Source organism: Stenotrophomonas rhizophila, assembly GCF_003751305.1.
Lineage (GTDB): Bacteria > Pseudomonadota > Gammaproteobacteria > Xanthomonadales > Xanthomonadaceae > Stenotrophomonas > Stenotrophomonas rhizophila_B.
The window spans coordinates 626,575-684,245 of record NZ_RJKV01000002.1; the positions used below are offsets into that span (position 1 = coordinate 626,575).

At 66.6% G+C, this 57,671-nt stretch carries 45 protein-coding genes and 2 pseudogenes (2 of these 47 only partly in view); 21 read left to right on the forward strand and 26 right to left on the reverse strand.

The features are described 5' to 3' along the window. Positions 1 to 752, forward strand: the 3' portion of a protein-coding gene (locus tag EDF74_RS11335) for a polysaccharide deacetylase family protein (RefSeq protein WP_123730219.1). The gene continues 25 nt to the left of window position 1, outside the view; 752 of the gene's 777 nt are visible here — the last part of the coding sequence; the start codon falls outside the window, past its left edge; its stop codon occupies positions 750 to 752. Between the two features lie 32 nt (positions 753 to 784). Here the strand turns inward: EDF74_RS11335 and EDF74_RS11340 are convergent, their stop codons facing one another. From EDF74_RS11340 to EDF74_RS11360, 5 genes are all read right to left on the reverse strand, one after another. After that, positions 785 to 1,087, reverse strand: coding sequence for a hypothetical protein (locus EDF74_RS11340; RefSeq protein WP_260232248.1), 303 nt, complete (start codon positions 1,085 to 1,087; stop codon positions 785 to 787). A gap of 63 nt (positions 1,088 to 1,150) precedes the next feature. Further along, entirely contained in the window at positions 1,151 to 1,516 is a 366-nt protein-coding gene (locus tag EDF74_RS11345; RefSeq protein ID WP_123730221.1) for a hypothetical protein, read from the reverse strand. Positions 1,517 to 1,583: 67 nt separating this feature from the next. Then, the gene (locus EDF74_RS11350) at positions 1,584 to 2,267 is read right to left on the reverse strand and encodes a class I SAM-dependent methyltransferase (RefSeq protein ID WP_184997290.1); all 684 of its coding nucleotides are present in this window, start codon (positions 2,265 to 2,267) and stop codon (positions 1,584 to 1,586) included. Between the two features lie 17 nt (positions 2,268 to 2,284). Further along, positions 2,285 to 2,905 carry an SGNH/GDSL hydrolase family protein gene (locus EDF74_RS11355; protein WP_123730223.1) on the reverse strand — a complete coding sequence of 207 codons (621 nt, stop codon included), beginning with the start codon at positions 2,903 to 2,905 and terminating at the stop codon, positions 2,285 to 2,287. Next, complete coding sequence (locus EDF74_RS11360; protein WP_123730224.1) at positions 2,905 to 4,179, reverse strand: pyridoxal phosphate-dependent aminotransferase; 1,275 nt, start codon at positions 4,177 to 4,179, stop codon at positions 2,905 to 2,907. Before EDF74_RS11360 ends, EDF74_RS11355 begins: the two co-directional genes overlap by 1 nt. 183 nt (positions 4,180 to 4,362) lie before the next feature. Between EDF74_RS11360 and rsgA the strand changes: the two genes are divergently transcribed. The 3 genes from rsgA to EDF74_RS11375 all read left to right on the forward strand — a co-directional run bounded on the left by rsgA (position 4,363) and on the right by EDF74_RS11375 (position 9,201). After that, a complete protein-coding gene (gene rsgA, locus EDF74_RS11365) occupies positions 4,363 to 5,460 on the forward strand; it encodes a ribosome small subunit-dependent GTPase A (RefSeq protein WP_428999154.1) in 1,098 nt (365 codons plus the stop codon). Positions 5,461 to 5,491: 31 nt separating this feature from the next. After that, positions 5,492 to 6,733 (forward strand): flavohemoglobin expression-modulating QEGLA motif protein, encoded by a 1,242-nt coding sequence (locus EDF74_RS11370; protein WP_123730226.1) that lies wholly within the window; start codon positions 5,492 to 5,494, stop codon positions 6,731 to 6,733. Between the two features lie 176 nt (positions 6,734 to 6,909). Continuing rightward, positions 6,910 to 9,201, forward strand: coding sequence for a TonB-dependent receptor (locus EDF74_RS11375; RefSeq protein WP_123730227.1), 2,292 nt, complete (start codon positions 6,910 to 6,912; stop codon positions 9,199 to 9,201). Positions 9,202 to 9,940: 739 nt separating this feature from the next. Here the strand turns inward: EDF74_RS11375 and phbB are convergent. The 3 genes from phbB to EDF74_RS11395 are packed head-to-tail and all read right to left on the reverse strand — an operon-like array spanning position 9,941 to position 13,257. Continuing rightward, complete coding sequence (phbB, locus tag EDF74_RS11385) at positions 9,941 to 10,681, reverse strand: acetoacetyl-CoA reductase (RefSeq protein ID WP_123730229.1); 741 nt, start codon at positions 10,679 to 10,681, stop codon at positions 9,941 to 9,943. A gap of 25 nt (positions 10,682 to 10,706) precedes the next feature. Then, positions 10,707 to 12,035, reverse strand: a complete 1,329-nt coding sequence (locus EDF74_RS11390; RefSeq protein ID WP_070473693.1) for a CitMHS family transporter — start codon at positions 12,033 to 12,035, stop codon at positions 10,707 to 10,709. A 40-nt stretch (positions 12,036 to 12,075) separates the two neighbouring features. Beyond that, a complete protein-coding gene (locus EDF74_RS11395; protein WP_123730230.1) occupies positions 12,076 to 13,257 on the reverse strand; it encodes an OprO/OprP family phosphate-selective porin in 1,182 nt (393 codons plus the stop codon). Between the two features lie 155 nt (positions 13,258 to 13,412). On the opposite strand from EDF74_RS11395, the gene EDF74_RS11400 reads away from it, so the two are divergent. The 4 genes from EDF74_RS11400 to EDF74_RS11415 all read left to right on the forward strand — a co-directional run bounded on the left by EDF74_RS11400 (position 13,413) and on the right by EDF74_RS11415 (position 17,380). Then, entirely contained in the window at positions 13,413 to 14,111 is a 699-nt protein-coding gene (locus EDF74_RS11400; RefSeq protein ID WP_123730231.1) for a response regulator transcription factor, read from the forward strand. Further along, on the forward strand, positions 14,101 to 15,483 hold the full coding sequence (locus EDF74_RS11405) for a sensor histidine kinase (RefSeq protein WP_123730232.1): 1,383 nt from the start codon (positions 14,101 to 14,103) through the stop codon (positions 15,481 to 15,483). The genes EDF74_RS11400 and EDF74_RS11405 overlap by 11 nt, the downstream gene beginning before the upstream one ends. Positions 15,484 to 15,503: 20 nt before the next feature. Continuing rightward, a complete protein-coding gene (locus tag EDF74_RS11410) occupies positions 15,504 to 16,538 on the forward strand; it encodes an ABC transporter substrate-binding protein (protein ID WP_260232280.1) in 1,035 nt (344 codons plus the stop codon). A 191-nt stretch (positions 16,539 to 16,729) separates the two neighbouring features. Continuing rightward, positions 16,730 to 17,380: a LuxR C-terminal-related transcriptional regulator gene (locus tag EDF74_RS11415; protein WP_123730234.1), complete on the forward strand. Its 651-nt coding sequence runs from the start codon at positions 16,730 to 16,732 to the stop codon at positions 17,378 to 17,380. A 10-nt stretch (positions 17,381 to 17,390) separates the two neighbouring features. Here the strand turns inward: EDF74_RS11415 and EDF74_RS11420 are convergent, their stop codons facing one another. Both EDF74_RS11420 and EDF74_RS11425 read right to left on the reverse strand, forming a co-directional pair. After that, complete coding sequence (locus EDF74_RS11420) at positions 17,391 to 20,042, reverse strand: hybrid sensor histidine kinase/response regulator (RefSeq protein WP_123730235.1); 2,652 nt, start codon at positions 20,040 to 20,042, stop codon at positions 17,391 to 17,393. Positions 20,043 to 20,098: 56 nt separating this feature from the next. After that, entirely contained in the window at positions 20,099 to 21,265 is a 1,167-nt protein-coding gene (locus tag EDF74_RS11425) for an OprO/OprP family phosphate-selective porin (protein ID WP_123730236.1), read from the reverse strand. A gap of 261 nt (positions 21,266 to 21,526) precedes the next feature. Between EDF74_RS11425 and EDF74_RS11430 the strand changes: the two genes are divergently transcribed. Beyond that, positions 21,527 to 22,876 (forward strand): dicarboxylate/amino acid:cation symporter, encoded by a 1,350-nt coding sequence (locus EDF74_RS11430; protein WP_123730237.1) that lies wholly within the window; start codon positions 21,527 to 21,529, stop codon positions 22,874 to 22,876. Between the two features lie 199 nt (positions 22,877 to 23,075). Further along, on the forward strand, positions 23,076 to 25,367 hold the full coding sequence (locus tag EDF74_RS11435; RefSeq protein ID WP_123730238.1) for an NADP-dependent malic enzyme: 2,292 nt from the start codon (positions 23,076 to 23,078) through the stop codon (positions 25,365 to 25,367). A 497-nt stretch (positions 25,368 to 25,864) separates the two neighbouring features. On the opposite strand, the gene EDF74_RS11445 is transcribed toward EDF74_RS11435, so the two are convergent. After that, positions 25,865 to 26,563: a basic secretory family protein gene (locus EDF74_RS11445; protein WP_260232249.1), complete on the reverse strand. Its 699-nt coding sequence runs from the start codon at positions 26,561 to 26,563 to the stop codon at positions 25,865 to 25,867. Further along, positions 26,560 to 29,910, reverse strand: a complete 3,351-nt coding sequence (locus tag EDF74_RS11450) for a GH92 family glycosyl hydrolase (RefSeq protein WP_123730240.1) — start codon at positions 29,908 to 29,910, stop codon at positions 26,560 to 26,562. Before EDF74_RS11450 ends, EDF74_RS11445 begins: the two co-directional genes overlap by 4 nt. Positions 29,911 to 30,298: 388 nt before the next feature. On the opposite strand from EDF74_RS11450, the gene EDF74_RS11455 reads away from it, so the two are divergent. The 4 genes and pseudogenes from EDF74_RS11455 to EDF74_RS18420 all read left to right on the forward strand — a co-directional run bounded on the left by EDF74_RS11455 (position 30,299) and on the right by EDF74_RS18420 (position 33,490). Continuing rightward, positions 30,299 to 30,496 (forward strand): zinc-finger domain-containing protein, encoded by a 198-nt coding sequence (locus EDF74_RS11455; protein ID WP_019183790.1) that lies wholly within the window; start codon positions 30,299 to 30,301, stop codon positions 30,494 to 30,496. Between the two features lie 15 nt (positions 30,497 to 30,511). Then, positions 30,512 to 31,624, forward strand: a complete 1,113-nt coding sequence (locus EDF74_RS11460) for a glycosyltransferase (protein WP_123730241.1) — start codon at positions 30,512 to 30,514, stop codon at positions 31,622 to 31,624. After that, entirely contained in the window at positions 31,605 to 32,927 is a 1,323-nt protein-coding gene (locus tag EDF74_RS11465) for an O-antigen ligase family protein (RefSeq protein WP_428999172.1), read from the forward strand. Before EDF74_RS11460 ends, EDF74_RS11465 begins: the two co-directional genes overlap by 20 nt. 107 nt (positions 32,928 to 33,034) lie before the next feature. Next, positions 33,035 to 33,490: pseudogene (locus EDF74_RS18420) on the forward strand (REP-associated tyrosine transposase). 98 nt (positions 33,491 to 33,588) lie between these two features. Here the strand turns inward: EDF74_RS18420 and EDF74_RS11475 are convergent. Beyond that, on the reverse strand, positions 33,589 to 34,509 hold the full coding sequence (locus EDF74_RS11475) for an LpxL/LpxP family Kdo(2)-lipid IV(A) lauroyl/palmitoleoyl acyltransferase (protein WP_123730242.1): 921 nt from the start codon (positions 34,507 to 34,509) through the stop codon (positions 33,589 to 33,591). A 95-nt stretch (positions 34,510 to 34,604) separates the two neighbouring features. Here EDF74_RS11475 and waaA point away from each other — a divergent pair, with 95 nt between their 5' ends. Continuing rightward, entirely contained in the window at positions 34,605 to 35,903 is a 1,299-nt protein-coding gene (gene waaA / locus EDF74_RS11480) for a lipid IV(A) 3-deoxy-D-manno-octulosonic acid transferase (protein WP_123730243.1), read from the forward strand. A 48-nt stretch (positions 35,904 to 35,951) separates the two neighbouring features. On the opposite strand, the gene mgtE is transcribed toward waaA, so the two are convergent. Beyond that, positions 35,952 to 37,334, reverse strand: coding sequence for a magnesium transporter (mgtE, locus tag EDF74_RS11485; RefSeq protein ID WP_123730244.1), 1,383 nt, complete (start codon positions 37,332 to 37,334; stop codon positions 35,952 to 35,954). A 156-nt stretch (positions 37,335 to 37,490) separates the two neighbouring features. After that, on the reverse strand, positions 37,491 to 38,159 hold the full coding sequence (locus tag EDF74_RS11490; protein ID WP_123730245.1) for a hypothetical protein: 669 nt from the start codon (positions 38,157 to 38,159) through the stop codon (positions 37,491 to 37,493). A gap of 807 nt (positions 38,160 to 38,966) precedes the next feature. Here EDF74_RS11490 and EDF74_RS11495 point away from each other — a divergent pair. The 3 genes and pseudogenes from EDF74_RS11495 to EDF74_RS11505 form a co-directional block, all read left to right on the forward strand. Further along, a complete protein-coding gene (locus EDF74_RS11495) occupies positions 38,967 to 39,422 on the forward strand; it encodes a hypothetical protein (protein WP_123730246.1) in 456 nt (151 codons plus the stop codon). Positions 39,423 to 39,767: 345 nt separating this feature from the next. Next, positions 39,768 to 40,292, forward strand: a complete 525-nt coding sequence (locus EDF74_RS18130) for a hypothetical protein (protein ID WP_148045948.1) — start codon at positions 39,768 to 39,770, stop codon at positions 40,290 to 40,292. Between the two features lie 365 nt (positions 40,293 to 40,657). Continuing rightward, a pseudogene (locus EDF74_RS11505) lies at positions 40,658 to 40,955 on the forward strand (transposase); the annotation flags it as partial. A gap of 50 nt (positions 40,956 to 41,005) precedes the next feature. Here EDF74_RS11505 and EDF74_RS11510 read toward each other — a convergent pair. The 3 genes from EDF74_RS11510 to EDF74_RS11520 form a co-directional block, all read right to left on the reverse strand. Further along, positions 41,006 to 42,367 (reverse strand): TolC family outer membrane protein, encoded by a 1,362-nt coding sequence (locus EDF74_RS11510; RefSeq protein WP_123730248.1) that lies wholly within the window; start codon positions 42,365 to 42,367, stop codon positions 41,006 to 41,008. Positions 42,368 to 42,383: 16 nt separating this feature from the next. Then, on the reverse strand, positions 42,384 to 43,031 hold the full coding sequence (locus EDF74_RS11515) for a protein-L-isoaspartate O-methyltransferase family protein (protein ID WP_123730249.1): 648 nt from the start codon (positions 43,029 to 43,031) through the stop codon (positions 42,384 to 42,386). Between the two features lie 131 nt (positions 43,032 to 43,162). Beyond that, a complete protein-coding gene (locus EDF74_RS11520; RefSeq protein ID WP_123730250.1) occupies positions 43,163 to 43,828 on the reverse strand; it encodes a TetR/AcrR family transcriptional regulator in 666 nt (221 codons plus the stop codon). A gap of 122 nt (positions 43,829 to 43,950) precedes the next feature. Between EDF74_RS11520 and EDF74_RS11525 the strand changes: the two genes are divergently transcribed. The 3 genes from EDF74_RS11525 (at position 43,951) to EDF74_RS11535 (ending at position 49,425) form a co-directional block, all read left to right on the forward strand. Next, positions 43,951 to 45,093, forward strand: a complete 1,143-nt coding sequence (locus tag EDF74_RS11525; protein ID WP_123730251.1) for an efflux RND transporter periplasmic adaptor subunit — start codon at positions 43,951 to 43,953, stop codon at positions 45,091 to 45,093. A 4-nt stretch (positions 45,094 to 45,097) separates the two neighbouring features. Then, positions 45,098 to 48,268: an efflux RND transporter permease subunit gene (locus EDF74_RS11530; RefSeq protein ID WP_123730252.1), complete on the forward strand. Its 3,171-nt coding sequence runs from the start codon at positions 45,098 to 45,100 to the stop codon at positions 48,266 to 48,268. 86 nt (positions 48,269 to 48,354) lie between these two features. Next, positions 48,355 to 49,425, forward strand: a complete 1,071-nt coding sequence (locus EDF74_RS11535; protein ID WP_148045949.1) for a hypothetical protein — start codon at positions 48,355 to 48,357, stop codon at positions 49,423 to 49,425. A 68-nt stretch (positions 49,426 to 49,493) separates the two neighbouring features. On the opposite strand, the gene gdhA is transcribed toward EDF74_RS11535, so the two are convergent. The 8 genes from gdhA to ilvG all read right to left on the reverse strand — a co-directional run. Continuing rightward, positions 49,494 to 50,837, reverse strand: coding sequence for an NADP-specific glutamate dehydrogenase (gene gdhA, locus EDF74_RS11540; protein ID WP_123730254.1), 1,344 nt, complete (start codon positions 50,835 to 50,837; stop codon positions 49,494 to 49,496). 109 nt (positions 50,838 to 50,946) lie between these two features. After that, positions 50,947 to 52,008 (reverse strand): 3-isopropylmalate dehydrogenase, encoded by a 1,062-nt coding sequence (leuB, locus tag EDF74_RS11545; RefSeq protein ID WP_123730255.1) that lies wholly within the window; start codon positions 52,006 to 52,008, stop codon positions 50,947 to 50,949. Beyond that, complete coding sequence (gene leuD / locus EDF74_RS11550) at positions 51,998 to 52,576, reverse strand: 3-isopropylmalate dehydratase small subunit (RefSeq protein ID WP_123730256.1); 579 nt, start codon at positions 52,574 to 52,576, stop codon at positions 51,998 to 52,000. The genes leuB and leuD overlap by 11 nt, the downstream gene beginning before the upstream one ends. After that, the gene (gene leuC / locus EDF74_RS11555; protein ID WP_123730257.1) at positions 52,576 to 53,997 is read right to left on the reverse strand and encodes a 3-isopropylmalate dehydratase large subunit; all 1,422 of its coding nucleotides are present in this window, start codon (positions 53,995 to 53,997) and stop codon (positions 52,576 to 52,578) included. The genes leuD and leuC overlap by 1 nt, the downstream gene beginning before the upstream one ends. A gap of 40 nt (positions 53,998 to 54,037) precedes the next feature. Beyond that, complete coding sequence (locus EDF74_RS11560; protein ID WP_123730258.1) at positions 54,038 to 55,585, reverse strand: 2-isopropylmalate synthase; 1,548 nt, start codon at positions 55,583 to 55,585, stop codon at positions 54,038 to 54,040. Positions 55,586 to 55,587: 2 nt separating this feature from the next. Beyond that, the gene (locus tag EDF74_RS11565) at positions 55,588 to 56,685 is read right to left on the reverse strand and encodes a threonine dehydratase (protein ID WP_123730864.1); all 1,098 of its coding nucleotides are present in this window, start codon (positions 56,683 to 56,685) and stop codon (positions 55,588 to 55,590) included. A 114-nt stretch (positions 56,686 to 56,799) separates the two neighbouring features. Further along, positions 56,800 to 57,060, reverse strand: coding sequence for an ACT domain-containing protein (locus EDF74_RS11570; RefSeq protein ID WP_070473596.1), 261 nt, complete (start codon positions 57,058 to 57,060; stop codon positions 56,800 to 56,802). After that, positions 57,044 to 57,671: the 3' end of an acetolactate synthase 2 catalytic subunit gene (gene ilvG / locus EDF74_RS11575; RefSeq protein WP_121039602.1), read on the reverse strand. 1,106 nt of this gene lie beyond the right edge of the window; the window shows 628 of its 1,734 coding nt (coding positions 1,107–1,734); its start codon lies off the right edge, out of view; the stop codon is at positions 57,044 to 57,046. Before ilvG ends, EDF74_RS11570 begins: the two co-directional genes overlap by 17 nt.

Consider the following 57,671-nt stretch of genomic DNA (forward strand, 5'->3'; position numbering starts at 1 on the left):
GCATTCCCCGGCGCCCTTGGCGCTGGGTGCCGTGGCTCGTGCTGTCACAGGCGCTGGTGGTAGGGGTCTGGGTGGCTTGGGGCTGGCGCTACGGCCTGCCAGTGATGGTGGCCACGCATGCCCTGTTCATGGTGCCGGTATTCCTCCCCAACAGCCGCTTCTATGCCCCGGTGCTCAGCCGCCTGCCCGGCGACGCCCGCCAGGTCTGGCTGACCATCGATGATGGCCCGTCGGCGGAAACCCCGGCGGTGCTCGATCTGCTGGACCGCTATGAGGCCAAGGCGACCTTCTTCCTGGTCGGCGAGCGCGCGCAGGCGCAGCCGGACCTGGTCCGCGCGATGCTGGCCCGGGGGCACAGCCTGGGCAACCACAGCCACCGCCACCCGCAGGCGCGTTTCTGGCGGCTGGGGCGGCAGGCCATGGCGGCGGAGATCACGCAGTGCCAGCAGGCCCTCACCGCGATCGCCGGCACGCCACCGCGCTGGTACCGCTCGGTGGTCGGGATGACCAATCCGTTCGTGGCCCCTGCGTTGAAGCAGTGGCAGCTGACCCGGGTCGGCTGGAGCGCGCGGGGTTTCGACGGGGTGGATTGCACGCCCGATCAGGTGGTCGAGCGGATCACGCGTGATCTGGCGCCGGGCAGCATCGTGCTGCTGCATGAGGGCGCTGCACATGGCCACAACCTGGTGATCATCGAGGCCGTCCTGCAGGCGGTGCAGGCCCGTGGCCTGCACGCCGGGCTGCCGGACTGAGGCCGAGGCCTACGCCGGCGGGAGTGCGGGGATCAGCTCAGGGAGCCGATGATCATCAGCAGCACCACCCCGAGCATGCTGCCGATCGAGATCACCAGGCCGAGGATCGCGAACACGCGGCGGCGGTCTGCCTGAAATGCACCGGCGACGCCCAGGCCGAAGGCCACCAGCTGCATCAGTGCGGTGCACATCAGACCGAGGCCGACCAGGATCGCCGACATCGAGGTCTCCTCCATGCCGCCGGGCGTGGTGGTCTCGATGACGCCGGCCAGGACGATCAGCCCCAGCATCAGCAGTGCGCCGCCCACGGCAGTGATGAACGAGGCAATACCCATGCCGGAATGGGGAGAATGCGGGGTGTGCATCCGGGTTCCTTGTCGATGCGGTGAAAGAGTGACTCAGTGTGCCGCAGGCAGTGCGCCTGCAGCATCGCTCGGCGGATGCGATGTCCGCCATTGGTCGCGGATCCAGCCGCCCAGCGACAGCTGGGCGATCACCAGCCCCAGTGTCGCCAGCAGCGCGATGATCCCGAACAGCCTGCGGCGGCGCGGCTGCAGAACGCTGCCCAGACCGAGCAGCGCCGCCAGAATGGCCAGTCCGATACTGCTGCCGAGCAGCGCCGCCAGCGACCACGGCAGTTCGCGCATGGCCGCGTGTTCGGGCGCATGCGCGTAATGCATGCTGAGGAGCAGCAACAGCAGGCCGCAGGCACTGACGACCAGCGCGGCGATGCCCAGCGCGGAATGTCGAGTCTGTCTTTGCATGGGCGGCTCCGTGCCGGAAAGGGGGGCGAGTATGCGCGCGTGCGGTCGGCGGCGCGAGCCACGGCGATTACGCAGCGAGCGGACGATCGCCGACGATCAACCAGTTGTTGAACGGCGTATTGCCATACAGGGGTGTCATCCGCAGGTGCAGCCCGGCGGTTTCCAACGGGGCGCGCACGCTCTCGGCGTCGGGATAATGGCGTGGGCGCGTGCCCATCCAGCCCACCAGATGCGCGAGCATGTCGGTGATCCGCGTGGTGCGGTCGCGGCCACTATGGTCAGCCAACGTGGTGCGGATCACCAGCCGCGCCCCGGGGGCCACGCGCGCGGCGGCGTCGAGCAGCAGTTGCGTCTGCCCGGGCGCGGGCAGGTACTGCAGCACGTCGAGCAACGTGACGTTGCCGTGGTGGGCGGGCAGGGCGGCACTGGCATCCACGCAGGTGAAGGTGGCCTGTGGCAGCGCGGCACGCGAGCTGGCCTGCTCGGCGCGGGCGACCTTGCCAGCGTCGATGTCCACACCGTGATACGCAAGTGTGCTGCCCTGCTGGCGCAGCACGTGGGCCAGCAGCCCCAGGCCGCAGCCGATATCCAGCAACGGCGCCGCGGGCGCATCGTTCAACGCGGCGAGCACGCCGGGATACAGCGGATCACTGCCGAGCTTGCCGCGGCTGTAGTAATAATCGCGGCGATTGCCGAAGCGCTGCGTCGGCAGGAACGCCGATGCGATCCGGCGGGCCTGCTCCCTGGCCAGCGGCAGCGTGGCCTCGCTCAGCGGGTCGGCTCCGCCCACAGCACGCGCGTCACTTCAAACGCGCGCTGATGCCACAGCGTGTACATCGTGGCGGACGGATGCAGACCATCCTCGGCCAGCATGACGCTCTCGCCGCCCAGTTGGCGGCTCAGGTCCGTGATGTCGACGAAGGCCACGCCATGTTCGGCGCAGATCGCCGCAGCAGCAGCGTTGTAGGCATCCAGTTCCTGCCCGATCCGCACACGGTCGCGGCCGGATGCCACGGCATAGGGAGTCACGCCCCAGTCCGGGATCGAAAGAACCAGCACGCGCGGTGCACGGTCGCCCGCGAAGGCAAGCGCCCGCTGCAGCAGGGCGGTGAAGCGCGGGCGGTACTCGTCCACGCTGCGCCCACGGTATTGATCGTTGACCCCGATCAGCAGGCTGACACACTCGAACGGCCCCTGAGGTGCGTCGGCGTCGATGCCGGCCTCAAGCTCGCCGGTGGTCCAGCCGGTGGTGGCGATGATCGTCGGGTCGTCCACCGCAACGCCGATGTCGCGCAGCGCCGCGGCCAACTGCATCGGCCAGCGCCCGGCCGGCTCGACGCCTTCGCCGATCGTGTAGGAATCGCCCAGCGCCAGGTACGGCAGGCCCATCAGGCCACCGCGCTGCGCGGCTTGAGCGGCACCACCTTGGTGTTGGCCTCGGCACGGCGTGCCAGGGCGCGGTCGATGCGCGCGAACACATCGCGCATCACCTCCGGCTCGGGCAGCAGGGTCACGCGGAAGTGGTGGCGGTAAGGCACGTTGAAGCTCGAGCCCGGGACCACCAGCACGCCTTCTTCGTTCATCAGTTCCAGCGCGAAATCATGGTCGTCGAAGCTGCGTGCCGCCGCACCGACCACCGCCGGGAATGCGTACAGCGCGCCGGCCGGGGCCACCAGCGACAGATGCTCGCTGGCGTTGCAGGCCTCGATCACCGCGCGGCGGGTTTCATACAGACGGCCACCGGGTGCGCACAGCGGCGAGATGGTGTCCGGCCCGTTGACCGCCGCATCGATGGCGTACTGGCCCGGCACGTTGGCGCACAGGCGCAGCGCGCTGAGCAGGTCCATCGCCGCACGGAACTCACCCAGCCGCTCGCCCGCGCCGGACAGCATCGCCCAGCCCACGCGCCAGCCGCAGGCGCGATGCACCTTGCTCAAGCCGCTGAAGGTGATGCACGGATGCTCGCCGGCCAGTGGCGCGACCGCATGGAACTGCGCGTCGTCGTAGAGGATCTGGTCGTAGATCTCATCGACCATCAGCAGCAGGTTGTGCTTGGCCGCGATGGCGACGATGCGCTCCAGCAGCTCGCGCGAGTAGCTGGCGCCGCTGGGGTTGTTCGGGTTGATCAGCACGATCGCGCGGGTGCGCGAGGACACCAGCGCCTCGATCTCGACCGGGTCTGGCTGGAAGCCGTTCTCCGGTGCGCAGCGGTAATACACCGGGCGGCCATCGTTGAGGATGGTCGCGGCCGACCACAGCGGGTAATCCGGCGAGGGCACCAGCACTTCGTCGCCCGGATTGAGCAGGGCGCGCAGCGACAGGTCGATCAGCTCGCTGACGCCATTGCCGATGAACACCCGGTCCGGGTGCGCATCGGGTGCGCCGCGACGGGCGTAGGCGGCGGCGATGGCTTCGCGCGCCTCCGGCAGGCCCTGCTGGTGGGTGTACGGATCAGTGCGGCCCATGTCATCGGCGATCGCACGCTGCAGGTGCTCCGGCGCGCGGAACCCGAAGTTGCCCGGGTTGCCGATGTTGAGCTTGATCAGCTTGCGGCCCTGGGCCTCCAGCTCCCGCGCTCGTCGCGCCAGTTCGCCCCGGATCTCGTAGCGGACTTCGGACAGGCGCTCGCGGGTGGCGAGCGGCTTCAGCGGGGACGTGGACATGAACGGGCCGTCATTCAGGCATGGAAACCGCATGGTAGCGGAATTGTTGCGTTGCAGGGCAAGCGTTTCCGGCCCAACGCCCGGCCCTGCAAGGCAGTTGCAGATGAAAGGATTTCCGTCCGTCCACGCCTGCGCGGTCCCCCGCGCCGACGCCTGGTCGCCACACCCATTAGAATGGGCACGATGAGCGAACCCACTGATTACCTTGCCCTGCAGACCATTGGCTGGCCCTGGCCGGGCGGCCCGGAGCTGCCGGACTGGCAGGCCCTGTTCGAGCAGTTCCCGCAGGCGCGCCCGGGCCGGGTGATCGAGCAGCATCGCACCGGGTACATCGTCTCCGATGCGCCGGAAGCGGCAATCAAGACCGAATCCCCGCCGGAATGGCAGCGCCCACGCTTCCCCAGCCACGAGCGCGCGGCGGTCGGCGACTGGGTGCTGCTGGAGGGCATCAAGATCGTTGCCCTGCTGCCCCGGCGCACCGCGATCAAGCGCGGCGCGGCCGGCGAGCATTACCACCAGCAGGTGATCGCGGCCAACATCGATACAGTGTTCATCGTCTGCGGGCTGGATGCGGACTTCAATCCGCGCCGGATCGAGCGCTACCTGCTGCTGGTCGGCGGGGGCGGTGCACAGCCGGTGGTGGTGCTGACCAAGGCCGACCAGACTGAATACAGCCAGGATGCCCTGGACGTGCTGGAAGAACTGGCGGCGCAGAACATTCCGCTGCTGGCGATCAATGGCAAGGACCCGGCCAGCGCCTCGGCCCTGTTGCCGTGGCTCGCCGCTGGCCGGACCGTGGTACTGGTCGGCTCCTCCGGTGCGGGCAAGTCGACTCTGACCAATACGCTGCTCGGGCACGAGCGCATGAAGACCGCCGATGTGCGCGTCAACGACTCGCGCGGCCGCCACACCACCACCCACCGCGCGCTTATTCCTTTGCCGGCCGGGGCCTGCCTGATCGATACGCCGGGTATGCGCGAGCTCAAGCCGACCGGTGAAGAGGCACTGAGCGAAGGCGGTTTCTCCGATGTAGAGGCGCTGTCGGCGCAATGCCGTTTCCGCGACTGCGCCCACCAGCGTGAGCCGGGCTGTGCGATCCGCGCGGCCATCGATGACGGCACGCTGGATGAAGAGCGCCTGCTCAACTACTTCAAGCTGAAAGAAGAAGTGGCTGCCGCCGCGGCCAAGCTCGCCGTGCGCCAAGCGCAGCAGGCCATCGAGCGCAAGCACGTCGGCAAGGGCGCGCAGTGGCGCCCGGGCGGAAAGGGCGGCCGGCGATAGCTTTTGCTACTGTCCGTCCATGGACACGCCAATGACCGTGGATCGTGACGTCGCCCACCACACCGCGCTCGATGCCCAACTGGTCGAGGCGGTAGGCGGGATCAAACTGCTGGGGCTGACCAGCTGGCCGGCCGCGCTGCAGGCACCGTTCCTGGCCAGCGTCGCCCGCGGTCAGCCAGTGCTGCCGCAGGTCGACTATCCCAGACTTGATTTCGCCGATACCCGCCACCGGCTGGCTGCGATCAGCGCGCAATGCGATCCCGACCATCCCATCGGCCTGTACGTGCAGCGCTCGGCGCACAGCTGGGATCAGGCCGCCGGCCTGCTCGAGTCGCTGGGCACCGCCGAGGTGGACCGTTACTCGGTGGAACTGTTCGGCGCGCCCGAGCAGCCGCTGCCCGGCAATGGCCCCAGCACCCGCGATGCCGCCCGCCACTTCATCCAGATCGCGCAGGAGCTGGACCATGAGCTGCTCGCGCCGGAAGAACAGGTGCCGGTCTCGGCCACTGCGCTGCAACTGCAGCTGCAGAGTGATCTGGATGCGTTCTTCGAATCGCGGATCATCAGCGTCCAGCTCGATCCCGACCTGATCTCCAAGGCCGCCGCCGGCCCGAACCGGATCCGTCTGCGCACCAGTGCGCGTTTCAGCGCCTACGACCGTGCGCAGCTGTTTCACCACGAGGCGCTGGTGCATTCGCTGACCGCGCTCAACGGCCGCGAGCAGCCGCACCTGCCCAGCCTGGCGCTGTCCTCGCCGCGTGTCACCGCCACCCAGGAAGGGCTGGCGACCTTTGCCGAGCAGATCACCGGCAGCATCGACATCGAGCGCCTCAAGCGCATCAGCCTGCGCACCGAAGCCATCGCCATGGCGCGCGAAGGGGCCGATTTCATCCAGGTGTTCCGCTACTTCTGCGCGGCCGGCCAGAACAACGAAGAGAGCTTCGCCTCCGCCCAGCGCGTGTTCCGCGGTGTGCCCCCGAGCGGTGGCGCGGCCTTCACCAAGGACACGGTGTATCTGCGCGGGCTGGTCTCGGTGCACACCTTCTTCCGCCACATGCTCGCCGAAGACCGCCTGCAGGTCTGCCGCTGGTTGTTCGCCGGCAAGATGTCGCTGACCGACGCGATCGCCTTCGCCCCCTTGTTTGAAGAAGGCATCCTGCGACCACCGCGTTGGCTGCCGCATTGGGTCAGCCGCGCGAACGGATTGGCCGGCATGCTCGCGTTCTCGCTGTTCGCCAACCGCATCCGCATGGATCAGCTCGCCCCCGAGTAGTGCCGGCCGCTGGCCGGCTGCCTCGCGCTCCCTCCGCGCGCTCCCATGCGTCAATGAGCACTGCATCGCAATTCATCTGTGATGCGCTGAATCGTAAACATCCTTTCATGTTCCGCTCGCATGCTGGTCATGCACCTGCATTGCGCAGGTCATCTTCCCCCATGTAACGGACGACCATGCTTACCCGACCCCTGACGATCGCGGTGGCGCTCGCGCTGTGCGCCGCCACTGCCAACGCTGCCGATGTAGACGCCACCGCCGCTGCCAACGTCGCGCTCAGCGCGCAGACCCTGGATACCGTTTCGGTGATCGGCCAGGGTGAGACCCGCCAGGTGCAGCGCATCACGGCCGTGGACAAGGAAGTGCTGCCGCCGGGCACCAGCGGCCAGAAGATCCTTGATCGCCTGCCGGGTGTATCCGTGCAGTCCAACGATGCCTTCGGCGCCAACGAAGAATCGCAGACGATCAGCCTGCGCGGCTTCGACAAGAGCCGCCTGGGCTACACGCTGGATGGCATTCCGCTGGGCGACAACAGCTACGGCAACTACAACGGCCTGAGCATCGCCCGTGCGCTGATCGCCGAGAATCTCGCCGGCGCAGAACTGTCCCAGGGCATTGGCTCGCTGGGTGTTGCCTCGACCAGCAACCTCGGCGGCACCATCCAGTACTTCTCGCAGGACCCGTCCACCGAGTTCGGCGGCAAGGCCAGCGTCACCGTCGGCGATGACAACCAGCGCCGCGGCTACCTGCGCGTGGACACCGGCGACATCAACGGCTTCTCGGCCTATGTCTCCGGCGTGCATCAGGATTCGGACATGTGGGCCGAACCGAACCAGAACCAGACCACCCGCCAGTTCAATGCCAAGGCGATCTGGAACGTGGGCGACAACCGCTTCGGCGCCTTCGCTGCCACCTCGCGCGTGAGCCAGGCCAACTACGCTTACCTGTCCAAGAGCATGCTCGCGCGTGGCCTCGGCTGGGACTGGAACATCTACGCACCGGACTGGGATCGTGCCGTTGCCGCCGCCTACTGCGCACCCGGCACCTACAACGCACAGAAGTGTGCGTTCACCGGTGGCGTCAACAGCATCGATGACGCGTACTACCAGAGCCGCGCGCTGCGCGACGACAACCTGTACTCGCTGGATGCCGACCTTGCGCTGGGCGACAGCGCCCGCCTGAAGCTGCTTGGCTACCACCACGAGAACCGTGGCCAGGGCCACTGGTGGGCACCGGGCCAGCCGTCCAACCCCGGCACCCCGGAGATGCTGCCGATCTCCATCCGCAGCACGAACTACACCATCAACCGCCAGGGCATCACCGCCGCGTTGAGCTGGCAGTGGGGCATCCACGAATTGGAAGCGGGGCTGTGGTACGAACGCAACGACCACAACGTCGAGCGCAATTTCTACTACATCACCGGCCCGTTCCTGGATGACGGCTACCTCAACTACCCGGACCGACGCCTGTTCGATCAGGACTTCGACATCCGCACGCGCCAGTTCTACGTGCAGGACCGCATGCGCTTCCTGGACGACCGCCTGACCGTGGATGTGGGCATCAAGAGCCCGAACACCCGCATGACCGCCAACGCGAAGCCGGGCACCGAAGCCAGCTACGCCTCCGGCACCCTGACCGCCAAGGAATCGGTACTGCCGCAGGCCGGCATCGGCTTCAAGCTGAGCCCGAATCAGGAAGTGTTCGCCTCGTACTCGGAGAACATCGCCGCCTTCGTCGGCGGTGGCAGCGGCGGCCCGCTGCAGGTCTCCCCGGAATCCTTCGCGGCCAGCGCCGGGCTGGAACCGGAGAAGTCCAAGACGCTGGAAGCCGGCTTCCGTACCTTCGGTGAAAAGTACCAGGCCTCGATCGCCGCCTATCACGTGACCTTCGACAACCGCCTGCTCTCGCTCAATCCCTGCACCAGCATCGAAGTGGGCACGCGCCCGGAGTGCATCACGCGCTTCATCAACGTGGGCTCGGTGAAGAGCCGCGGCGCGGAACTGACCTTCATCCTCAAGCCGATGGATGGCCTGCAGTGGTACAACGCGCTCTCGTGGAACAAGACCACCTACGAGGACAACTACACCTCGGGCGGCGCGATCGTGCCGGTGGCCGGCAAGATCACGGTGGACACGCCGGAGCGCATGGCCTCCAGTGAGATCAGCTGGAACCGCGATGGCTTCTTCGCGAGTCTGCGTGCGAAGTACACGGGCAAGCGTTATTACACCTACACCAACGATCAGTCGGTGCCGGGCGTGACGACGTTCGATGCGGGGATGGGGTATTCGTTCGGGCCGGGCATGGGTCTGCGCGATATCAAGGTGTCGCTCAATGCGACCAACCTGACCGACAAGCGGTATGCCGGCCAGCTGAGTTCGTTCGCGCCGACGGATCCGACCGGCACGCGCTATGCGATCCATGCCAGTGCGCCGCGCCAGGTGTTCATGACGGTGGCTGCGGAGTTCTGATCTCCGCTTGCTTGGGAAGGGTAGCCACCGACCGTTGGTCGGTGGCTTTGCTTTGTGCACTGGCAAGGAATCCACCCCAAAAGCTTAACGCCAAGAGCGCATTGTCCGTCCTGTGGCTGGGCCAGGCATGGGGTGTGTGGGTTCGCGGGACGCGCCGTAAACCCATCCATGGGGGCTCGTGAGCCGCATCCATGCGGCACAACGGTCCCGCCAACCCACACACCCCACGCCTCCGACAGTTGGCTGGTGGCCATGGTGAAGCAAAGCAAAGCTGCAGACGGACAGGCGCGGCGACTCGATCTGAGAAAGTCACGCAGATCAATCGAACCAAGCAGGCCAAGCAAGCCAACAGGCCAAGCCAATGCAACGGAGCAGCAGGCGCTGGTTTTTTCGTTGCGCACCAGCTCAGTGTCAAAGGGTAGGCACGGGTGGGTTGGCGGGACCGTGTGTTGCCAAGGATGGCAACACACGAGCTTACATGGACGTACTTGCAGCGGGTCCCGCCAACCCACCCGTGCCTGCCCAGCGCGACACGGGCCTGCAGTCCGGCTTTTGCCCCGCCGTTGCAGTTGCAGTTACAGTTTCTGTTGCCATTGCCATTGCCATTGCCATTGCCATTGCAAGTAGCCCAACGTTCCCGAAAGCTCGGAAGAAGAAGCAAAAAAAAGCCGCGATGCCAACCAGCATCGCGGCACACCTCGTGGGGGAGGCCACGCATCACGTGGGATGCGCAAAATCATCAGAACATGTGCAGACCACCATTCACCGCATAATCCGCACCCGTCACATACGCCGCATCATCGGATGCCAACCACGCACACAGACTCGCCACCTCCTCCGGCTTGCCCAACCGCCGGATCGGCACCGAACCTGCCAGACGATCCAACACATCCGGCGGAAAACTGCTGATCGACTGACTCGCGATATAGCCCGGCGAAATCGTATTCACCGTCACACCCCGCGTCGCCACCTCATTGGCCAGCGCCCGGCTGAAACCATGCATCGCCGCCTTCGCCGTCGCGAAATTCACCTGGCCGATCTGGCCCTTGTGCGCACTCACCGAGCCGATGTTCACGATCCGGCCCCAGCCCCGCGTACTCATGCCATCGATCACCTGCTTGGTGATGTTGAACAGCGCATGCAGGTTCGAACCCATCACCGCGTTCCAATCGTCCGGACTCATCTGCCGGAACAGCACATCGCGGCTGCCGCCGGCATTGTTGACCAGCACATCGATCTCGCCGACCTCGGCCTTCACCTTGGCGAACGCGGCCACCGTCGACGCCCAGTCCGCGGCATTGCCTTCCGAGGCGATGAAATCGAAGCCCAGTTCGCGCTGCTCGCGCATCCAGGCAGCCTTGCGCGGTGAATTGGGGGCGCAGCCGGCGACCACGGTGTGACCGTTGCGGGCCAGCTTCTGGCAGATGGCAGTGCCGACACTGCCCATGGCACTGGTGACGTAAGCGATGCGAAGAGTCATGGCGGAACGCTCCTTGGTAGGCGGATCAGGACGCAAGCGGATACAGGCCGAACAGCAGCCCACCGAACATCAGCAGCATCGAAATGGCGATGGCCCACTTCAGGGTGAACTTCTGGTGATCGGCGAACTCCACCTTGGCCAGGCCGACCAGCAGGTAGGTCGAGGGCACCAGCGGGCTGAGCAGATGCACCGGCTGGCCGGCCAGCGAGGCGCGCGCCATCTCCACCGGGGTGATGCCGTAGTTGCCGGCCGCTTCGGACAGGATCGGCAGCACGCCGAAGTAGAAGGCGTCGTTGGACATGAAGAAGGTGAACGGCATCGAGGCCAGCGCGGTGATCACCGCCAGGTAGGGGCCCCAGCTGTCGGGAATGATCGCCAGGAAGCTGTGCGACATCGCCTCGACCATGCCGGTGTTGTTGAGGATGCCGGTGAAGATGCCGGCCGCGAAGATCAGCGAGACCACGGAGAGCACGTTGCCGGCATGGTTGACCACGCGGCGGCGCTGCTCGGCCAGGTTGGGGTAGTTGATCACCAGGGCGATCGCGAAGCCGACCATGAACAGCACCGGCATCGGCAGCACACCCAGGATCAGCGCGGTCATCAGGGCGATGGTCAGGCCCAGGTTGACCCACAGCAGCTTCGGGCGCTTGGTGTCTTCGGCGTCTTCCACGGTCGGCAGGGTGTTGCCATCATCGGAGACGCTGTTGTCCATCCAGCTGCCGCCCTGCGGCAGGGTCACCACGCCAAGGCGACGGCGCTCCTTCATGCCCAGGTACCAGGCCAGCACCAGTACGCCGGCGCAGGCGATCACCATCGAGGGGATCAGCGGCACGAACACGTCGGCCGGGTCCACGTGCAGCGCGGTGGCGGCGCGGGCGGTCGGGCCGCCCCACGGGGTGAGGTTCATCACGCCGCCGGCGAGGATGGTCACGCAGGTCATGTTCAACGCGTTCATGCCCAGGCGCTGATACAACGGCAACATCGCCGACACGGTGATCATGTAGGTGGTCGAGCCATCGCCGTCGAGCGAGATCAGCATCGCCAGGATGGCGGTGCCAAGCACGATCTTCATCGGGTCGCCCTTGACGAAGCGCAGGATGATCCGCACCAGCGGATCGAACAGGCCCGCATCGATCATCACCCCGAAGTACAGGATGGCAAACATCAACATCACGCCGGTCGGCGCGATCTTCTTGATGCCTTCCAGCATCATGTCGTCGATGCCGGCCGCGAAGCCGCCGATCAGCGCGAACAGGATCGGAATGGTGATGAGGGCGACCAGCGGCGAGAGCCGCTTGCTCATGATCAAATACATGAATGTAATGACCATGCCAAAGCCGAGGATGCTCAGCATCATCTGCATTCTCCAGAAGAAACGGTGCGGGAAGTAGGCATCAGAAGTCGTACTGCAGGCGGCCGGTTACCGCGCGTGTGCGGTCCACGGTGGCGTCGGCCAGGCGGTCGCGGTTGCGGCTTTCGATCAGGTTGAGCATGAAGCGCAGGTTCGGGCGCATGTACCAGTTGCCACCCAGCGTCCACGCCTCGGTCTGGCCGTCGCGCAGGTCGGGCTGCCCGATCAGGTGCTGGTCGCCGCGCATCTGGTCATAGCGCAGTGCCAGTTCGAACGCGCCGGCGGCGTGCTGGAAATCCTTGACCCGGCCGAAGCGCCCGGTCTTGCGGTCATACACGCGCGACTCGCCGGTGACGAACCAGCTGACCAGGCCATAGCCGGCCAGCACTTTGCCGCGCTGGCTGCCGTCGTCGAAGGTGGCGCCGCTGAACTCGCCCTGCCACGACAGCGGGCCGCGCACCTGCGCGTACTCCAGCGACCACTTGTTGACGTCGGTGTCGCGCCCGGCCGAGAAATCGACCAGGGTCATCCGGCTGTTGTCGGAGAGATGGCCGGCCGGGCGCGGGCGGATGCGCAGGGCAGGCACGCCGTCGGTACCTGGGTTGTCGTATCGCTCATGCGCCAGCGACACGCCCAGGTGCAGCACATCACCGGCGGTGGCGCCCGGGGCCCAGGTCGCGCGGCCACCGGCGGCGCGGCCCTTGACCTGCCACGCGTCGATGCTCTCCAGGCTGTAGGCGCTGGCGGCCCAGGTCGTGTCGCCGCGTGCGGCCTGCCAGGAGGCGCCGAGGCGATACAGCGGCGCCAGCGTGGTGCCGGCATTGCCGCGCTCCAGGAAGGTGCCGTAGTTGGAACTGGTGCGGTCATCCAGCGAGAAGAACTGCTTGAACTGGCCCACGGTAAGCTTGCCGGCATCGCCGAAGCTGCGGCTGACGAACACATCCTTGGCCTCGACACGGTCGCCGGAGAAATCCGCTTCCAGCTTGTAGTCGACCACGAAGAACTTGCCGGATACGTCAAGCCATGCGCGACGGATCTCGGTGTCGTCCTTGTTCGGGGTGCCGCGGCTGTCATTGTGGAAGTCGGCGAAATCGAGATGCAGGCGGCCGCCCAGGCTGGCGGTGACCGGGCGGTCATCCTCGGTGTCGTCGGCGGCCCAGGCCGGCGCGGCCAGCAACAGCGTGCAGGCCGCAGGCAGGCACCAGCGCAATGCGTTCAGTTCCATGGACCCTCCAGGTACCGGATGTTCGGGGGTGACGCGATGGCGCAGCCTAGTGCCGGGATGCTGTCATCCACCTGTCAGTCATTGCTGCACCGCAGCGGAGCGCACGGATGCGGCTGCACGCGCTAGCATTCGTGCACCTTTCCCGATCCCGACCGATGCGCATCCTGCTGGTGGAAGACAACCCGGACCTGGCCGACGCAATCGTCCGCCGCATGCGCCGCAGTGGGCATGCCGTGGATTGGCAGAGCGACGGGCTGGCCGCAGCGAGCGTGCTGCGCTACCAGTCGTTCGATCTGGTCGTGCTCGATATCGGCCTGCCCAAACTGGATGGGCTGCGCGTGCTGGCCGGCATGCGCGAGCGCGGTGACAGCACGCCGGTGCTGATGCTGACCGCGCGTGACGGGATCGAAGACCGTGTGCAGGCGCTGGATGTCGGTGCCGATGATTACCTGGGCAAGCCGTTCGATTTCCGCGAGTTCGAGGCGCGCTGCCGTGTGCTCTTGCGGCGGACGCGTGGCCAGGCCAGCGAGGTGGTGCAGATCGGTGGGTTCCAGTTCGACAACGCCGCGCACCGGGTCAGCCTGGATGGCCAGCCGATCGAGCTGCCCAACCGCGAGTACCGTCTGCTGGAGATCCTGATGGGTCGGCTCGGACACGTGGTGGGCAAGGACGAGATCGGCAACGGCCTGTTCGGCTTCGATGATGAGGCCGGTCCCAACGCGATCGAGCTGTATGTCGGGCGCCTGCGCCGCAAGTTGGCTGATGCACCGCTGCGCATCGTGACCGTGCGCGGCAGCGGCTATCTGCTGGAGGCGCACGATGCGGCGGGCGAGGGCAGTCGCGATGGTGACTGAGGCCCGCGCGCCGACCTCGATCCGGCGCACGCTGTGGCTGTATCTGGGGGGGTTGATGGCACTGTTCGCGGTCGCATTGTTCTTTGGCGCGCGTGACTACGGCCAGCGTGCGGCCAATCGCTCCTACGATCACCTGCTGGTGTCCTCGGCGCTCTCGATCATCGATTCGGTGGCGCTGGTGGACGCGCAGTGGCAGGTGGATCTGCCCTATGCCTCGCTAGATCTGCTGGCCATGGCGCCGGAAGACCGCGTGTTCTATCGCGTTTTCGATGCGCGCAACCAGACCGTGACCGGCTACGACGATCTGCCGGCGCCACCGCGCACGCCGACCGATCGCCCGCAGCTGTTCGACGCGCCCTACAGCGGCGAAACCGTGCGCTTCGTGGTGGTGTCGCGGCGGGTGTCATCACCGTCCGCGCAGGCCGAGGTGCGTGTGCAGGTCGGGCAGACCCGGCGGGCGCGCGAAGCGCTGGCGCAGGACATGGTGACCCGCGCGCTGGTGGCGATCGTGGTGCTCTCGCTGTTGTCGCTGGCGCTGGTCGCGCTCGGCGTGCACCGGGCGCTGCGCCCGCTGGTGCGGGTCGAACGTGAGCTCTCGCGGCGCGAGCCGTCCGATCTGCGGCCGCTGGATGCGACCACACCGCAGGAGATGGACCAGATGGTCGGCGCCTTGAACCACTTCATGGGCCGGCTCTCGACCAGCAATGAAACTCTGCGTGCGTTCATGGCCGAGGCGGCGCATCAGATGCGCACGCCGCTGGCCGCACTGCGTGCACAGGCGCAACTGGCGCTGGATGATGAAGACCCCGAAGACATGCGCCGCAGCCTGGAGGCCATCGAGCGCAATGCCACGCACATGAGCCGTCTGCTCAATCAGTTGCTCAGCGATGCCAGTGTGATTCACCGCGCCAACCTGCAGCGCTTTGCGCTGGTCGATCTGGCCGAGATCGTGCACCAGGGCCTGCACGAGGCGTTGCCACAGGCATTGCCGGCACCCCGCGTGCAGCTGGCGGTGACCAGCGATCCGGCGTGGGTCAACGGGGATGCCCTGCTGCTGCGCGAAGCGATCAAGAACCTGATCGACAATGCACTCAAATACGGTGGCGACGGCGCGTTGCAGCTCGCGTTGACCACGGATGACAGCCACTGCGTGCTGACCATCGCCGACCATGGCCCTGGGATCGCGCCCGCCGATGCGGAGCGGGTCTTCGAGCGCTTCGCGCGCGGCGAGGGCGCAGCTGCCGGCGGCGCCGGGCTCGGCCTGGCGATCGTCAAACGCGTGGTCGACAGCCATGGCGGCCATATCGACCTGTCCAACCGGGTCGACGGTGGCCTCATCGCCACCATCCGGCTGCCGAGGAGATACGCATGAAACGCTGGCAGGGCCTGTTGATGTTGATGTCGCTGTTCGCCACCACGGCTTATGCCGATCCCGGCGACGTGCAGCGCTTCCCCGCGCAAGGCGCGCCGACCGCGCAGCTGCGCATCCACGGCTCGACGGACATCGAAGTGTTCGGCACGGTCATTGCCGACTACCAGCGGCTGCATCCCGGCACGGAGGTGATCTACGAAGACATCATCACCCAGGACATGTACGCGCGTTACCTGCGTGATCGCAGCGGCGCGGCCGCACCGGACATGCTGATCAGCAGTGGCATGGACCTGCAGGCCAAGCTGGTCAACGATGGCCACGCGCTGGCGCATCGCTCGGCGCAGACCGATGCGTTGCCCGCCTGGGCGCAGTGGCGGCACGAGGCATTCGGCATCAGCTATGAGCCGGTCGCGATGGTCTACAACACGCGCACGCTGCCCGCGTCGCGCGTGCCACATACCCGTCGCCAACTGCTGGAGCTGCTGCGCGCGCCGGATGCGCCGCTGCTGGGCCGGGTCGGCACCTACGATGTCCAACGCAGCAGCGTCGGGTATCTGCTCGCCACCCAGGATGGCCAGCGCGGCAGCATGGCCGGCGCGCTGCTGGGCGCACTGGGAGACAACCGGGTGCAGCTGGAGGAGCGTACCGGGGTGCTGCTAGACCGGGTCAGCAGCGGCCAGCTCTCGCTGGTCTACAACGTGCTGGGCTCCTACGCGCAGGCACGCATCGATGCCGGCGCGCCGCTGGGCATCATCGAGCCGGAGGACTACACGCTGGTGATGCTGCGTACCGCGGTGATCCCGCGCGGCGGAAAGCACCCTGAGGAGGCCCGCCGGTTCCTGGATTACCTGCTGTCGCCCCGTGGGCAACAGGTGCTCTCCCGCGAAGCGCGTTTGATGCCGATCCTGCCGGCGGCGGGCCAGCGCCGGGGCGCCTCGCCCGAGCGCAGTTATCGCCCCATCCAGCTGGGCCCGGGCCTGCTGGTATATCTGGACGCGCTCAAGCGCCGCCAGTTCCTGGAGGCATGGCGCGGCAGCATGCAGCAGGGACGGTGAGGCCGACAACGGCCTCGCCGTCCCTGCTGCCCGCGCATTCCGCCTCAACCCCGCGCCGTTGGCGCGCCCCCTTCAACACGAAGGGGGCTCTTCTCCAGACACTCAACGTGTATCGGCAGGTTGGGTCCGCTACGCCGCAGGGATGCCGGTAGTGACGGCCGCTGGCCGTCAACCTCATTACAATGGCCCGCATGAGTGACATCACCGTTCTGGTCGCCGACGACCATCCCCTGCTGCGTGCTGCGGTCGTGCATTCGCTGCGCCAGGCGCTGCCGCAGGTCACTGTGATCGAAGTGGCCAGCGCCGCCACGCTGGAGAGCGCGCTGGACCAGCATGCGGAGATCGAGCTGGTCCTGCTCGATCTGACCATGCCCGGTGCACGCGGGTTCTCCTCGTTGTTGCATGTGCGCGGCGCGCATCCGGACGTGCCGGTGGTGATCGTGTCCTCCAACGATCACCCGCGGGTGATCCGGCGTGCGCAGCAGTTCGGCGCGGCAGGTTTCATTCCCAAATCCGCGCCGGCCGAAACCCTCGGCCAGGCGGTGGCCGCGGTGCTCGATGGTGGGGTCTGGTTCCCGGCGATGGCGGCCGAACGCTCCGAATCCGATGCGCTGCTGGCCACGCGCCTGGCGCAGCTCACTCCGCAGCAGTTCCGGGTGCTGTTGTGCCTGGCCGATGGCCTGCTCAACAAGCAGATCGCCTACGAACTGGGCCTGGCCGAGAACACGGTGAAGGTGCACGTCACCGCGATCCTGAAGAAGCTGGAATGCCACAGCCGCACACAGGCGGCGGTGCTGGTCAAAGCGCTGGAGCCGGAAGGCGATGCGGGCGCCGGCGTCTAGCGGCACGGTCTCAGCTGCGGTGTCGTAGCAGCAGCTGTGTCATCAGGGCCCGCAGCGCGGGCGGGCGCACCGGCTTGGACAGAAAGCCCCAGCCGTTCTCCGCAGCGTGGGCCTTCAACGCGTCATCGCGCTCTGCGGTGACGAGGATCACCGGCGGGCGCGCATGCCACAGGCCGCACAGGTGTTCGTACAGATCCGGGCCGTGCCACTGGCCCATGCGCACGTCCAGCAGCAGAAGCCTGGGCACGTTGAAGGCCGAGGCGATCTCCAGCGCGGCCTGCGGTCCATCGGCCAGTTCCACCACACAGCCCCAGCGCTCCAGCAACGCGCGGGTGGCGGCGCAGACACGCGGGTCGTCGTCGATGCTCCAGACCCGGCAGTGGCGCAACGGGCTGTCATCGCCGCTATCGACCACCGGGGCGACCGCGGGCGCCGGCGCGATCACCACGTCCGCGGCCTCACCCAGGGCCAGACTCACTGAAAACACGCTGCCACGCCCCAGCGTCGAACGCAGCCGGATCGGGTGGCCAAGCAGGCGGCCGATCCGCTCCACGATCGCCAGGCCCAGCCCGGCACCACGTTCCTGGTCCACCCCGTCGTCGAGGCGTCGGAACTCTTCGAAAATCTCACCCTGCAGGCTCTCCGGTATACCGGGTCCCTGGTCGTGCACCTCGATGCGCAGCTGACCGCCGTCGCGGCGGCAGCCGATCAGCACGCGGCCGCGCGGGGTGTAACGCAGTGCGTTGGACAGGAAATTCTGCAGGATCCGGCGCAGCAGGGCCTCATCGCTGACTACCACCGCGCGCGTGTCCACCCAGCGCAGCTGCAGGCCACGGCTGTCGGCGGCCAGGCCGAATTCACGCGCCAGCGTTTCCAGCAGCGGCGACAGCGCGAACGCACGCACATGCGTCTTCAGTGCACCTGATTCGAGTCGGGAGATGTCCAGCAGGCTGTTGAGGATGGCGTCCTGCGCGGCCAGCGCGGCGTCCACATGTTCGCTGAGCTCGCGGGCATCGCCCTGCAGTTTGCCGCGCAGCACCGAGACGAACATCCGCGCAGCGTTCAACGGCTGCAGCAGGTCGTGCACGGCCGAGGCCACGAAGCGCGATTTGTAGCGGTTGGCCCGCTCGGCTTCACGGCGCGCTTCATCCAGATCGCGGGTGCGCTCGGCGACGCGATGCTCCAGCGCATCGGCGAGCGAGCGCAGCTCGCGTGCGGTGTTCTTGTAGGCGGTGATATCGGCGTAGCTGGTGACGAAACCGCCGTCGGGCAGCGGATTGCCGCGGATCTCCAGCACGGTGCCGTCGTCTTTCTCGCTCTCGCGCATGTGCGGGCGGCCGCTGCGCAGGTGGTTCAGGCGGCGCTCGATGGCTTCGTCGATCGGGCCGGGGCCGAGCAGGCCGCGGCGCGCGTTGAAGTGGAAGATCTCTTCGATCGGACGACCCACCCGGATCAGCCCGGTCGGGAAGCGGAACAGCTCCAGATAGCGGGCGTTCCACGCCACCAGCTTCTGCTCGTTGTCGATCACCACCACGCCCTGCGGCAGGTGCGCCAGGCTGCGGCTGAGGCCGCTGTCGGCCTGCTGGGCGGCCTGCAGCACGCCGTCCTGGGCGGTGCGCAGCTCCTGCGCGTGCTGCTTGAGCACGCTCTCCAGCTCGCGCCGGCTGCGCTGCCGGTGGGCCGCCAGGCGCCGACGCTGCTGCACGAACAGGCCCAGGAAACACAGCGCCAGCCAGATGCCGCCGGCGGCCAGCGCGGCGCTGCGGCCGACCGCCGTGCTGGCGCTGGCATCGTGCAGCAGGTGCAGCTTCCACTGCGGCTCGCTCAGCGCCAGGGTCTGCCACAACACCGGCCGTGGCAGCGCGGGCTGCTCGATGCGGACCATACGCCCGCCATCGGCGAGCAGCTCCAGGACGCGCGCCTCCAAGGGCTGCAGCGACCGATCCGCGTACTGGCGGGTGGCCAGCATCTCGTTGCGTTCCTGTGGACCGAGTGGGCGCAGCAGGCGGTAGCGCCACGCATCACCGTTGGCCAGGAACACCACGTCATGCGCATCGGTGGCGAGCACGATGTCCGGGCTCTGCAGCCACTCCTGCTCCAGCGCGCGCAGTTCGATCTTGATCGCGACCACACCCAGCACGGCGCCGCGTTCGTCGTAGATCGCCTGGGAAAGGAAGTAGCCGGGCACGGCAGTGGTCATGCCGATGCCGTAGAAGTGCCCGCTGCCGTGCGCCATCGCCTGCTGGAAATAGGGGCGGTAGCTGTAGTCCTCGCCGACGTTGGTGGTCGGCTGGTCCCAGTTGCTGGCCGCCACGGCGATGCCGTGCTTGTCGATCAGCGTCAGGGTCGAGGCGCGGGTGACATTGTTGGCCTGGGCCAGTTTGAGATTCAGCCGCTGGCGTTCTGCGGCGGTGAGCGGGTGGGACACGGCCTGGTGCAGGTCCGGATCCAGCGCCAGCACCTGCGGCAAGGTGCCGAAGCGATCGATCCGCTGCTGCAGGGTCTGCGCGTACAGGCCCAGCTGGCGCCGGACCTGCAGGCTTTCGTCATCCAGCGCCCGCTGCTGTGCATAGCGCCCGGCCAGCAGCGCGCACAGCACCGTGCCGCCGAGCATCAGGGCGATGATCAGCAGCCAGGGGCGATAGCGGGAGACGCGGTACATGCCGTCAGTCTAGGCAGGACACGGCGGACGCGCGTCAACGCGTCCGCCGGGCGGGATCAGAAGTGCATCTGAGCGCGCAGTTCGAAGATTTCCGGCTGGCTGCGGACGCCACGACGGCTGGCGTCGACCTTCACGTAGTTCGCCTGGAACTTGAAGTGCGAGGTCAGGTACCAGTTGGCACCCAGGGTCCAGTCGTGCTGACGGCCGCCAAACACATCGGCGTCATCCAGATCGATACGGCTGTAACGGGTCACCAGCTCGACCGCGCCGTAGCTGTGGGCCGGCTTCACGTTGGCCACGGCACCGGCGTTGTACGGGCGCGATTCGCCGGTCAGGATCCAGCTCGCCATTGCGTACTGGCCATTGCCGGTGTAATCCGGCTTGCCATCACGGCTGACCGTGGTCTGCAGCGCTTCGCCCTGCAGCGAGAACGGACCGCGGATCCAGATGCCTTCCACACCGGTACGGACGATCTTGTCGGCGGTGGTCAATGCACCGGAGTCGACCAGGCGGATGTCGGTCAGGCCGGCTTCCGGGCGCGCGCGCAGGCGGGCGCTGGCCGGGTGCGAGACATCGCGACCATCGCGGTAACCGCGCGGGTTCTCCTGCGAATAGGCCAGACCCAGGTGGATCACGTCGCCCGCGGCCTTGACCGGAGTCCACACCGCACGCACGGCCTGGGTGGTGCCGGGATTGTCACCCTGCAGATCCTTGCCGCCGTAGGCACCGGCCTGCAGCAGGTACTGCGGGCGCTCCAGCACCCATTCGGCACCGGTGCGACGGCCTTCGTAGAACGCCTGCACGGGCAGGGCGGTCTCCACGAAGCTGCCGGCGCGCGAGGAGGTGCCCGCGTCCAGTCCGACCGGGGTCTTCATGTAGCCGAAGCGGAAGCGGCCGATGTCGCTGCCGAAGAAGGCCTTGCTTTCGAAGCGGACGAAGACGTCCAGCCAGGTATCGGACTGGAAGTCGTAATAGACCATGGCGTCATACACGCCCTTCTTCTTCAGGGTCGCGCCGAATTCCTTGCGGCGCACGGCATCGGCATCCTCAATGCCGCTGTTGCCGGAGAAGTCGTTCAGGTCGTAGGCGATGTTGGCGGTGGCGGCCAGTTCGGTGCCATCGCTGAAGGTGGCCTTGGTCGGCCAGTTGTCCCAGTCGGCCGCGGTGGCGGCGAGCGGGGCGGTGGCCAGGGCCAGGGCAATGAACAGGGGTGTAGAGCGCATGGGCGGTAGCTGCAAGTAAGAGTGGGGCAGAACAACAACGGCCGCGAACGGCAAATCTTTGGGAATTTTACCCTTGATCCGCCGCAGGGCCACCCGCCGCCGTGGGGGCGCGGTGCCGGGCCAGTGTAGGCAGTGCGGTCAGCTGAACCGGGGGGCTAGTACCAATAGGTTATCTGCGTTGGCCCGATGCGGGCGTAAAAAGGCCACGCCAGATGCCGCCCAGCGCGGCCGGCATCCTTCGTGACACTGCCGGAGCTTCCCATGCACGTTCCCACCACCGCCCCGCTGGCAGCCAAGCCGCTGCCGTTCTACCGCCAACTGTATTTCCAGGTGGTGGTGGCGATCGTTCTCGGTGCCATCCTCGGCCATTACGAGCCGGCCTTCGCCGAATCGCTCAAGCCGCTGGGCGATGCCTTCATCAAGCTGGTGAAGATGATCATCGCCCCGGTGATCTTCCTGACCATCGTCACCGGTATCGCCGGCATGACCCACCTGCGCACCGTGGGCCGGGTCTTCGCCAAATCGATGGCCTACTTCCTGTTCTTCTCCACGCTGGCCCTGATCGTGGGCATGGTGGTGGCGCACGTGGTGCAGCCGGGCGCGGGGATGAACATCAACCCGGCCGATCTGGACCAGACCGCGGTCAACGGCTATGTGCAGAAGTCGCATGAGCTGACCCTGGTCGGCTTCGCGCTGGACATCATCCCGGCCACCCTGGTCAGCGCCTTCGTCGAAGGCAACATCCTGCAGGTGCTGTTCGTGGCGGTGCTGTTCGGCATCGCGCTGGCCCTGACCGGCGCCAAGGGTCGTCCGGTGCTGACCTTCCTGGAGGCGCTGACCGCCCCGGTGTTCCGCCTGGTCCACATCCTGATGAAGGCGGCCCCGATCGGCGCGTTCGGTGCGATCGCATTCACCATCGGCAAGTACGGGGTCGGCTCGCTGGTCAACCTGGCCTGGCTGGTCGGCTCGTTCTACCTGACCGCCTTCCTGTTCGTGGCGGTGATCCTGGGTGTGGTGTGCCGCCTGTGCGGGTTCTCGGTGTTCAAGCTGGCCCGTTACCTCAAGGCCGAACTGCTGCTGGTGCTGGGCACCTCCTCCTCGGAATCGGCGCTGCCCTCGCTGATGGAGAAGATGGAAAAGGCCGGCTGCAGCAAGTCCGTGGTGGGCCTGGTGGTCCCGACCGGCTACTCGTTCAACCTGGACGGCACCAACATCTACATGACCCTGGCGGCGCTGTTCATCGCCCAGGCGACCAACACCGAACTGACCCTGGGCCATCAGATCGCCCTGCTGCTGGTGGCGATGCTCAGCTCCAAGGGCGCCGCCGGCGTCACCGGTGCCGGCTTCATCACCCTGGCCGCGACCCTGGCGGTGGTGCCGGAAGTGCCGGTGGCCGGCATGGCGCTGATCCTGGGCGTGGACCGCTTCATGAGCGAATGCCGCTCGCTGACCAACTTCATCGGCAATGCGGTGGCCACCGTGGTGGTCTCACGCTGGGAAAACGCGCTGGATCGCGACCGCCTGGCGATGGTGCTGGACGGCCGCGAAGCCGAGCTGCCGCCGCTGGTCGTGGCCGACCTGCCGGACGCGCTGCCGGCCCCGGCGCACTGAGCCCGATGCCCTGATTGTGTGGTGCATGGTCGTGCCGTTCCTGCCGGGGCGGCACGGCCATGTTTTGTTTTCAAGGCCCGGTGCGCGGTGCTGGAATATGTGCGGTTGCAACATCGCCGCGACAGCGTAGCGACAGGTCCGTCCACGCCAACGGGGGTATGATCCCCTGTTCCTCTCGCCCATTCATCTGCAGAAAGCGATGTCCAACGAAGATTTCAAACAGGCTGCTCTCGATTACCACCGCATGTCGCCGCCGGGCAAGATCCGCGTCGCAGCGACCAAGCCGATGCTGACCCAGCGTGATCTGTCGTTGGCGTATTCGCCGGGCGTGGCACACGCCTGCGAAGCGATCATGGTCGATCCGCAGCAGGCCAGTGAACTGACCGCCCGCGGCAATCTGGTTGCCGTCATTTCCAACGGCACCGCCGTGCTGGGCCTGGGCAACATCGGCCCGCTGGCCGGCAAGCCGGTGATGGAAGGCAAGGGCGTGCTCTTCCAGAAGTTCGCCGGCATCGATGTCTTCGACATCGAGATCGATGAAAACGACCCGGACAAGCTGGTCGACATCATCGCTTCGCTGGAACCGACCTTCGGTGGCATCAACCTGGAAGACATCAAGGCACCGGAGTGTTTCATCGTGGAGCGCAAACTGCGCGAGCGGATGAACATCCCGGTGTTCCATGACGACCAGCACGGCACCGCGATCATCGTCGGCGCGGCCGTGCTCAACGCCATGCTCGTGACCGGCAAGAAGATCGAAGAGGTGAAGCTGGCCACCACCGGCATGGGCGCGGCGGGTATTTCCTGCGTCAACATGCTGGTCTCGCTGGGCCTGAAGAAAGAGAACATCCTGGCCTTCGACCGCGACGGCGTGATCCACACCGGTCGCACCGATCTGGACCCGGAAAAGGCGCGCTATGCGCGTGATACCGACAAGCGCACGCTGGCCGAGATCGTCGATGGTGCGGATATCTTCCTGGGCCTGTCGGCGCCAGGCATCCTTACCGCGGACATGGTCAAGACCATGGCCAAGGATCCGGTGATCTTCGCGCTCGCCAACCCGACCCCGGAAATCATGCCGGAAGTAGCCCGTTCGGTTCGCCCGGACGCGCTGATCGGTACCGGTCGTTCGGACTACCCGAACCAGATCAACAACGTGCTGTGCTTCCCGTACCTGTTCCGCGGTGCGCTGGACGTCGGCGCGACGGCGATCAACGAAGAAATGAAGATCGCCTGCGTGCACGCGATCGCCGCGATGGCACGCCGCGAGGCCAGCGACCTGGGCTCGGCCTATGGCGATGAGACCCCGAGCTTCGGTCGTGACTACCTGATCCCGCGTCCGTTCGATCGCCGCCTGCTGGTGGAGCTGTCGGGTGCCGTGGCGCAGGCCGCGATGGATTCCGGCGTGGCCACCCGTCCGGTCGCCGATATGGGCGCCTACCGCGAGAAGCTGGCCCAGTTCGTCTACCGCACCAGCCTGATGATGAAGCCGGTCTACGACCGCGCGCGGTCGGACAAGCAGCGCGTGGTGTACGCCGAAGGTGAGGAAGAAGTGGTGCTGCGCGCGGTGCAGAACGTGGTCGATGAAGGCCTGGCGCAGCCGATCCTGATCGGCCGCCCGGACGTGATCGAGGCCCGTGTCGAGCGCCTCGGCCTGCGCATGAAGGCCGGTGTCGATTTCGACATCACCAACATCAACGATGATCCGCGCTTCAACGAGTACTGGCAGTACTACCACAACCTCACCGGCCGTCGCGGTGTGACCGTGGCCGCCGCCAAGAACCTGATGCGCTCGCGGCCGACCCTGATCGCCGCCGTGATGGTGGCGCGCGGCGAAGCCGATGCGATGCTGACCGGCGTGGTCGGCCGCTTCCACAAGAAGCTCGGCTATGTGCGCAGCGTGCTGCCGCTGGAAGCCAAGGTGACCTCCACCTCGGCGATGACCGGCGTGATCAACCAGCAGGGCGTGTTCTTCTTCGTGGATACCCACGTGCAGGAAGACCCGACCGCCGAGCAGATCACCGAAGCGACGCTGCAGGCGGCTTACCGCATGAAGCTGTTCGGCATCGAACCGAAGGTGGCGCTGCTGTCGCACTCCAACTTCGGCAGCCACGACTCCAAGGACGCGCTGAAGATGCGGGCGGTCCGCGAGATGCTGCTCAAGCGCAACCCGCGCTTGAACGTGGATGGCGAAATGCAGGGGGATACCGCGTGGGATGAAGCCCTGCGCCAGAAGCTGCTGCCCAACAGCACGCTGAAGGGCCGTGCCAACCTGTTCGTGCTGCCCAACCTGGAAGCGGCCAACATCGCCTACAACCTGGTGCGCGTGTTCACCGACGGCGTGGCGATCGGCCCGATCCTGATGGGCGTGGCCAAGCCGGTGCATATCCTGACCACCAGCGCGACCTCGCGCCGCGTGCTCAACATGACCGCCATCGCGGCCGTGGATGCGCAGATCCGCAAGCAACTGGAGGCGGAGAAGAACGCGTAAGGCGTTCTTTCCCCTCTCGGTTGCCAGAACGCGCCCTTCGGGGCGCGTTCTCGTTTCGCGCAGCGAAACGGGTAGCTGCCGACCGTTGGTCGGCAGGCATCCTTTGTGCCTTTGGCCTGCGGTCGTTGTGGCATGTGCATCTGCCACACACGCGCCGCACAGACGTCATGGCTCTGCAACGTCCCAAGCGCCCAATACCCCCACGCGGCCCGGCCGTGGCGGCGCTCCGGTGGGGGCGTCGCCACCCTGGGCCCGACCAGATCCACCACGATCAGCCACGGGAACGGTGTCATGCGCCATCAACGGACGAAACGGTATTTCCAGCAGTTGTTCGCGCTGTACGCCGGCTTGGTTGGCGCGCGCTGAAGACGGCGCCGACCCACGGTCGGTACCTGCCATCGCCCCGTTGGCACCGATGGTATTGACGGTACCGATGGCACCGGTAGTGCCGGCCGCTGGCCGGCTCCCCGCAGACGCCGATCGGCCCCCCGGAGCAATCAGCGTGTCCGCACGTACTGCGCCCACAACACCGGCAACGCCACGCCGCTGAGGGTCTCCCACAGCGCCGGCGTATAGCGGCCCTCACGCAGCGCACCATCCAGCGCCTTCACCAGCCCGGGATGTTGCGCCTCGCTCCACGCCAGGAACGCACCGGTGACCCGGTAGCCGGTAGCGACGTTCTGCTCCGGTTTGACCTGCGTCGGCAACGCCCAGCCCGCCCCGGCATTGTCCCTGCCATAGCGGTCGCGTGCGTAGTCGGCGATGCCTTCCACCAGCCAGCCCGGCACGCGCGCATTGGCGTACTCCGGGTAGCCCTGCACGATGTGCATCGCCTCATGCGTGACCAGATCAATGTCGCCCGGGTGTTTGTGCAGCCAGGCCGGATTGATCGTGATCGTCGCCGCTTGTGCCTTCTCGCCGACAAAGGCGATGCCGTCGTAAGCCGGGTCGATCACGATGCCGACCTGCCTCGGTGCGGCCGGATGAAAATCGGCGCGCTCGCGCAGATACGCGCCGAAGAAGGTCTCGATGATGCGCTCCCGCACCGGCGCGGCCAGCGCATCGCTGGCGTCGCGGTAGTGCAGGGTCACGTCCTCGCGGGTCTGTGTGGTCTCGAACGCGTGCGCATCGGCGAGCCCGGCGGTGACGAGCACGGCGGTCAGCAGGCGCCGGGTGATGGGCAGGGCAGTCCTCATCGTGTCGGCGCCGGTGCGAGCAGTTCGATTTCTGCCAATTGCAGGCGACCCGGTGCACCGATGCGCAGCCGGTATTCGGCGTAGCGGCCCGGCTGGGCGATGCGGAACGGTCGGGTCTGCATGGCCCAGGCGAAGGCTTCGCCACGGCGCTGGTCGACCTGCACCCAGCGCCCCCCGGTGGTGCGCGCCTCCAGCGTCCACTCGCCACCGTGGATCGGGCCGTTGCCGCTGGTCAGCGTGTACATCGACGGCATGCCCGCTGCGACGTTGCTGAAAGTGATCGTGCTCGAGCCACCCAGCGGCAGTGCTGTGGCGGCGTCGTCATCGATCAACGCGGCGGCCGCGCGGCCATCGCCGAGCTGGGCGGCCGCGCCGCTGCCGAGAAGATCATGCAGCAGGGCCGGCTGCTGGCCGCGCGCTGTGAGCGAGCGCGGCGCATCGTCCGGGCCGCTGCCCCAGCGCGAGGGTTCCGGGCCCATGACGAAGTCCAGCGTGGCGCCCTTGGCCAGCAGCTCGTGCGGCAGCCAGGTCTTGGTCCACGGGGTGCCGTTGACCTTCAGCGACTGCACGTAGATGTTGCGGTCCGAGTTTTCCGGCGCGTTGACGGTCAGTACCGCGCCGCCCTGCAGCACCACGCGGGCATGGCGGAACAGCGGCGAGCCGATCACGTACTCCGGTGCGCCCATGCGCAGCGGGTAGATGCCCAGCGAGGCGAACAGATACCACGCCGAGGTCTCGCCGTTGTCCTCATCGCCCGGGTAGCCCTGGCCGATCTCGCTGCCCAGGTACAGGCGTGAGAGGATCTCACGCACATGCTGCTGGGTCTTCCACGGCTGCCCGGCATACAGGTACATCCACGGGATGTGGTGCGCCGGCTGGTTGCTGTGCGCGTACATGCCCATGCGCACATCGCGTGCTTCGGTCATCTCGTGGATGGTGCCGCCGTAGGAACCGGCAAACGCGGCATCGGCGGTTTCCGGCGTGGCGAAGAAGGTGTCCAGCTTGGCCGCCAGCTGTTCACGGCCGCCGTACAGCGCCGCCAGCCCTTCGCCGTCGTGCGCGGCGGTGAAGGCGAACGTCCAGCCGTTGGATTCGGTGTAGTCATGGCCCCACACGCGCGGGTCGTAGTCCTTCGCATCCAGGCGCCAGCTGCCATCGGGCTTGCGGCCCTGGAAGAAGCCTGCGGCAGGATCGAACAACGTGGCATAGGTGCCCGCGCGGTGACGGAAGTAGTCGGCCTCGGTGGCATAGCGTTCGCGCGCGGCCGGCGTATCGGCCTGCTTGGCCAGCACCTCGGCCATGTTGGCCACGCCGAAATCGTTGAGTGCGCCTTCCATCGTCCACGACATGCCCTCATGCACATCGGCGGTGGCATAGCCACGGAAGGTGGAACGGTCCATGCCCTTGCGCCCGACATGGCGGTCCGGCGGCACCACGGTCGCGTTCTTCAGTGCGGCAGCGTAGGCCTCCTGCGGGTCGAAGCCACCAATGCCCTTCAGCCACGCATCGGCGAAGGCCACGTCCGAACTCGTGCCCACCATCAGATCGGCATAGCCGGGCGAGGACCAGCGGGCGACCCAACCCCCGGCGCGGTACTGCTCCAGGAAGCCCTGCACCAGCGCACCAGCATCGTCCTTGGTGAACAGCGCATAGGCCGGCCAGGTGGTGCGGAAGGTATCCCAGAAGCCGTTGTTGACGTAGACCTTGCCGTCGCGCACCGGCGCGAAGCTGCGCGTGGCGCTGCCATCGGTGTTCTCATCCGAGGCGCTGGCCTGGCTGGCATAGCGCCAGTCCGGTGCCGCCGCGGTGCCGGCGTTTTCATGGCCGGAATTGGGATAGAGGTAGAGGCGGTACAGGTTGGAGTACAACGTCGTCTTCTGGTCATCGCTGGCATCGCCCACGTCGAAGCGGGCCAGGCGCTGATCCCACGCCTCCTGCGCGCGCGCGGCCACGCGATCCACATCGTCGTCGGCAGCCACTTCCAGTGCGAGGTTGTGGCGCGCCTGCTGGACCGAGATCAGCGAGGTGGCGATGCGCATGGAGACGCGGCGGTCGGTGCCCGCATCGAACTTGATGTAGCCGGTCGGGCGGCCGGTCTTCACCGTGCCGCTGCTGCGCCACGGGCGGTCGAAGCTGGCCACCACATACATGCGGGTGGCGCCGGTGGACAGGCCGCTGCGGGTATCGGTATAGCCGGAGAGTGTCTGGGTGGTGGCATCCAGCGTCAGCCCGCCGCGCGCGTCGACGTTGTCGAACAGCAGGTTGGCATCACCGCCTTCGGGGAACGCGAAGCGGAAGACGGCGGCGTGGTCGGTCGGTGCGATCGACGCGGCGATGCCGTTGTCGAAGCGCACGTCATAGCGGTACGGGCGGGCCCGCTCGTTCTCTCGCGAGAAGCTCAGCGCACGCTTGCTGCGGTCGGCCTCGGGCACGCCACGGGTCGCCGACGGCATCACCTGGAAGGTCTGGCGGTCGCCCATCCACGGGCTGGGCTGGTGGCTCAGCGCCAGCGCCTGCAGGCGGGGCCGGTTGGCCGCATCGTTCTGTTCGTTCCAGCGATACAGCCAGGTCAGTGAGCCGGCATCGGTCACCGGTGTCCAGAAATTGAAGCCGTGCGGCACGGCGGTCGCCGGGAAATTGTTGCCGCGCGAGAACGTGCCATTGGCCTGCGTGCCGCGGGTGGTCAGCACCCAGTCCGAGGGGCGCTGCGGCGTGCTGCGCGGTTGCGCGTCCAGGCGGACATCGTCGATCCAGCCGGCTACCGGCGCGCCGTCGGCGCTGGCCACCTCCAACTCCAGCGCGACCACGCGGCGTCCGCGCAGCGCCGGGGTATCGCCCAGGCGAACGGCTTTGCGCGCCCACTGTTGCGGGTACAGCGTCTTCGAGTCGCCCTGCGCACGCGCACCCAGTGCCACGCCGTGGTGATCGCGCGCGGCGCTGGCCGAGACCCGGGTGCCGTCGTCGAGTACCAGATCGAGCGAGACGTAGGTCGAGGCGACGGTGTCCTTGCCGACAATCTCGGGCAGCACCAGCCAGGACAGGGTGGTATCGGCTTCGATGGCCAGGTCGGTCGTGAACAGCTGGCCGCGCGTCGTGCCACCGGCGCTGGCGTAATGCAGCGCATGCAGGCCGCTGTAGCCGACGCCGGGCTTGGCCGCATAGGGCGCCGCCGGCCCGGTGCCGATCCGCACCTGCAGCGCGTCGTCGCCCGTGGCCGGGGCCGGCTGACCCGGCTCGAACGAGGTCTGCAGGCCCTGCGCGGCAGCCGGCAGGGCGATCGAGGCGCAGGCCAGGGCCAGGGCGAAGGGAAGGGCACGGCGGGCGGGGCGCAGGTCGGACAGGGTCATGCAAGGGTCTCCCGGGAAGGGCAGGCGGCAGGCAGGACCCGCATCGATGGCCACGGCGGACGGCGTCGCCCCAGCCATCGGCAGACGGCAGGAAAGAGGCGATGCATGTCCGGTGGGGGTCGGGCAGGCGATCGGGTCGATGATCGGTACCCGGACGATCCTGCATCACGGCAACTGGCCCTGACAAGTGCAATTAGTTCGATCTAAATCCGGCAAATTCGTTTCAATACCCGTTGTTGACAATGAATTTGGATCGATTTAAAAGCACCGGTGGTCCGTTGGGCGTGAGCTCGGCCGTCCCAACCCGGGGCGCTATGCTCCAGCGGCCGTCAGCAGCCGCCAGATGCTAGAATCGGCGGTCTCGCAACCCCCTTTGTGTGTCCACGCCATGAGCCATACCGCCACCGCGCCCGCCAATGCCGAGAAGCGTTACACCGTGCACCGCAGCGACCTGCCGCTGAGCTGCCCGACGCCGGAAATGGCGCTGTGGAACTCGCATCCGCGCGTGTACCTGCCGATCGAAGACGAGCCCAACTGCGAGGCTGCGTGCCCGTACTGCGGCGCTGTGTTCGTGCTCGCCGACTGATCCGCGGACCACACTGTGCGCCGACTGACCGTGGTGCAGCTGCTGCCGGCGCTGCACTCCGGCGGGGTCGAACGCTCCACCCTTGAGATCGCCTCCGCCCTGGTTGCCGCCGGCCACCGGGCCATCGTCGTGTCCGCCGGTGGGCGCCTGGTCGAGCCGTTGCTCGCCAGTGGCGCCGAACACCTGACCCTGGATATCGGCCGCAAGTCGCTGCTGACGCTGCGCCATGTGCTGACCCTGCGCAACCTGTTCAACGAGGTGGGCGCGGACATCGTGCACGCGCGTTCGCGGCTGCCGGCCTGGCTGGGCCTGTACGCGGTGCGCAACCTGCCGGCGGCGACCCGCCCGCACTGGGTCACCACCGTGCACGGGCTCAACTCGCCGGGCCGCTACAGCGCGGTGATGACCAGCGGCGAGCGCGTGATCTGCGTATCCAACAGCGTGCGTGAGTTCGTGCGTACGCATTATCCGAGCGTGCCGGCCGAGCGCCTGCAGGTGATCCCACGTGGCGTGGATGTCAGCCAGTTCCCGCGTGTGGCCCGCCAGGATCGGCGTGCGCGCCTGGCCGTGGCCGCGCAGCATCCCGCGCTGGTCGGCGATGCGCCGTTGCTGTTGCTGCCTGGCCGTGGCACACGCCTGAAAGGGCATCGCCACGCGCTGAGCCTGCTGGCAGGACTACATGCCGCCGGCGTGCCGGCCACGCTGTGGATGCCGGGCACGCGCGAGCCCGGCCGCGAATCCTATGTCGCCGAACTGGAAGCACAAGCGCGCAGCCTTGGTGTGTTCGATGCGGTGCTGATGACCGCGCCGACCTCGCGCATCGCGCAGGCGTATGCAGCCAGTGATCTGGTGCTGCAGCTCTCGGACAAGGCCGAAGCGTTTGGCCGCACTGTGGTCGAAGCGTTGTCGGTGGGCCGCCCCGTGCTGGGCTGGAACCATGGTGGCGTCGGCGAGTTGTTGACTCAACTGCAACCCTCCGGCGCGGTACCCTTGGGCGACGCCGATGCACTGCTGGCGCGCGCGCAGCAGGTGCTGCTGCAGCCGCCCGCACTGCCGACGCGGATTCCGTTTACCTTGCAGGCCATGCAGCGTGACACGCTCCAGCTCTATACCTCCCTCATCAGCTGAGCCCATCGTCCTTCCCGGTTCGCCGGGCTCCCGCGCGGGCCGCTGGGCCCCGTGGTGGGTGATTGCGTTTGTCGCGTTGTGGCCGCTGCCCGGGATCGCCGAGGGCGTGCTCGTGCTCGGTGCGCTGTACGCGGCGGTGCGCATGGTCCAGCTGCGCCTGCAGGGCAAGCAGCGTCTGCTCAGCAGCCCTGCCTGGGCGCTGACCAGCATCCTGTTCCTCGGCTATTGGCTGCCGCAGGCGTTCTCCGCCTTCGATGCGATCGATCCCGGCACGGCATGGCGCAAAGCCGCGGCCGGCCTGCGCTATCTACCGTTCATGTGGCTGGTGGCAATTGCCGTGGCCACCCCGCAGCGGCGCGCGCTGACGCTGGGGGGGCTGGCGGTGATCACCGGGCTGTGGACGGTGGATGCGCTGGCGCAGGCAATCGTCGGCAGCAGCCCGCTGTTCTGGTCGATGGACCAGCTCAAGTGGGCGGTCAGCGGCCATGGGTTGTGTTCACCGCAGGAGATGGCGGCGGTGGATCGCCTCAGCGGCGTGCTCGGCCCGTGCAACCTCAAATTCGGCCAGGTGCTGGCCAGCCTCTCGCCCTTCCTGTTGTTCGCCGCCTCACGACGCGCAGGCATCCTCGGCTGGTCACTGGTGGCCGCCGCGGTGGGGGTCGTGCTGGTCTTGGCGGGCTCGCGCGCGGCGTGGCTGACCTACGCGCTGGTGCTGGTGTTCTCCGGCTGGCGGTTGATCGGCGTGCGCGGGTTGCTGGCCTGCGTCGCCGTCGGTGCGGTCGCGGCAGTCGTGCTCACCGTGAGCGTGCCCCAGGTCGGTGACCGGGTCGCGCGCACTGCCATGGCGTGGGAAGGCGAGAGCGACGGCGTCAATCAGGCCTTGTCCGGCCGCGCGCAGATCTGGGCCGCGGCGGCGTGCATGATCGAAGAGCACCCGATCAATGGTGTCGGCGCACGTGGCTTCCGCGATGCCTACCCGGGCTGCAATCCCAGTCCGGCCGCCCAGGAGGTGTGGGGTGCGGGCCCGGCATTGCATGCGCACCAGATCCTGCTTGAGATCCTGTCCGAGACCGGCATTCTCGGTCTGCTGCTGTGGCTGGCCGCCGTGGCTCAAGCCTGGCGCGCATGGCGCTTCGCCCCGCCGGACGCGCGTGAGCGCGCGCGCCCGGCGATGCTCGCGCTGGCGGTGACGGTGTTCCCGCTCAACACCCATCTGGCGTTCTATTCGACCTTCTGGGGTGGCCTGACCCTGCTGCTGGCTGCGCTGTACGCGGGCAGTCTGTTGGCACGCGACGACGGGTAGAGCCACGCCATGCGTGGCTGCTTGTGGCCCTGGCATGGGGAGATACCGACGCACACACGCGCCAACCACCGATGGGCTCCACGCCCCGGCAAACGCACCCTTGTGCGATGGCCAGCCCACGCCTCCAATGCGGCCGATACTCGCATCCAGGGTATTGCTACGCGCTCACCACCACCACGCACGGCAGGCGCAAGTGGTTCGAGGATCCCCTCAATGCAGAGGTAATCATCGACACGCTGCGTTACATGGATCGTTGCGGGGTCAGTTGCACGTTAGCTTGAGTGGTAATGCCGGACCACGTGCATTGGTTGATCCAACTGCGGCAAGACACCTTGGCTCGTTGCATGCTGCTGTTCAAATCACGCAGCAGCCGATTGTTGAATGAGCGTCTGCAGCGAACCGGGAAGCTCTGGCAGCACGGGTACTTCGACCACGCCGTTAGAAATGAGGAATGCTTGCGTCGGCAGGCGCTGTACATCCTCTCCAACCCGATACGTGCGGGATTGGCCAGTGCGTTGGGGGAGTACCCGCACGCCTGGTCGCGGTGGCCCATGGAAGCGTAGAGCCGCCCCATGGGGGGGCTGTTCGCGGTCTGGCATCATGCAGCCACCCATGGGGTGGCTCTACCGAGGGGGGGCGTGCAGCCACCCATGGAGTGGCGTTACCGGTAATAATCGCTCCGCCCACCGGGCTGACGCTTGAACCGGCGGTGGATCCACAGGTACTGGTCCGGGGCCTCGCGCACCATGGCTTCGATGGCCTGGTTGACCCGGGCGGTATCGGCTTCGACATCCTCGCTGGGGAAATTTTCCAGCGGTGCGCCGATCTTCAGGAAGTATTTCCCACCTTCGCGACGGTGGAAATACGGGATCACCGCACAGCCGGTCATCCGCGCCAGCTGGTGCGTGGCCGTGATGGTCGAGGCGGTGTGGCCGAAGAACGGCACGAACACCGTGTCCTTGCCGCGCATGTCCTGGTCCGGCGCATACCAGAGGAAGCCGCCCTTCTTCAGATGCCGCACCGTGGCGCGGATGTCCTCGTTGGCGTACATCGCCTTGGCGTAGCGCAGGCGGCCGAACTTCACCGCCCACTCGTACACCGGGTTGCGGTGCTTGCGGTACATGCCGGACAGTTCAACGTGATCGCACAGCAGGCGGCCGCACATCTCCAGCGTCATGAAGTGGCCGGAGACCAGCAGCACGCCACGGCCTTCGGCCTGCATGCGGTGCAGATGCTCCAGCCCGTCGATCTGTACCTGCGGGCGGATGCTGTCGATGCTGCCCCACCAGGCCCGGGCGAATTCAAAGATGCCCACGCCCAGCGCGTCGAAGCTGTCGCGCAGCAGGCGCTGGCGCCAGGCGTCGTCCTTCTCGGGGAAGCACAGCTTCAGGTTGACCTCGGCGGCACGCCGGCGGCTGCTGGCCAGCCGGTAGGCGACCGTGCCGACACCGCGGCCCAGCGCACGCTGCAGCATCCACGGCAGGCGGGCGATCGCGAAGGCGACCAGCATGAAAGCGAAGGTCGGCCAGTGGCGCGGATTGCGCAGGGACGGCCGGGTGGCGGTGGAAGCGTTATCGGACATGCCTCGATTCTAATGGATGCGCCCGGACGCGTCCCGGCAGGGCCATCACGGCGGCGCGGCGTGTCTTCCCCGCGCCGCTCCCGTATCCTTTGTCCATGCGTAAAAGCCCTGTCGAATGGATCCTGCGCGGCCTGTACTCGGCCGTGCTCTACCTGCTGTTGCCGATCACCGTGTACCACCTGGTCTGGCGGGGCTTCCGGGTGCGCGAGTACTTCCAGCGCTGGGATGAGCGCTATGCCTCCTATCCACACTCCAGCGGCCAGCCGCGGGTCTGGCTGCACGCGGTCTCGGTGGGTGAGGTGAACGCCGCAGCGCCACTGGTGAACGCCTTGCGCGCGCTGCGCCCGGACATCCGCTGGGTGATTACCACCATCACCCCGACCGGCTCCGAGCGCGTCCGCTCGCTATGGGGCGATGCCGTCGATCATGTCTATCTGCCGTATGACGTGCCGGGCAGCGTCGGCCGCTTCCTGGGCCACTTCAAGCCCAGCCTGGCGTTGATCCTGGAAACCGAGCTGTGGCCGAACCTGCTGTTCGGCTGCCGCGACCGCAAGATCCCCGTCTACATCCTCAATGCCCGCCTGTCGGCGCGCTCGCTGCGCGGTTATCGGCTGCTCAGTGCCCTGATTGGACGTGCACTGCGCACCGTCACCTGCGTGGCCGCGCAGTCGGCCGACGACGCCGAGCGGTTCATCCAGCTCGGTGCCCGCCCTGAACAGGTGCAGCCGTTGGGTAATCTGAAATTCGATATCGCCACACCGAACGTGCAGGACTTCATTGCGCGCTTCCATGATCTGGTGCCGGCCACGCGCCCGGTCTGGATCGCCGCCAGTACGCATGAGGGCGAAGAGCAGGCCACCATCGATCTGCACCGCCGCCTGCGCGAAGCGGTGCCGGGCCTGCTGCTGTTGTGGGCGCCGCGTCATCCCGAGCGCTTCCCGCGGGTGGAAGCGCTCGCCCGCGAGCAGGGCTGGAAGGTGGCCACGCGCCGCCAGCAGCAGTGGCCGCAGGCCGATACCGATGTGTTCGTGATCGATACCCTGGGCGAGCTGATGTCGTTCTACGGCTGTGCGCAGGTGGCCTTCGTCGGCGGCAGTCTGCAGGCCATCGGCGGCCACAACTTGCTCGAGCCCGCGGCCATGGGCACGGCGGCGGTCACCGGGCCGCACCTGCACAACTTCGCCGAGATTTCCCGGCGCATGCGCGAAGCCGGCGCGGTGGTGATCGCCGAGGACGCCAACGGGGTCGGCGATGCGCTGCTGACGCTGCTGCGGGACCCACAGGCGCGCGAAGACATGGCGCGTGCGGGCTGCGAGCTGGTCAGCAACGGCCGTGGCGCGTTGAAGCGCACCGTGGCCCTGATCGCACCGCAGCTGCCGCCGCCGGTGGCGTGATCGCGACCCGCCTGGCCGTCTTGCATGGCGACCAGGCCGGCCGATCCATCAGCCCGCGGCGACCAGCAGATCCCCCAGGAAGGCATACGCAAACCCGAAGTAGATGAACACGCCGATGAGGTCCATGACCGAGGTGATCATCGGTGCCGACAGCGTGGCCGGATCCGCCCCGATGCGGCGTGCGGCGAACGGCAGCAACGCGCCGATGATGCCGCCGAGCGCGGTGCACACCAGCATGCTCGAGCCCACCACCAGCAGCACGTCCATGCCCACGCCTTTGCTGAAGTAGGCCAGGATCGCTTCGAGTGCGGCAATGGTGATGCCCAGCCCCGCCGCGACCGGCAGTTCGCGCTGGATCACGAACCACACGTCGCGCCAGCTCAGTTTCAGCTCGCCCAGCGCCATGCTGCGGATCACCAGCGTGGCCGACTGGCTGCCGGTATTGCCGCCCATGTCCACGATCGGGGCGATGAAGGCGGCCAGTACGATCACCTGCGACAGCAGCTCCTCCTGCGCGGCGACAAACGTACTGGTGACAATGCCGAAGCAGGTCAGGATCGCCAACCAGAACACACGCACCCGGAACATCTGCTTCAGCGGCGTGCTGCGCACATCAAGATCGTTCCCGTTTCCGCTGACCGTGCCGCCAAAGCGCGCCAGTTGCGAGGCATCGCGTTCCTTCTCGATGTCCATCGCATCGTCCACGGTGACGATGCCGATCATGCGCTCGCCGCCATTGGTCACCGGCAGCGCGAGCAGATCGTAGCGACGGATCAGTTCGGCGGCCTGCAGCCTGGGCCAGTGCGCCTTCGCTGCTACCGGCTGCTCATGCATGATCGAGGTGATCGTGCGGTTCTCGTTGGCCAGCACCAGATCACGCAGGGCCACCGTGCCGCGCAGCCGCAGCGTATGGTCGAGCACGAACAGGATGTTCACCGTCTCGCTGTGCAGCGCCGTGGCGCGGATATGTGCCAGCGCCTGCGCCACGGTCATCTCCGGTGACACCCAGACATAATCGGACGTCGTCGCCGAACCGACCGTGCCTTCGGGATAGGACGCCATCTTGAGGATGTCGTCGCGCTCGACCTTGGTCAGCGCGGGCAGCAGCTTCTGCTTGGCATCCTCGCCAAGCCGGTTGTACAGGTCGGCGCGATCATCCGATGGCATGTGCTCGAACAGCTGCACCACCGCTTCGCGTGCCATCGCGGCCAGCAGCTGATCCTGGCGTATCTCGGTGAAGTGTGCGAACAGCTCGGCGCGCACCTGCGGCTCGAGCATCATCAACAAGGGGAGTGTCTTGTCCACGCTCAGTGCGTCGAGCGCATCGACCAGGTCCGAAGGGTGCGTGGTGGCGGCGATGCTGACAAAGCCGGCCGCGTCGAGCGAGAGCGAGAGGGTGCGGATCGAGAACAGGAGGTCTTCGCGGTTCATGGTGGTTCTCCAGCAAAAAGCAGCGCAGTGCGCTGAGGTACACAAGGCCGACGCACGGGCAGGGCTCGAGCGGGGCAGGTATCGGTGGGTGCATGGGCCGTGTGCTGACGTGCACGCGGTCCGGTCGATCGGTGCCGCCACGCGGCACGCAGGGCGTTACGGTGCAGAGGCCAGGTTGAAGCCGAGCGTGATCCAGTGACCGTCGCGCTGGTGGTGGACACGACCCGCGAGCAGATCCACGCTGGCGCCGCGCCAGAGTTCGTGGCGCATACCGAACTGACTGCTGCGCTGGCGTGTGGCGTCACGCGCGGTTTCGGCCAGCAGCGACCAGTGCGGCGCGGTGACGATTTCCAGGCCGATGCCATCGGTACGGCCGTGTGCGCCGGCGGTGCGGGCCCAGCCCAGGTTGAGGTGCAGCAACGTGCGATCGCGGGCGCCAAGGGCGAGGGTCAGGGGCGCGTTGATGCCCCAGTCATCGTCACGCAGGTGGCGCCAGTCGCTGCCAATGCCCGCACTCAGCGCCAGGCCCCAGCGGCGCTGGTCGATGTCGCGCAGCACGCGCTTGGCACCCAGCGCCCATTGCGTGGACGAGGCAGCCTGTTGATGGCTCAGGCCAAGCGACCACTCGGTATCGGCAAACGTGCAGGCCGGTACGGCGGTCCACTCCGCCCCGGCATCGGTGTGGCGGGCCCAGCTTTCCAGCTGGCAGCGGCCGGCATCGGTGATGGCGGCATCGTCCACCATCAGGCTGGCGGCGGCGCGGGTGTCGAACGGAAGCATCGCCACGGCCACGAGCGGCAGGGCGAACACACGGGAAACGTGCATGGGCAATCTCCAGGCAAACGGAAACGCCAGCGGCACCCTTCTTGGGGTCGGTGGAACGGCGATATGGATGATGCGAGGCGGGCGAGCGTGTCAGCTGCGCCGGTGGGCCCAGTCCTGTGCGGACGGAACCGACCTTGGGGTCAGTGGGTCCGTCGGCTCAGGAGCAGCAACGAGATCGACTATGACTGTCCAAGGAGGGGGCCTCTGGAGGGAAAGGGAAGGTGGTGCGGGGCGGACCTTAGTCACCCGGCGAGGTCAGGGTCAACAGGTTTCTGTCGTTTGACTGCGTTCTGTGTGCCTGGTCGCGGTTGCAAGTGCTTACTGGTGCGGAGTTCCTAGCGGTGGTCGGTTGTTAGGGAGAGCGGAATTGCAGCGTACGGCACAGTGTCGCAACCGGCGCTATGGCAACACAATCAATCAAGCAGCCGCGATAGAAAAAACAAAGCTGAACCCAATTGAAATAGTTGTCTTGTAGGTGCTTTACTCCGCAAAGTGGTGGTGTGCCTGTTCGGCTTCGTCCCCGAAACCAACCTGCCTTCTGCGAATCTTGCAGCGCCGGCATGTGCGGATGAGTCGCATGGGAAATGGATGTCCAACTTCGGGGAACATGATGAAGCATGCTGCTATCGGCGCTTTGCTGATGCTGATGATGTCTGCTGTCCACGCGCGGGACACCGCGAAGGAGCCGTGGGAAGAGGCCGAACGTCAAAGAGATGCATCTGAATACTGCCTCAAATAGCCAGCAGTATCCGAGCAAGCCGGAAGTGAGGCCGGCGCGCCCAGAAGAAATTCCTGGAGGTTCATGACATGGTTGAGGACTACAGCATGGTTGAGGATATGCCGGACTTTGCTCAGTGGGTCGATGCCAATGCCGGTGCATTTGACTTCTCTGATTACATTCATGCTCAGGTTGTGCAAGGGAGGATGACAACCGATGTGCTAGGTGCATTGGTTGGATGGCTATGGCCTCAGCTTCTAGAAGTGGGAGGGTTGATCGTACTTGCGTCAAAGAAGGACAAACTGCCGCTCCTGAAATCGCAGGGTTTGTCGGATGGTGAGGTCGAGTACTGGTGCAACTTCACGAATATTGATGGCATGTTGCCAGGGGTTCCTGTTTCTTTCACTGGTCACCTGGCGCATATAGTCCATGACATGTGGAGCGCGAAACTACAGAGTGAGTTTCCGTCCAAGCAATTTAGGGTAAGTGCTATTGAGCCTCGAGATAAGAATGAGTTGAGCGTAACGTTTCAGCAGAAGCGGTAGCACGCAGGCAGTTTGCTGAGGCTACGCCAAGCGAGAAGGTTGCCTCCGCAATGGATAAGATCAAGACTGGAAAATCTGCAGCGCCTGGAATCGCGGGTCAGCGTGGAGAGTCGATAGGGGGTGCTGGAGAGGCTGATTCAGACTGGCGGCGATTAAACGATGTGCCAGGCGCCGAATCCAAGGGAAGTAACAACGTAAGGCTTCCGGATGGTAGTAGTGCGAATCGGCATGGCAGTACGCGGCCTTATAGCCATGGTCCTGCAAAAGGTACGGATACCATTAAGCATATCCAGCGGGTAGTAGCACCCCAGAAACAACGATTCGATGCACAAAGGACTAGATATGATGTCTGATAGTTCGGCCAAGCTGAAGCTGCTCGCGGTTCTGTCGGATGCGCAACCGCCGGACAATCCCATTGTTGTCAATGGCTGGGCGGGGATTGCATTTGACAGAAATCGATATGCGGATCTTGCCCCGACAGACATCTGGGATGCCTGGTTGGATGTGCATATACAAAATTCCTGCCCATCTGACGCCATAGGGATTGCGTCCCTGGAGGACCTGGCTGTCGGCAAAGAAGAATGCAGGGTGGAGCCCAATCTTGACTCGCTGCGTCGATATTGGATGAAAGGTGAGCGATTTCTACGCGATCATTACGTCTTCTCGCTCTCGTTCAACTGGGTTGTTCGCCTTGATCAAGACGTGACACTGTTTGCGGCAGAGCGAGATTTCATGCGAGAAGTGATCGACCGTCTTCATGGTTTGAACAGTGTCATGGAGCGAATGACCGAGGATTTTGATCCTGGAGAGAATGATCTGGTTGGGTTGCGGAGATTTCTGTCCGACATCACAGAAGAGCTGCGTCATTGACATTCCGGCAAGTGCGTTGTTGCATCCAGTGGCATGAGTCCCGCCGGATGCCGTACCGCTCTGAATCGTTACTGGGAGGCGGACAACGACATAGGCGTAGCTGCGGAGGTCTAAGCGCTCATCGCCGCCTATGAAGCGGCCGCGGTAAGGTCGGGTGATTGAGAGTCTAGTCATCGACTCAACGTGTGGTTGCCGGCTCAAGTGCCCGCGTGCGAGCGAAGCGTTGCCAAAGTCGTGACTGAGGAAAGGGCAGCAGTCGGAATGAAGAGCGGCGATGCGAGGTCAAGCCTTGGCCGAAAGGCTGTGCAAGATGATGCTCGGCCTGGGCGCCTGTCACTGCCTGATCGACAGTGACGATGGGCTGACGGGGAGCCTGGGATCGCGTCATCCCGTTCTTCGTGTTTCTTTCGGGAATCCGCAAGGTCATCTCCACCACAAACGCCGTCGAAAGCGGCAACGCGCAGTTGCGCAAGGTGATCAAGACCGAGGGGGCACTTCCCGACTAATGAGGCGGCCACCAAGCTGATCTGGCTGGGTTTACATAACATCACGGCCAACTCGGGCGGTACCACCCACGAATGGAAAGAGACGGTGAGCCAGTTTGCAGTCATTTATTGGGATGGTGGATCTCCAGCAATCCTTGTTCATGAAAAGCACCCATAAAAAAACCACCCGCATGCGGGTGGTTTTTCTGTCTCGCCCTGCGCCGTCGATCAGTTGACGGTGGTGCTCGGCGTGGCGGCCTTCTGGGTCAGCAGGCGGTTGATGTCCTGCAGTTCGGCGATGTCCAGCGTGCCGACCGCCTGGCCCAGCTGCAGGCGGTTCTGCAGGAAGGTGTAGCGGGCGTTGGCGTAGTCCAGCTGTGCGGAGAACAGGATGCGCTGGTTCTGGATCACGTCAAGCACGGTACGCGTGCCGACTTCCAGGCCGACCTGCGAGGCGTCATAGGCGCTCTGCGCCGAGACCACCGCCAGGCGACGCGCTTCCACTTCGCTGATGCCCGCCACCAGGGTCTGGTAGGCATTGCGGGTGTTGCGGTCCAGGGCACGCTTCTGCTGCTCGTAACCGTCCTGGGCGATGTCGCGCTGGGCTAGGGCCTGGCGCACGCCGGACTGGGTGGCGCCGCCGGAGAAGATCGGCACGTTCAGGGTCAGGCCGACGCTGTTGGTGCGGCGGTCCGGGCTGAAGCTGCCGCTGTCGCCGACCACATCGCCCCAGCTGGCCGACTTGCCGGCGGTGGCACCGAGCGACAGAGTCGGGTAGTGCGCGCCGCGGGCGGCCGAGACGCCGGATTCGGCGGCGTTGACCTTCAGTTCCTGCGCCTTCAGCGCCGGGTTCTGTGCCACGGCCTCGTTCACCAGCGTATCGATGGTGGCGTACTTGGCCGGCAGCTCCGGACGGAAATCGGCCGGCAGGGCGCGCAGGTCGGTGACCGGCTGGCCGGTCAGCTCGGTCAGCGCCTGGTAGGCGTCGGCCAAGGTGTTCTGCGCGATGATCGTGTTCGCGCGCGCCTGGTCGTACTGGGCGCGGGCTTCGTGCACGTCGGTGATCGGGGCCAGGCCCACTTCCAGGCGCTTGTCGGCGAAGTCGAACTGCTTCTTGGCAGCGGCTTCGTTGGTCTGCGCGGCCGACAGCGATTCAATGCCCACCAGCACGTTGAAGTACGCCGCCGAGGTGCGCACGATCAGGTCGTCGTTGGCCGAATCCAGGGTGAAGTCGGCCGCCTTGCTGAGCTCGCGCTGCGAACGCAGGTTGGCGAACTGGGTGAAGTTGAAGACCGTCTGGCTGCCGTTGATCGTGTAGTTCCGGCTCTTGGTGGTGAACGAGCTGGAGGTCAGATCATGGTTCGGGTTGGTGCGGCTGCGGTTGAGCGAGGCCTCGCCGTTGAGCTGCGGCAGCAATGCGGCACGCGCCTGCACGGCGCCTTCCTTGTCATACAGGCGGGTCGACTCGGCAGCCGAGAGCTGCGGATCGCCATTGCGCGCCATTTCGTAGACCTGCAGCAGGTCGGCGGCAGAGGCGGTCATCGGCAGCAGGGCGGCGGCCAGCGCAAGGGCGAGGGATCGGCGGATCATTGCGGCTTCCTTGGACTCAGAGTTGGAACTGGGGTGCCGGGGCGGCACCGCGCAGGTAATCGATATCGGTTTCGAACAGCGATTCAGTGGTGCCGTCCGCCTTGACCAGCACCGCTTCCATGACCGGCGACCGGCCACGGATCACGAACAGTCGACCGCCGGGACGCAGCCACTGGGCGAAACGTGACGGGATGACATCCACCGCGCCGGTGACGCAGATCGCATCGAAGCGGCGCTCGGTGTCCCAGGTCAGGGCGTCGGCGGTTTCGATGCGGACGTTGTTGCCCAGGCCGGCCGCGTCCAGACGCGCACGCGCGGTCGTGGCCAGCTCGGCGTCGATTTCCAGGCTCAGCACTTCGCGGGCCAGCTCGCCCATGCAGGCGCTCAGGTAGCCGCTGCCGGTGCCGATTTCCAGCACTTCATCGCCCGGCTGCAGATCCAGCGCCTGCAGGGTGCGGCCTTCGATGACCGGCTTCATCATCTTCTGGCCGTTGCCCAGCGGCAGCTCGATATCGGTGTAGGCCAGGGCCCGGTGCGATTCAGCGACGAACGCCTCCCGCGGCAAGCGTGCCAGTACATCGAGCACGCGAATTTCCAGCACATCCCAGGGGCGGATCTGCTGTTCGACCATCAGTTCGCGGGCGTGGGAGTAATCGATCGTCATGAGGTTCTATATCCAGCGCAGTGGGCCGGCCATTTTACCGGTGCCGGGAGCCGGCGGCGCGCTGAGAGCATCGCTGCCGTCGCGCCGGGGTCGCAGTGCCGGAAGTCACCGCGACCTCCGGTCCATTCAGTTTAGTCCCGCCGGGCATACGCCCGCAGGAAAAAGTCGACGCTGGCGCTCACATGGGCGTCGGCATCGCACTCGGCCGGGGCCGGCCGCAACCCGCACATCATATGCGTATGCAGCTCGCCCTTGATCAAGGTCAGGAACTGGATCGCGGCGGTCGGGAAATCGGTGATCTCCAGCTCGCCGCGGGCGGTGCGGGCACGCAGGAAGTCGGCCAGCGCGTCGGTGGTCCGCTGCGGGCCGGCCAGCCAGAACATCTCGCGGATCCGGTCATCGGTATCCGGGGACATCATCACCCGCTGCACGGCGACCGCCGCATCGGAGGTGATCAGGCTGAAGAACGCGTGGCCGATGCCCATCAGCTGGTCACGCAGCGGGCCTTCGATGTCGGTGACGAACAGCTCGTCCGGCAGCATCTCGACGCACTTGGATTGCACAGCTTCGGTGAACAGGGTTTCTTTGTCGCCGAAATGGCTGTAAACGGTCAGCTTCGATACGCCTGCCTGGGCAGCGATGCTGTCCATGCTCACACCGTTGTAGCCCTGGTCGACGAACAGCGATTTGGCGGCTTCCAGAATGGCCGCGCGCTTGCCCAGATCCTTCGGGCGCCCCGGTCCGGCGGCCTTGGCGGGCGGCTTGGAGGGCGATGTAGAGGGGGTGGCATCAGTCATCCAAACAATACTAGACCAATCGGTTCGATATTTATACTATACCGGCTGGTTCAATATTGAAGCGGCTGGAACAGTGTGTCTCCAGTGGCTTTTTCCGGGTTACTTTTCAGGTCCAGGACCTCATGAAAAACATGCGATGGATGGGTGGTGGGTTGCTGGCGATCGCGCTGGCAGCATGTGGCAAGCAGGACGCCGAGCCGGTCGCGCCGATTCCGGTGCTGGTGGTCCACGCCGGCACCGTGGCCGGCCAGGAAGTGGCTGCCTATCCCGGTGAGATCCGGGCCCGCGAGGAGAGCCCGCTGTCGTTCCGCGTTGGGGGCAACCTGATCAAGCGCCATGTCGATGCCGGCCAGCGCGTGCGCAAGGGCCAGCTGCTGGCCGAGCTGGACGCCGCCGACTACGCCTCCCAGGCCAGTGCGTCGCAGGCGCAGCTCGCTGCCGCCGAAGCCGACCTGGTCCGCGCCCGGGATGACCAGAAGCGCTACGCCACGTTGGCCGAGCAGCAGCTGGTCAGCCAGTCCGCGCTGGACAGCCAGACGGCTGCCTTCAAGGCTGCGCAGGGCCAGGCCAATGCCGCCCGCGCGAATCTGGCCGTGGCCCGCAACCAGGCCGAGTATGCGCAGCTGCGTGCGCCGGCCGATGGCGTGATCGCCAGCCGCCAGGCCGAAGCCGGGCAGGTGGTCAGTGCCGGGCAGACCGTATTCACCCTGGCCGCGGATGGCGGCCGCGAAGTCGTGATCGCGCTGCCGGAAAGCAACATCCGCGATTACCAGGTGGGCCAGCCGGTGCAGGTGGAACTGTGGAACCGCCCGGGCCAGCTGTTGGCCGGCACGATCCGTGAGATCGCCCCGGCCGCCGATGCCCAGGGGCGTACCTATGCCACCCGCGTCAGCCTGGCCCCGGAAGCCCTGACCGAAGTGGAACTGGGCCAGAGCGCGCGCGTGTTCGCCGCGGCCGGTCGCCAGGGCACGCTGCAGTTGCCGCTGGCGGCAGTGCAGCGCGGTGCCGATGGGCGCAGCAGCGTGTGGGTCGTCGATCCGGCCAAGCACACGTTGAAGGCCACGCCGGTGACGGTCGGCGCGTACGGCGTTGAATCCGTTCCGGTGCTGAGCGGGGTGAACGCGAACGACTGGGTGGTGGCCGCCGGCGGCCATCTGCTGCGCGAGGGCCAGCCGGTGACGGCAGTGGACCGTCAGAACCGCCCGGTGCTGGCACCGGCAGCCAAGCCTGCCGCCGCCGCGCCTGCCACCGGCAAGGGAAACTGATCCCGTGCGCCGCTTCAACCTCTCCGAATGGGCGCTGGGCAACCGGCCACTGGTGCTGTTTGCGATGCTCGCCTTCGCGATCATCGGCGCGTGGTCGTACAAACACCTGGGCCAGTCCGAAGATCCGCCGTTCACCTTCAAGGTGATGGTGGTGCGCACGAACTGGCCCGGCGCGACCGCCGAACAGGTCTCACGCCAGGTCACCGAGCCGATCGAGAAGGCACTGCTGAACACCGGGCAGTACGAGTTCATCCGCTCCTACTCGCGCCCGGGCGAATCGCAGGTGATCTTCGTGGCGCGCGACAGCCTGCGCTCCAAGGCGATTCCCGACCTCTGGTACCAGGTACGCAAGCGCGTGGGCGACATCAAGCCGACGCTGCCGCGCGAAATCGTCGGCCCATTCTTCAACGATGAATTCGGCGATACCTTCGGCAACATCTACGCGTTGACCGGGCAGGGCTTCGACTACGCGGTGATGCGCGACTACGCCGACCGCATCCAGCTGGAACTGCAGCGCGTGCCGGATGTGGGCAAGATCGAACTGGAAGGCCTGCAGGACGAGAAGGTCTGGATCGAGCTGTCCAACACCAAGCTGGCTACGCTGGGCGTATCGCTGCAGCAGGTGCAGCAGGCATTGGCCGACCAGAATGCCATTGCTGCCACCAGTTTCTTCGAAACCCCGACCGATCGTGTGCAGCTGCGCGTCACCGGCCAGTTCAAGAGCGTGGAGGACATCCGCAGCTTCCCGATCCAGGCTGGCGACCGCACCGTGCACCTGGGCGACATTGCCGAGATCAAGCGCGGGTTTGCCGATCCGGCGTCGCCGAAGATGCGCTTCATGGGCGAAGACGCCATCGGCATCGCGGTGGCGATGAAAGACGGCGGCGACATCCTCAAGCTGGGTAGTACGCTGGACGCCGAGTTCGAACGCCTGCAGAAGACGCTGCCGGCCGGCATGCAGCTGCGCAAGGTCTCCGACCAGCCGCATGCGGTGGAAGAGTCCGTCGGCGAGTTCGTGCAGGTGCTGACCGAAGCGGTGGTGATCGTGCTGCTGGTGAGCTTCTTCTCGCTCGGCCTGCGCACCGGCCTGGTGGTGGGCGTGACCATTCCGCTGGTGCTGGCGATGACGTTCTTCGTCATGCATTACTTCGGCATCGGCCTGCACAAGATTTCCCTTGGCGCGCTGGTGCTGGCGCTGGGCCTGTTGGTGGACGATGCGATCATCGCGGTGGAGATGATGGCCACCAAGATGGAGCAGGGCTACGACCGCCTGCGCGCGGCCAGCTTCGCGTGGGAGTCGACCGCCTTCCCGATGCTGACTGGCACGCTGATCACCGCGGCCGGCTTCCTGCCGATCGCCACGGCTGCCTCCAGCACGGGCGAATACACCCGCTCCTTGTTCCAGGTGGTGACCATCGCGCTGGTGGTGTCGTGGATCGCCGCGGTGCTGTTCATTCCGTACCTGGGCGACAAGATGTTGCCGGACCTGTTCAACCCGCAGCCGCCCAAGCCGGACAGCCTGGCGGGGCGCTGGCATGCCCGTCGCCTGCAGTGGGCCGACCGCCATCCCGCGTTCGCGCGCTGGATCGCGCCGAAGGTGCATGCGCACGACCATGATCCGTACCAGCGTCCGTTCTACGTGCGCTTCCGCCGTTTCCTGGATGTCTGCCTGCGCCATCGCTGGTGGGTGATCGCCGCCACGGCCGCGCTGTTCGTGTTCTCGCTGCTGATCTTCCGCTTCGTGCCCCAGCAGTTCTTCCCGGATTCGACCCGCCCGGAACTGATGGTGGACATCGAACTGGCCGAGGGTGCCTCATTGCAGGCCACCCAGGCGCAGGCGACCAAGCTGGAAAAGCTGCTCAAGGACCGCGAAGGCATCAGCAATTACGTGGCCTACGTAGGCACCGGCTCGCCGCGTTTCTACCTGCCGTTGGACCAGCAGCTGCCGGCCACCAACTTCTCGCAGTTCGTGGTGCTGACCGAGAATGCCACCGCACGTGAGGCGACCCGCGACTGGCTGCTCAAGGATGTGATTCCGCAGTTCCCGGACGTGCAGATGCGCGTGACCCGTCTGGAGAATGGCCCGCCGGTCGGCTACCCGGTGCAGATGCGCATCTCCGGCGAGCATATCGAGCAGGTGCAGGCCATCGCACGGCAAGTGGAAGCCAAGGTACGTGCAAATCCACACGTGATGAACGTCAACCTGGACTGGAGCGAGCCGAGCAAAGTGGTGCGGCTGGTGATCGACCAGGACCGTGCACGCGCACTGGGTGTGAGCAGTGCGCAGGTGAGCCAGTTGCTGGGTACCTCGTTGTCGGGCATGAGCGTGAGCACTTACCGGGAGGGCAACCGCCTGATCGAAATGTTGCTGCGTGGCCCGGACAACGAGCGTGTGCGCTTGGACATGCTGGGCAGCCTGGCCATTCCGACCGCCAGCGGCACCTCGGTGACGCTGTCGCAGGTGGCGCGCCTGGAGTACGTGTTCGAGGACGGCATCATCTGGCACCGCAACCGCCTGCCGACGGTGACCGTGCGCGCCGACATTGCCGACGCCAAGCAGCCGCTGGACGTGGTGCAGCAGATCCTGCCGACGCTGGAGGGCATCCGTGCCGAGCTGCCGTCCGGCTACCTGCTGGAAACCGGCGGTACGGTGGAGGATTCCACCCGTGGCCAGGATTCGATCAAGGCCGGCATGCCGTTGTTCCTGATCGTGGTGGCGACCTTGCTGATGCTGCAGCTGCGCAGCTTCTCGCGTGCGGCGATGGTGCTGGTCACCGCACCGCTGGGCATCATCGGCGCGACCCTGTTCCTGCTGCTGTTCCGCGCGCCGTTCGGCTTCGTGGCGCTGCTGGGGACGATCGCGCTGGCTGGCATGATCATGCGCAACTCGGTGATCCTGATCGATCAGATCCAGCAGGATATCGACGCCGGGCATGACCGCTGGCACGCGATCATCGACGCCACCGTCCGCCGCTTCCGCCCGATCGTGCTGACCGCGTTGGCGGCGGTGCTGGCGATGATTCCGCTGTCGCGCAGTGCCTTCTACGGCTCGATGGCGATCTCGATCATGGGCGGCCTGATCGTCGGCACCGTGTTGACCCTGGTGTTCCTGCCGGCGCTGTATGCCGCGTGGTTCCGGGTGAAGCCGGATGAGGCGAAGACCAGCGAAGGCTGAGGGACGATGAAGCCGGCCGATGGCCGGCTTCATTGTTTGAGTGCGACGCAAATGCCTGTCGTCTTCGTCGTGCCAGCAAGCGCACAATGCACACCGGATTTCTTTGGTCGCGCATGATGTCGTCACGTTCCTCTTCTCGGTTCGCCACTGCGGCGGCGATCGTTCTGCTGATGGTTTCCGCGTTGCCAGCGCAGGCGACCACCGCTGCCGGTTTCCAGCGCGATCTCGTCGAGCTGCTGGAGTGCCGTGCCTCACCGGCAACGATGCAGGCGGTGACGACCGCGTTGCGTGGCGCACGGTATGGCGCGCCGCAGGAACGACCGGCGCATCTGCAGGGCTGGAGCTTCACGCGCAGCGGTGACGAGGAGCACGCGACGACCCTCATCGACATGCCGGTGACGTTGACGGCACACGGCATCACAACGCACCGCGTGGTGGCGGATGACATGGGTTTCTCGATTCCCGTCGATGCAGGGCAGCGCGCGCGCATTGTCAGCGGGAACGGGCTGCAACGCCGATCGAGCACCTTGCGTGAGCCGTTCCAGGTATGGTCAGCGCCCGCTGCATCCGGTAGGCCGTCATCGGCGGGCTCCATCGTGGTGAGCAGCGATGGTGAGGGCTATCGGGTGGGATGTGATTATCCCGGTCCGATGCAGGACGCGCGTGTTCCACCGCGATTGCGCGACACCGCCACGGCCAGTGATATGGGGGCTGCGCTCGAGTGTCGGGCTGACGACGCTGCCATGCAGCGCATCGCGAACATGTGGGAGCGTGTGTCGGAACTGTCGCCGCTGGCATGGCCGGACAATGTCAGCGCGGTTGCCGAGCGTGAGTACCGTGTTGATGGCCAGGAGATGCCAGTCATGGTCATCACCCTGGAGCAGCCGGTGGCGTTGAAGGGCGTGGCTGCGACGTCGATCGTCCTCGCGTATGGCGGCTATCTCGCAGCCGACATGGGCGATGCGCCGCTGAAGGCGGTGCTCGATGCCACCGGCCTGGGCGCGGCGGATCGGCAGGCAGAAGGCTACTGGATGCGAGAAGCAGCGCGGGAGGCGTCCTCGGGATACACGCGCGTACGGGCCTTCAGCGTGATAGCCACCGACAGTGGGGCCGTGCTGGCCGGCTGTATGACGAGCGAGGTCCGCTCGGCGGACTGAGTGCTGCCGTAGGAGATACGGCAGGGCGCAGCGGGTGAACACCGCTGCGCCGCTTCACCGGTCTGCCCTCAGTAAACGCCCTGCGCCAGCATCGCATCGGCGACTTTGACGAAGCCGGCGATATTGGCGCCATCCACGTAGTTCACGCTGCCGTCGGCACGCTTGCCGTGGCGCACGCAGTTGGCGTGGATGTCCTTCATGATCCCATGCAGGCGTTCGTCGACATCGGCGTGATGCCACGACAGCCGCTGCGCGTTCTGGCTCATTTCCAGCCCCGAGGTGGCCACGCCACCTGCATTGCTGGCCTTGCCCGGTGCGTACAGGGTGCCGGCCTCGAGGAAGACCTCCACCGCCTCCAGCGTGGAGGGCATGTTGGCGCCTTCGGCCACGCACAGCACACCGTTGTCCACCAGGGCGCGGGCATCGTCTTCGTCCAACTCGTTCTGGGTGGCGCAGGGCAGGGCGATCTCGGCCGGGATATGCCAGGGACGCTTGCCGTCGAGGTACTCGAAGCGCGTGTCATCGGCCAGTTCGGACAGGCAGCCGCGGCGCTCGTTGCGCAGTTCCACCACCTCCTGCAGCGCCGCGTCATCGAAGCCATCGCGGGCATACAGCGTGCCGCCGGAATCGGAGAGCGTGAGCACTTTCGCGCCCAGCTCGATGGCCTTGATCGCGGCATGCTGGGCGACGTTGCCAGCGCCGGAAATCAGCACCTTCGCGCCATCGGTATCGCGGCGGGCATGGTGCAGCATCTGCTCGACGAAGTAGACCGTACCGAAGCCGGTCGCCTCCGGGCGCATCAGGCTGCCGCCGTAGGACAGGCCTTTGCCGGTGAATACGCAGGAGGCGTCGTTGGTGATCTTCTTCATCATGCCCGTCATGTAGCCGACCTCGCGTGCGCCTACGCCGATGTCACCGGCCGGCACATCGGTATCGGCACCAAGGTGACGATGGAGCTCCAGCATCAACGCCTGGCAGAAGCGCATCACTTCGGCGTCGCTGCGGCCTTTGGGATTGAAATCCGCGCCGCCTTTGCCACCGCCCATGGGCAGGGTAGTGAGCGCGTTCTTCAGCGTCTGCTCGAACGCGAGGAACTTCAGGATCGACTGGTTGACCGATGGATGAAAGCGCATGCCGCCCTTGAACGGGCCGATCGCCGAACTGTGCTGCACGCGCCAGCCGCGATTCACATGGGTCTTGCCGGCGTCATCGGCCCAGGCTACGCGGAACTGGATCACCCGCTCCGGCTCCACCAGCCGCTCCAGCAGGCCGTGTTCCAGGTAGCGGGGGTTGCGCTCCAGGAACGGCCACAGGCTCTGGATCACTTCTTTGACGGCCTGCAGGAATTCCGGCTGATGCGGATCGCGCTGGGCCACGTGGTTGAGAAAGTCGGCAGAGGAACGATGGTTCAAGGGCTTTCCTTGTTGGGGGCCAGCCGCTGGCAGCGACGTGGCCGACGGGACAGGGAGGCCGTGCGGGAGGTGGAAACACGAACGCGGCCCTGAGGCCGCTTCCTTGCGATCATTGCAGCTTGGCAAGGACCGCGTCGGTCGCTGCGGCGGTACTCACCGCATAACCCTTGGCGGCGAGATCGGCGGTGAACACGCCGTCATCCAGCACGGCATACACCGCTGCCTCGACCGTAGCAGCCTCTTCGTCCAGCCCCAGTGAATGACGCAGCAGCATCGCCGCGCTGAAGATCGTGGCATACGGGTTGGCAATGCCCTTGCCCGCGATGTCCGGCGCCGAGCCATGGATCGGCTCGTAGATGCCCACTGCTCCGGGTTCGCCGAGCGACGCCGAGGGCAGCAGGCCGAGCGAACCGGCCAGCATCGAGGCTTCGTCGGTGAGGATGTCACCGAACATGTTCTCGGTCACGATCACGTCGTACTCGCGCGGCTTGGCCAGCAGGTGCATGGCCATCGAATCGACCAGCTGGTGCTCCAAGGCGATCTCCGGGAATTCCTCGCGGCCGATGCGCGCAGCGACATCACGCCACAGGCGCGAGGTTTCCAGCACGTTGGCCTTGTCCACCGAGGTGACCTTGCCGCGGCGGGTCTGCGCCAGCCGGAACGCGGTGCGCATGACGCGCTCGATCTCGCCGACGCTGTAGCTGCACAGGTCGCTGGCGGTATCGGCAGTGCGGGTCTTCTCACCGAAATAGATGCCGCCGGTCAGCTCACGCACGACCACGAAGTCCACGCCCTCCAGCAGCTCGGCCTTGATCGGCGAGGCACCGAGCGCAGCCGCATGCGTGCGCACCGGGCGCAGGTTGGCGTACAGCCCCAGCGCCTTGCGGATCGCCAGCAGGCCCTGCTCCGGGCGGACCTTGGCATTCGGGTCGGACCACTTCGGGCCGCCGACCGCGCCGAGCAGGATGGCGTCTGCCTTGCGGCAGGCGTCCAGCGTGGTGGCCGGCAGCGGCTCGCCGTGGCGATCGATGGCGATGCCACCGATGTCGTGTTCCTGGAACCCGAAGGTGTGTCCGAAACGGGTGGCGACGGCCTCCAGCACCGCCACGGCGGCAGCGGCGACTTCCGGACCGATGCCGTCACCCGGCAATACGACAATCTCAGCGTGCATGTTCACTCTCGTAACGTTCAATGTCAGGGGTACGGCCCAACAGATACCCCAATTGGTCCACGCCTTCCAGCAGACAGGTCTGCGAGAAGCCATCCAGCGGGAAGGCATACACGCGCCCATCGGGGGTGCGCAGTTCGCGCGCGGCCACATCGATGGTCAATTCGTCATCCGGGCGCTGCATCAGCGTCTGCACATCGGCTTCGTCCAGCACGATCGGCAGCAGACCGTTCTTCAGCGAGTTGCCGCGGAAGATATCGGCGATCTCGCTGCTGACGATGGCGCGCAGGCCCAGGTCGGTCAGGGCCCACGGCGCATGCTCACGCGAGGAGCCGCAGCCGAAGTTGCGGCCGGCCAGCAGGATGCTGCGGCCGGCGTTGTGCGGCTGGTTGAAGGCGAACGCCGGGTTCGGCACGCCCTCGCTCTGCCAGCGCCAATCATTGAACGCGTGCTTGCCCAGGCCGACGCGCTCGGTGGTGGACAGAAAGCGCGCCGGAATGATCTGGTCGGTGTCGATGTTGGTCTCGCGCAGCACCACGCTGGTCGAGGTCAGGGTACGGAAGCCACTCATCAGGCCACCTCCAGCGTGGCATACAGTTCGCGCGGGTCAGCCACGCGGCCGTTCACCGCGGCCCAGGCGGCCGTCATCGGCGAGGCCAGCAGGGTCCGCGAGCCGGGGCCTTGGCGGCCTTCGAAATTCCGATTGCTGGTACTGACCGCCAGTTGTCCCGGCGCGACCAGATCGCCGTTCATGGCGATGCACATCGAACAGCCCGGCTCGCGCCATTCGGCGCCGGCCGCACGCACCACCACATCGATGCCTTCGGCTTCGGCTTGGCGCTTGACGATTTCCGAGCCCGGCACCACCAGCATGCGCACGCTCGGGGCGACGCGGCGGCCTTGCAGCACCTGCGCCACTTCACGCATGTCGCTCAGGCGGCCGTTGGTGCAGGAGCCGACGAAGACCACATCCACCGGCGTGCCGGCCAGGGTCTGCCCGGCGTGGAAATGCATGTAGTCCAGGCCCTTCTGCGCGGCCGCGTCGTTGGCCGCCGGAATCGGCTGGTCCACGGCGATGGCGGTGCCGGGGTGGGTGCCCCAGGTCAGGGTGGGGCGGATGTCGGCGGCATCGATGTGGACCTCGACATCGAAGCGCGCACCGACATCGCTGCGCAGCTGCGACCACGCGGCCACGGCAGCATCGAATTCGGCGCCCTTGGGGCCACGCGGGGTGGCGGCCACCCAGTCGAAGGTGATCTGGTCGGGGGCGACCATGCCGGCACGTGCCCCGGCTTCGATGGACATGTTGCACAACGTCATGCGCTGCTCCATGTCCATCGCTTCGATCGCGCTGCCACGGAACTCCAGCACATGGCCGGTGCCGCCGTTGACGCCGATCACACCGATGATGTGCAGCACCACGTCCTTGGCACCGACGCCCTGGGCCAGCGCGCCATCGACGCTGATCGCCATCGTCCTGGCTTTGCGCTGCAGCAGGCACTGCGTCGCCAGCACATGGCCGACCTCGCTGGTGCCGATGCCAAAGGCCAGCGCGCCAAATGCACCATGCGTGGAGGTGTGGCTGTCGCCACAGACGATGGTCATGCCGGGCTGGGTGAAGCCCTGCTCAGGGGCGATCACATGCACGATGCCGCGGCTGGCCGACTGCAGGTCGAACAGCTCGATGCCATGCGCGGCGCAGTTGTCGGCCAGCATCGCTACCTGGGCTTCGGAGGCGGCGCTGGCATAGGGCAGCTTGCCGTCGGCGCCGGCCGGCAGGGTGGGGGTGGAGTGATCCATCGTGGCCTTGGTCCGGTCCGGACGGCGCGGAGAGAGGCCGCGCTCGCGCAGTTCGGTGAAGGCCTGCGGTGAGGTCACTTCGTGGATCAGGTGCAGGTCGATGTACAGCACGGCGGGCGCGCTGTCGGTCTCGGGAACGACGACGTGGGCATCCCACAGTTTGTCGTACAGGGTGCGGGGAGCTGGGGTCATGGACTGGCCTTGCTGCAGTTCGGGATACGTAATGGGGTGCTCAGGCCGCGGCGGTGGTCGCGGGCTGCTCGGCCGTCGCATTGCGCTGGCGCAGCAGACGGTTGGCCACCTCCAGCCACGCCAGTGCGGAGGCTTCGATGATGTCGCGGCTGGTGCCGGTGCCTTCGTACTCCACACCCTCGTGGCGTACGCTCAGGTTGGCTTCGCCGCGCGCATCGGCGCCGATGCCCACACTGTGCACGTGGTAGCTGTCCAGCATCAACTGCACGCCGGTGGCGGCCGACAATGCGCCGAACAGCGCGTCGACCGGACCATCGCCCTGCGCCGTCTCGGCCACACGGTTGCCCTCCGGATCGGACAGCTCGACCAGCGCATTGGCGCGGCTGCCGACGTCGCTGATCGTCATCGAGGCCAGCCGGTAGCCGTTCTGGGTGGCGCTGCCCTGCATCAGGGTCTGCAGGTCGGCGTCGGTGACCACGCGCTGCTGCTCGCACAGCGCCTTGAACTGCTCGAAGACGTGCTTCAGTTCCTCCTCGTACAGGAAGAAGCCCAGCGCACGCAGGCGCTGTTCGACCGCAGCGCGGCCACTGTGGCGGCCCAGCACCATCTGCGAGGACTCCCAGCCGACGTCTTCCGGGCGCATGATTTCGTAGGTGCCGCGGTGGCGCAGCATGCCGTGCTGGTGGATGCCCGACTCGTGGGCGAAGGCGTTGGCGCCGACGATCGCCTTGTTGCGCTGGACCGGCATGCCGACCAGGCGCTGCAGCAGCTGCGAGGTGGCCACGATGCGCGGGGTGTTGATGCGCGTGTCTTCGTCGTAGAAGGCATTGCGGACCTTCAGCACCATCGCGATTTCTTCCAGCGAGCAGTTGCCCGCGCGCTCGCCGATACCGTTGACGGTGCATTCGACCTGACGCGCACCGCCTTCGATGGCGGCCAGCGAATTGGCCACGGCCAAGCCCAGATCGTTGTGGCAGTGCGCGCTGAAGATGATGCGGTCGCTGTCCGGCACGCCGGCGATCACGCGCTGGAACATGCCGCGGATCTCTTCCGGCGTGGTGAAGCCCACGGTGTCGGGCAGGTTGATGGTGGTCGCGCCGGCGGCCACGGCCACGCGGGCGACCTCGATCAGGAAGTCCTCCTCGGTCCGCGTGGCATCTTCAGCGGAGAACTCCACATCACCCACGTAGCTGCGGGCCATGCTGACGTGCTTGTGCACCGACTCCAGCACCTGCTCGCGGGTCATGCGCAGCTTGTGCTCGCGGTGCAGCGGGCTGGTCGACAGGAACACATGCAGGCGCGGGTTCGCCGCTGCCTCCAGCGCCTTGGCCGAGGTTTCGATATCGGCGGCCAGGCAGCGCGACAGCACGGCCAGGGTCGGGCGTCGCACTTCGCGGGCGATCATCGCCATCGCTTCGCGGTCGGACTGGGAGCTGGCCGGGAAGCCGGTTTCCATGACATCCACGCCCAGTTCGTCCAGTGCGCGGGCCATCACCAGCTTCTGCTGCGGGCTCATGCTGCAGCCGGGCGATTGCTCGCCGTCGCGCAGGGTGGTGTCGAAAATTCTGATTCGGGGGGAGTTGGGCATGGTCACCAGGAGGTCTCCTCGACGGCAAGGTCGGATGGGATGGCAGAGGTAGGAATCGAAGCGGAAATCGGGGATGTCGCCAGCACGGTTGGTAGGGGCGGGCGTGTTCGCTCGCTGGCACGGCGGCGCGGTTTGCGCGGGGGGCGGGGACGGATATCAGCCAGCAGCTGGGCCAATACCAGCGCATCGATGTTGCCGCCGGAGACCACCGCGCACTTGCGCTTGCCGGCGACGCGGCGACCGGCGGCCAGTGCCAGCGCGCCGGCACCTTCGGCGATGACGTGTTCTTCCAGCGCCAGCCGCACCAGCGTTTCGCGCAGCTCGGCCTCACGCACGATCACCACATCGTCCAGCAGTGCACTGCACAGCTTGCGGGTGAGGAAACCGGGAATCTTCACCCTGACGCCGTCGGCCAGGGTGGCCACCGGGGCGATCTCACGCACGTCGCCGCGGATGGCGCGGGCCATCGAATCGACGCCCTCCACCTGTGCACCGACGATGCGCACGCCCTGCGATTTCAGCGCCAGCGCGACGCCGGAGGCCAGGCCACCGCCGCCGATCGGCACGATCACCACGTCCGGCGCATGCGGGGCCAGCTCGATGCCCAGGGTGCCCTGGCCGGCGATCACGTCCGGGTCGTCGAAGGCGGACAGGAAGCGGTAGCCGTGCTGATCGGCCAGGGCACGGGCGAAGGCATAGGCCTCGTCGTAGCTCTCGCCGTGCTGGCGCACCGTGGCGCCCCAGTGGGCGACACCAGCGATCTTGGTGGCCGGTGCACCGTGCGGCATCACCGTAATGGCGGGGATGTTCAAGCGATAGGCGGCCCACGCCACGCCCTGGGCGTGGTTGCCGGCCGAGGCACAGATGACCGGGCGGTCGTCGCCGCGTTCACGGCCGGCCAGCAGGGCGTTCAACGCACCGCGCACCTTGTAGGAGCCGGTGCGCTGCAGGTTCTCCAGCTTCAGCCAGACGCCGAAACGTTCGGCGTAATGCAGCGGCGTGGGCGGCAGGAAGCGGCGCAGCCGCGCCTGCGCGGCCAGCACATCGGCGACGCTTACGTCGCCTACCTCCGGTTCCTGCGGGGTACGGCTAGCCGGCATCACGCACCCGGCCATGGTGATCGTCGCGGAGCGACGCGCGCTGCCACGGCGCGCGGTGCGACGCACGACCGAGAAGACACCTCCGTACCGGCACCGATGCAACGGTGCGGGCGTTCATGCGGATACTCCCGTACCGGGTTCCAGCGCGCTGATGCGCACCGAAACACAGTCGTAGATCTTCTCGATCTGGCGGCGCAGGGTTTCCGGCGGCCGGGTGGAATCGACCACCAGCTGCAGGTGCCAGCGGCCGTCGTCGGCGGCATTGGGCGCACCGGCGATCGCGCGCGGCGCGAAGCCGCGGCGTTCGGCCATGCCGATCACGCGCAGCAGCGCGCCTTCGGCCGGGGTCAGCACCAGGTCAAGCCGGTATTGCATTGGGGAACTCCTGGGACTGATGAGCGGGGTTGCTTTCCAGCATGGTGCTGTTGGCGTTGTTGGGCGGCACCAGCGGCCACACGTTGGCACGCGCATCGATGGCCACATGCAGCAGCGCCGGGCCGGGCTGGGCCAGCATCGCTGCCAGCCCACCTTCGACATCGTCACGCGCTTCGATGCGCGTGGCCGGGATGCCGAACACCTGGGCCAGCGCAGCAAAGTCCGGGTTGTCGGACAGATCGATCTCGCTGTAGCGCTCGGCGAAGAACAGCTCCTGCCACTGGCGGACCATGCCCAGCGAGCTGTTGTCCAGCAGCACGATCTTCACCGGCAGGCGGCAGCGGGCGATGGTGACCAGCTCCTGCACGTTCATCATGAAACTGCCATCGCCGGAGACCAGCACCACGGTGCGATCCGGGCAGGCGAACTGCGCACCCATCGCCGCGGGCAGGCCGAAGCCCATGGTGCCCAGCGCACCGCTGGTCAGGTGGTTGCGCGGGTGGGTGAAGCGGCAATGCTGGGCGACCCACATCTGATGCTGGCCGACATCGCAGGCGATGATCGCGTCGCTCGGCGCCAGCTCGCTCAGGCGCTTCAGCAGCGCCGGTGCG

What these genes read in the sequence shown, in the direction of transcription:
- EDF74_RS11340 (WP_260232248.1), bottom strand. Translation starts at nt 1,087, where the DNA reads ATGGGTATTGCCTCGTTCATCACTGCCGTGGGCGGCGCACTGCTGATG.
- EDF74_RS11345 (WP_123730221.1), bottom strand. Translation starts at nt 1,516, where the DNA reads ATGCAAAGACAGACTCGACATTCCGCGCTGGGCATCGCCGCGCTGGTC.
- EDF74_RS11355 (WP_123730223.1), bottom strand. Translation starts at nt 2,905, where the DNA reads ATGGGCCTGCCGTACCTGGCGCTGGGCGATTCCTACACGATCGGCGAA.
- EDF74_RS11360 (WP_123730224.1), bottom strand. Translation starts at nt 4,179, where the DNA reads ATGTCCACGTCCCCGCTGAAGCCGCTCGCCACCCGCGAGCGCCTGTCC.
- rsgA (WP_428999154.1), top strand. Translation starts at nt 4,363, where the DNA reads ATGAGCGAACCCACTGATTACCTTGCCCTGCAGACCATTGGCTGGCCC.
- EDF74_RS11370 (WP_123730226.1), top strand. Translation starts at nt 5,492, where the DNA reads ATGACCGTGGATCGTGACGTCGCCCACCACACCGCGCTCGATGCCCAA.
- EDF74_RS11375 (WP_123730227.1), top strand. Translation starts at nt 6,910, where the DNA reads ATGCTTACCCGACCCCTGACGATCGCGGTGGCGCTCGCGCTGTGCGCC.
- phbB (WP_123730229.1), bottom strand. Translation starts at nt 10,681, where the DNA reads ATGACTCTTCGCATCGCTTACGTCACCAGTGCCATGGGCAGTGTCGGC.
- EDF74_RS11390 (WP_070473693.1), bottom strand. Translation starts at nt 12,035, where the DNA reads ATGCTGAGCATCCTCGGCTTTGGCATGGTCATTACATTCATGTATTTG.
- EDF74_RS11395 (WP_123730230.1), bottom strand. Translation starts at nt 13,257, where the DNA reads ATGGAACTGAACGCATTGCGCTGGTGCCTGCCTGCGGCCTGCACGCTG.
- EDF74_RS11400 (WP_123730231.1), top strand. Translation starts at nt 13,413, where the DNA reads ATGCGCATCCTGCTGGTGGAAGACAACCCGGACCTGGCCGACGCAATC.
- EDF74_RS11405 (WP_123730232.1), top strand. Translation starts at nt 14,101, where the DNA reads ATGGTGACTGAGGCCCGCGCGCCGACCTCGATCCGGCGCACGCTGTGG.
- EDF74_RS11410 (WP_260232280.1), top strand. Translation starts at nt 15,504, where the DNA reads ATGTTGATGTCGCTGTTCGCCACCACGGCTTATGCCGATCCCGGCGAC.
- EDF74_RS11415 (WP_123730234.1), top strand. Translation starts at nt 16,730, where the DNA reads ATGAGTGACATCACCGTTCTGGTCGCCGACGACCATCCCCTGCTGCGT.
- EDF74_RS11420 (WP_123730235.1), bottom strand. Translation starts at nt 20,042, where the DNA reads ATGTACCGCGTCTCCCGCTATCGCCCCTGGCTGCTGATCATCGCCCTG.
- EDF74_RS11425 (WP_123730236.1), bottom strand. Translation starts at nt 21,265, where the DNA reads ATGCGCTCTACACCCCTGTTCATTGCCCTGGCCCTGGCCACCGCCCCG.
- EDF74_RS11430 (WP_123730237.1), top strand. Translation starts at nt 21,527, where the DNA reads ATGCACGTTCCCACCACCGCCCCGCTGGCAGCCAAGCCGCTGCCGTTC.
- EDF74_RS11435 (WP_123730238.1), top strand. Translation starts at nt 23,076, where the DNA reads ATGTCCAACGAAGATTTCAAACAGGCTGCTCTCGATTACCACCGCATG.
- EDF74_RS11445 (WP_260232249.1), bottom strand. Translation starts at nt 26,563, where the DNA reads ATGAGGACTGCCCTGCCCATCACCCGGCGCCTGCTGACCGCCGTGCTC.
- EDF74_RS11450 (WP_123730240.1), bottom strand. Translation starts at nt 29,910, where the DNA reads ATGACCCTGTCCGACCTGCGCCCCGCCCGCCGTGCCCTTCCCTTCGCC.
- EDF74_RS11455 (WP_019183790.1), top strand. Translation starts at nt 30,299, where the DNA reads ATGAGCCATACCGCCACCGCGCCCGCCAATGCCGAGAAGCGTTACACC.
- EDF74_RS11475 (WP_123730242.1), bottom strand. Translation starts at nt 34,509, where the DNA reads ATGTCCGATAACGCTTCCACCGCCACCCGGCCGTCCCTGCGCAATCCG.
- waaA (WP_123730243.1), top strand. Translation starts at nt 34,605, where the DNA reads ATGCGTAAAAGCCCTGTCGAATGGATCCTGCGCGGCCTGTACTCGGCC.
- mgtE (WP_123730244.1), bottom strand. Translation starts at nt 37,334, where the DNA reads ATGAACCGCGAAGACCTCCTGTTCTCGATCCGCACCCTCTCGCTCTCG.
- EDF74_RS11490 (WP_123730245.1), bottom strand. Translation starts at nt 38,159, where the DNA reads ATGCACGTTTCCCGTGTGTTCGCCCTGCCGCTCGTGGCCGTGGCGATG.
- EDF74_RS11495 (WP_123730246.1), top strand. Translation starts at nt 38,967, where the DNA reads ATGGTTGAGGACTACAGCATGGTTGAGGATATGCCGGACTTTGCTCAG.
- EDF74_RS18130 (WP_148045948.1), top strand. Translation starts at nt 39,768, where the DNA reads ATGTCTGATAGTTCGGCCAAGCTGAAGCTGCTCGCGGTTCTGTCGGAT.
- EDF74_RS11510 (WP_123730248.1), bottom strand. Translation starts at nt 42,367, where the DNA reads ATGATCCGCCGATCCCTCGCCCTTGCGCTGGCCGCCGCCCTGCTGCCG.
- EDF74_RS11515 (WP_123730249.1), bottom strand. Translation starts at nt 43,031, where the DNA reads ATGACGATCGATTACTCCCACGCCCGCGAACTGATGGTCGAACAGCAG.
- EDF74_RS11520 (WP_123730250.1), bottom strand. Translation starts at nt 43,828, where the DNA reads ATGACTGATGCCACCCCCTCTACATCGCCCTCCAAGCCGCCCGCCAAG.
- EDF74_RS11525 (WP_123730251.1), top strand. Translation starts at nt 43,951, where the DNA reads ATGAAAAACATGCGATGGATGGGTGGTGGGTTGCTGGCGATCGCGCTG.
- EDF74_RS11535 (WP_148045949.1), top strand. Translation starts at nt 48,355, where the DNA reads ATGCACACCGGATTTCTTTGGTCGCGCATGATGTCGTCACGTTCCTCT.
- leuB (WP_123730255.1), bottom strand. Translation starts at nt 52,008, where the DNA reads ATGCACGCTGAGATTGTCGTATTGCCGGGTGACGGCATCGGTCCGGAA.
- leuD (WP_123730256.1), bottom strand. Translation starts at nt 52,576, where the DNA reads ATGAGTGGCTTCCGTACCCTGACCTCGACCAGCGTGGTGCTGCGCGAG.
- leuC (WP_123730257.1), bottom strand. Translation starts at nt 53,997, where the DNA reads ATGACCCCAGCTCCCCGCACCCTGTACGACAAACTGTGGGATGCCCAC.
- EDF74_RS11560 (WP_123730258.1), bottom strand. Translation starts at nt 55,585, where the DNA reads ATGCCCAACTCCCCCCGAATCAGAATTTTCGACACCACCCTGCGCGAC.
- EDF74_RS11565 (WP_123730864.1), bottom strand. Translation starts at nt 56,685, where the DNA reads ATGCCGGCTAGCCGTACCCCGCAGGAACCGGAGGTAGGCGACGTAAGC.
- EDF74_RS11570 (WP_070473596.1), bottom strand. Translation starts at nt 57,060, where the DNA reads ATGCAATACCGGCTTGACCTGGTGCTGACCCCGGCCGAAGGCGCGCTG.